53 protein-coding genes are annotated in these 56706 nt (G+C 62.7%); 29 read left to right on the top strand and 24 right to left on the bottom strand.

Annotated elements, in window-relative coordinates:
- Positions 1-21: 21 nt before the first annotated feature.
- Together RSB01_RS02935 and RSB01_RS02930 are read right to left on the bottom strand one after the other, a co-directional pair.
- Positions 22-810 (bottom strand): tetratricopeptide repeat protein, encoded by a 789-nt coding sequence (locus RSB01_RS02935; RefSeq protein ID WP_332619316.1) that lies wholly within the window; start codon positions 808-810, stop codon positions 22-24.
- Between the two features lie 58 nt (positions 811-868).
- Positions 869-1378 (bottom strand): N-acetyltransferase, encoded by a 510-nt coding sequence (locus RSB01_RS02930; protein WP_332590969.1) that lies wholly within the window; start codon positions 1376-1378, stop codon positions 869-871.
- 105 nt (positions 1379-1483) lie between these two features.
- On the opposite strand from RSB01_RS02930, the gene RSB01_RS02925 reads away from it, so the two are divergent.
- From RSB01_RS02925 to RSB01_RS02915, 3 genes are all read left to right on the top strand, one after another.
- Positions 1484-1885 (top strand): host attachment protein, encoded by a 402-nt coding sequence (locus RSB01_RS02925; RefSeq protein ID WP_332590968.1) that lies wholly within the window; start codon positions 1484-1486, stop codon positions 1883-1885.
- Positions 1886-1998: 113 nt separating this feature from the next.
- Complete coding sequence (locus RSB01_RS02920; protein ID WP_332590967.1) at positions 1999-2271, top strand: hypothetical protein; 273 nt, start codon at positions 1999-2001, stop codon at positions 2269-2271.
- 89 nt (positions 2272-2360) lie between these two features.
- Positions 2361-2708 carry a DUF3060 domain-containing protein gene (locus tag RSB01_RS02915; RefSeq protein ID WP_332590966.1) on the top strand — a complete coding sequence of 116 codons (348 nt, stop codon included), beginning with the start codon at positions 2361-2363 and terminating at the stop codon, positions 2706-2708.
- Between the two features lie 165 nt (positions 2709-2873).
- Here RSB01_RS02915 and ilvA read toward each other — a convergent pair whose 3' ends face one another.
- Positions 2874-4385, bottom strand: a complete 1512-nt coding sequence (gene ilvA, locus RSB01_RS02910) for a threonine ammonia-lyase, biosynthetic (RefSeq protein ID WP_332590977.1) — start codon at positions 4383-4385, stop codon at positions 2874-2876.
- Positions 4386-4549: 164 nt separating this feature from the next.
- On the opposite strand from ilvA, the gene RSB01_RS02905 reads away from it, so the two are divergent.
- The 7 genes from RSB01_RS02905 to nadC all read left to right on the top strand — a co-directional run bounded on the left by RSB01_RS02905 (position 4550) and on the right by nadC (position 10480).
- Positions 4550-5242 (top strand): hypothetical protein, encoded by a 693-nt coding sequence (locus tag RSB01_RS02905; protein WP_332590965.1) that lies wholly within the window; start codon positions 4550-4552, stop codon positions 5240-5242.
- Positions 5235-5867, top strand: coding sequence for a hypothetical protein (locus RSB01_RS02900; protein WP_332590964.1), 633 nt, complete (start codon positions 5235-5237; stop codon positions 5865-5867). The genes RSB01_RS02905 and RSB01_RS02900 overlap by 8 nt, the downstream gene beginning before the upstream one ends.
- Positions 5860-6069 carry a helix-turn-helix transcriptional regulator gene (locus RSB01_RS02895; RefSeq protein ID WP_332590963.1) on the top strand — a complete coding sequence of 70 codons (210 nt, stop codon included), beginning with the start codon at positions 5860-5862 and terminating at the stop codon, positions 6067-6069. The genes RSB01_RS02900 and RSB01_RS02895 overlap by 8 nt, the downstream gene beginning before the upstream one ends.
- An 80-nt stretch (positions 6070-6149) precedes the next feature.
- Complete coding sequence (nadA, locus tag RSB01_RS02890; RefSeq protein ID WP_332619317.1) at positions 6150-7232, top strand: quinolinate synthase NadA; 1083 nt, start codon at positions 6150-6152, stop codon at positions 7230-7232.
- A gap of 70 nt (positions 7233-7302) precedes the next feature.
- The gene (locus RSB01_RS02885) at positions 7303-8088 is read left to right on the top strand and encodes a site-2 protease family protein (protein ID WP_332625055.1); all 786 of its coding nucleotides are present in this window, start codon (positions 7303-7305) and stop codon (positions 8086-8088) included.
- A complete protein-coding gene (locus tag RSB01_RS02880; RefSeq protein WP_332591548.1) occupies positions 8088-9611 on the top strand; it encodes an L-aspartate oxidase in 1524 nt (507 codons plus the stop codon). Before RSB01_RS02885 ends, RSB01_RS02880 begins: the two co-directional genes overlap by 1 nt.
- 14 nt (positions 9612-9625) lie before the next feature.
- Positions 9626-10480: a carboxylating nicotinate-nucleotide diphosphorylase gene (gene nadC, locus RSB01_RS02875; RefSeq protein WP_332591547.1), complete on the top strand. Its 855-nt coding sequence runs from the start codon at positions 9626-9628 to the stop codon at positions 10478-10480.
- A gap of 86 nt (positions 10481-10566) precedes the next feature.
- Here the strand turns inward: nadC and RSB01_RS02870 are convergent, their stop codons facing one another.
- Positions 10567-11577, bottom strand: a complete 1011-nt coding sequence (locus tag RSB01_RS02870; RefSeq protein WP_332591546.1) for a cell wall hydrolase — start codon at positions 11575-11577, stop codon at positions 10567-10569.
- 427 nt (positions 11578-12004) lie between these two features.
- Here RSB01_RS02870 and RSB01_RS02865 point away from each other — a divergent pair, with 427 nt between their 5' ends.
- Complete coding sequence (locus RSB01_RS02865; protein ID WP_332591545.1) at positions 12005-12217, top strand: hypothetical protein; 213 nt, start codon at positions 12005-12007, stop codon at positions 12215-12217.
- A 79-nt stretch (positions 12218-12296) separates the two neighbouring features.
- Here RSB01_RS02865 and RSB01_RS02860 read toward each other — a convergent pair whose 3' ends face one another.
- The gene (locus tag RSB01_RS02860; RefSeq protein ID WP_332619318.1) at positions 12297-14831 is read right to left on the bottom strand and encodes a PAS domain S-box protein; all 2535 of its coding nucleotides are present in this window, start codon (positions 14829-14831) and stop codon (positions 12297-12299) included.
- Between the two features lie 236 nt (positions 14832-15067).
- Between RSB01_RS02860 and RSB01_RS02855 the strand changes: the two genes are divergently transcribed.
- Entirely contained in the window at positions 15068-15547 is a 480-nt protein-coding gene (locus RSB01_RS02855) for a Dps family protein (protein ID WP_332590905.1), read from the top strand.
- Between the two features lie 137 nt (positions 15548-15684).
- The gene (locus RSB01_RS02850) at positions 15685-16890 is read left to right on the top strand and encodes a cell wall hydrolase (RefSeq protein ID WP_332625053.1); all 1206 of its coding nucleotides are present in this window, start codon (positions 15685-15687) and stop codon (positions 16888-16890) included.
- 351 nt (positions 16891-17241) lie between these two features.
- Here the strand turns inward: RSB01_RS02850 and trxB are convergent, their stop codons facing one another.
- Together trxB and RSB01_RS02840 are read right to left on the bottom strand one after the other, a co-directional pair.
- On the bottom strand, positions 17242-18213 hold the full coding sequence (trxB, locus tag RSB01_RS02845) for a thioredoxin-disulfide reductase (RefSeq protein WP_332590907.1): 972 nt from the start codon (positions 18211-18213) through the stop codon (positions 17242-17244).
- A 41-nt stretch (positions 18214-18254) separates the two neighbouring features.
- Positions 18255-19142, bottom strand: coding sequence for a LysR substrate-binding domain-containing protein (locus tag RSB01_RS02840; protein ID WP_332590908.1), 888 nt, complete (start codon positions 19140-19142; stop codon positions 18255-18257).
- Between the two features lie 124 nt (positions 19143-19266).
- On the opposite strand from RSB01_RS02840, the gene RSB01_RS02835 reads away from it, so the two are divergent.
- Both RSB01_RS02835 and ycaC read left to right on the top strand, forming a co-directional pair.
- Positions 19267-20127 carry a pirin family protein gene (locus RSB01_RS02835; RefSeq protein WP_332590909.1) on the top strand — a complete coding sequence of 287 codons (861 nt, stop codon included), beginning with the start codon at positions 19267-19269 and terminating at the stop codon, positions 20125-20127.
- Between the two features lie 52 nt (positions 20128-20179).
- Positions 20180-20806, top strand: a complete 627-nt coding sequence (ycaC, locus tag RSB01_RS02830; RefSeq protein WP_332590910.1) for an isochorismate family cysteine hydrolase YcaC — start codon at positions 20180-20182, stop codon at positions 20804-20806.
- A 153-nt stretch (positions 20807-20959) separates the two neighbouring features.
- On the opposite strand, the gene RSB01_RS02825 is transcribed toward ycaC, so the two are convergent.
- The 8 genes from RSB01_RS02825 to RSB01_RS02790 form a co-directional block, all read right to left on the bottom strand.
- Positions 20960-22480, bottom strand: coding sequence for a DUF389 domain-containing protein (locus tag RSB01_RS02825; RefSeq protein WP_332590911.1), 1521 nt, complete (start codon positions 22478-22480; stop codon positions 20960-20962).
- 70 nt (positions 22481-22550) lie between these two features.
- The gene (locus tag RSB01_RS02820) at positions 22551-23522 is read right to left on the bottom strand and encodes a mitochondrial fission ELM1 family protein (protein WP_332590912.1); all 972 of its coding nucleotides are present in this window, start codon (positions 23520-23522) and stop codon (positions 22551-22553) included.
- Positions 23523-23563: 41 nt separating this feature from the next.
- Positions 23564-24037, bottom strand: coding sequence for a transcription elongation factor GreA (greA, locus tag RSB01_RS02815; protein ID WP_332590913.1), 474 nt, complete (start codon positions 24035-24037; stop codon positions 23564-23566).
- Between the two features lie 151 nt (positions 24038-24188).
- Complete coding sequence (locus RSB01_RS02810; protein WP_332591509.1) at positions 24189-24494, bottom strand: hypothetical protein; 306 nt, start codon at positions 24492-24494, stop codon at positions 24189-24191.
- Positions 24495-24624: 130 nt separating this feature from the next.
- On the bottom strand, positions 24625-25299 hold the full coding sequence (locus tag RSB01_RS02805; protein WP_332591510.1) for a glutathione S-transferase: 675 nt from the start codon (positions 25297-25299) through the stop codon (positions 24625-24627).
- Positions 25300-25317: 18 nt separating this feature from the next.
- Positions 25318-25530, bottom strand: a complete 213-nt coding sequence (locus tag RSB01_RS02800; protein WP_332591511.1) for a cysteine protease — start codon at positions 25528-25530, stop codon at positions 25318-25320.
- Between the two features lie 93 nt (positions 25531-25623).
- Positions 25624-26976: an amidohydrolase gene (locus tag RSB01_RS02795; RefSeq protein ID WP_332591512.1), complete on the bottom strand. Its 1353-nt coding sequence runs from the start codon at positions 26974-26976 to the stop codon at positions 25624-25626.
- A gap of 64 nt (positions 26977-27040) precedes the next feature.
- Positions 27041-27313, bottom strand: coding sequence for a DUF1294 domain-containing protein (locus RSB01_RS02790; protein ID WP_332625051.1), 273 nt, complete (start codon positions 27311-27313; stop codon positions 27041-27043).
- 47 nt (positions 27314-27360) lie between these two features.
- Here RSB01_RS02790 and RSB01_RS02785 point away from each other — a divergent pair, with 47 nt between their 5' ends.
- Positions 27361-27786, top strand: coding sequence for a hypothetical protein (locus RSB01_RS02785; RefSeq protein WP_332591515.1), 426 nt, complete (start codon positions 27361-27363; stop codon positions 27784-27786).
- Between the two features lie 224 nt (positions 27787-28010).
- Here RSB01_RS02785 and carB read toward each other — a convergent pair whose 3' ends face one another.
- From carB to RSB01_RS02765, 4 genes are all read right to left on the bottom strand, one after another.
- Positions 28011-31310, bottom strand: a complete 3300-nt coding sequence (gene carB / locus RSB01_RS02780) for a carbamoyl-phosphate synthase large subunit (protein WP_332625050.1) — start codon at positions 31308-31310, stop codon at positions 28011-28013.
- A 10-nt stretch (positions 31311-31320) separates the two neighbouring features.
- Positions 31321-31647: a hypothetical protein gene (locus RSB01_RS02775; RefSeq protein ID WP_332591365.1), complete on the bottom strand. Its 327-nt coding sequence runs from the start codon at positions 31645-31647 to the stop codon at positions 31321-31323.
- 264 nt (positions 31648-31911) lie between these two features.
- A complete protein-coding gene (locus RSB01_RS02770) occupies positions 31912-35208 on the bottom strand; it encodes a TonB-dependent receptor (protein ID WP_332625048.1) in 3297 nt (1098 codons plus the stop codon).
- A 314-nt stretch (positions 35209-35522) separates the two neighbouring features.
- Positions 35523-36221: an HAD family hydrolase gene (locus RSB01_RS02765; protein WP_332591363.1), complete on the bottom strand. Its 699-nt coding sequence runs from the start codon at positions 36219-36221 to the stop codon at positions 35523-35525.
- Positions 36222-36342: 121 nt separating this feature from the next.
- Between RSB01_RS02765 and RSB01_RS02760 the strand changes: the two genes are divergently transcribed.
- The 6 genes from RSB01_RS02760 (at position 36343) to RSB01_RS02735 (ending at position 41521) form a co-directional block, all read left to right on the top strand.
- The gene (locus RSB01_RS02760) at positions 36343-36873 is read left to right on the top strand and encodes an amino acid permease (protein WP_332591362.1); all 531 of its coding nucleotides are present in this window, start codon (positions 36343-36345) and stop codon (positions 36871-36873) included.
- Positions 36755-37648, top strand: a complete 894-nt coding sequence (locus tag RSB01_RS02755) for an amino acid permease (protein WP_332591361.1) — start codon at positions 36755-36757, stop codon at positions 37646-37648. The genes RSB01_RS02760 and RSB01_RS02755 overlap by 119 nt, the downstream gene beginning before the upstream one ends.
- A gap of 97 nt (positions 37649-37745) precedes the next feature.
- A complete protein-coding gene (carA, locus tag RSB01_RS02750) occupies positions 37746-38906 on the top strand; it encodes a glutamine-hydrolyzing carbamoyl-phosphate synthase small subunit (protein ID WP_332625047.1) in 1161 nt (386 codons plus the stop codon).
- Positions 38907-39884 carry a hypothetical protein gene (locus tag RSB01_RS02745; RefSeq protein ID WP_332590163.1) on the top strand — a complete coding sequence of 326 codons (978 nt, stop codon included), beginning with the start codon at positions 38907-38909 and terminating at the stop codon, positions 39882-39884.
- A 115-nt stretch (positions 39885-39999) separates the two neighbouring features.
- Entirely contained in the window at positions 40000-40794 is a 795-nt protein-coding gene (locus RSB01_RS02740) for an enoyl-CoA hydratase-related protein (protein ID WP_332590164.1), read from the top strand.
- Positions 40795-40798: 4 nt separating this feature from the next.
- Positions 40799-41521: an SDR family oxidoreductase gene (locus RSB01_RS02735; protein ID WP_332590165.1), complete on the top strand. Its 723-nt coding sequence runs from the start codon at positions 40799-40801 to the stop codon at positions 41519-41521.
- A 6-nt stretch (positions 41522-41527) separates the two neighbouring features.
- Here RSB01_RS02735 and RSB01_RS02730 read toward each other — a convergent pair whose 3' ends face one another.
- Positions 41528-42571, bottom strand: coding sequence for a CaiB/BaiF CoA-transferase family protein (locus RSB01_RS02730; RefSeq protein WP_332590166.1), 1044 nt, complete (start codon positions 42569-42571; stop codon positions 41528-41530).
- 208 nt (positions 42572-42779) lie between these two features.
- On the opposite strand from RSB01_RS02730, the gene RSB01_RS02725 reads away from it, so the two are divergent.
- The 4 genes from RSB01_RS02725 to RSB01_RS02710 all read left to right on the top strand — a co-directional run bounded on the left by RSB01_RS02725 (position 42780) and on the right by RSB01_RS02710 (position 48265).
- Positions 42780-43952: an acetyl-CoA C-acetyltransferase gene (locus tag RSB01_RS02725; protein ID WP_332590167.1), complete on the top strand. Its 1173-nt coding sequence runs from the start codon at positions 42780-42782 to the stop codon at positions 43950-43952.
- A gap of 28 nt (positions 43953-43980) precedes the next feature.
- The gene (locus RSB01_RS02720) at positions 43981-44760 is read left to right on the top strand and encodes an SDR family NAD(P)-dependent oxidoreductase (protein ID WP_332590168.1); all 780 of its coding nucleotides are present in this window, start codon (positions 43981-43983) and stop codon (positions 44758-44760) included.
- Positions 44761-44935: 175 nt separating this feature from the next.
- Positions 44936-46987: a 3-hydroxyacyl-CoA dehydrogenase NAD-binding domain-containing protein gene (locus RSB01_RS02715; RefSeq protein WP_332590169.1), complete on the top strand. Its 2052-nt coding sequence runs from the start codon at positions 44936-44938 to the stop codon at positions 46985-46987.
- 27 nt (positions 46988-47014) lie between these two features.
- A complete protein-coding gene (locus RSB01_RS02710) occupies positions 47015-48265 on the top strand; it encodes an acetyl-CoA C-acetyltransferase (protein ID WP_332590170.1) in 1251 nt (416 codons plus the stop codon).
- A 257-nt stretch (positions 48266-48522) separates the two neighbouring features.
- Here RSB01_RS02710 and RSB01_RS02705 read toward each other — a convergent pair whose 3' ends face one another.
- A complete protein-coding gene (locus RSB01_RS02705) occupies positions 48523-49707 on the bottom strand; it encodes an acyl-CoA dehydrogenase (RefSeq protein ID WP_332590171.1) in 1185 nt (394 codons plus the stop codon).
- Positions 49704-50777 carry a phosphotransferase gene (locus RSB01_RS02700; RefSeq protein WP_332590172.1) on the bottom strand — a complete coding sequence of 358 codons (1074 nt, stop codon included), beginning with the start codon at positions 50775-50777 and terminating at the stop codon, positions 49704-49706. The genes RSB01_RS02705 and RSB01_RS02700 overlap by 4 nt, the downstream gene beginning before the upstream one ends.
- A 223-nt stretch (positions 50778-51000) precedes the next feature.
- Between RSB01_RS02700 and RSB01_RS02695 the strand changes: the two genes are divergently transcribed.
- Entirely contained in the window at positions 51001-52608 is a 1608-nt protein-coding gene (locus RSB01_RS02695; RefSeq protein WP_332590173.1) for a fatty acid--CoA ligase, read from the top strand.
- A gap of 296 nt (positions 52609-52904) precedes the next feature.
- Here RSB01_RS02695 and RSB01_RS02690 read toward each other — a convergent pair whose 3' ends face one another.
- Both RSB01_RS02690 and RSB01_RS02685 read right to left on the bottom strand, forming a co-directional pair.
- Positions 52905-53540 (bottom strand): hypothetical protein, encoded by a 636-nt coding sequence (locus RSB01_RS02690; RefSeq protein ID WP_332590174.1) that lies wholly within the window; start codon positions 53538-53540, stop codon positions 52905-52907.
- Positions 53541-53669: 129 nt separating this feature from the next.
- On the bottom strand, positions 53670-53930 hold the full coding sequence (locus RSB01_RS02685) for a hypothetical protein (protein WP_332590175.1): 261 nt from the start codon (positions 53928-53930) through the stop codon (positions 53670-53672).
- A 206-nt stretch (positions 53931-54136) separates the two neighbouring features.
- Here RSB01_RS02685 and dnaG point away from each other — a divergent pair, with 206 nt between their 5' ends.
- Both dnaG and RSB01_RS02675 read left to right on the top strand, forming a co-directional pair.
- The gene (gene dnaG / locus RSB01_RS02680; RefSeq protein WP_332590176.1) at positions 54137-56020 is read left to right on the top strand and encodes a DNA primase; all 1884 of its coding nucleotides are present in this window, start codon (positions 54137-54139) and stop codon (positions 56018-56020) included.
- A gap of 75 nt (positions 56021-56095) precedes the next feature.
- A partial coding sequence (locus RSB01_RS02675; RefSeq protein WP_332625045.1) for an RNA polymerase sigma factor region1.1 domain-containing protein occupies positions 56096-56706 on the top strand: 611 nt, incomplete at its 3' end.

Genomic DNA, 56706 nt, shown 5'->3' with positions numbered 1-56706 from the left:
CTTGTGGCGCATGAAGGCGATCTACCGGCTGCGGGTCTGCTGGGCGATATAGGTGAGCTGGTTGTGTGAAAGCTGGTCGTCGGGGTTGAGTTCGAGGGCGGCTTGGTAGCTGGCCTTGGCGTCGTCAAAACGGCCCAGTTCGATCTGGCAGTAGCCCTGACGGCGCAAGAACAGGTCGCGGTTTATGGCGAGGACGAGGTCTTCGCTGGCAAGGGCCTCGCCCGCCAGTTTCAGGCCGGTTTCGCATTGGCCCATCTTGGCATAGGCGACAATTCTTTCGGCCTGAACCTGGGGGTGGTTGGGCTGGATGGCCAGCAGGCGGTCGGCATAGGCGATGGCGGTAGGGTAGTCCTGACGCTCGACCGCTTCGAAGGCCAGTATCTGGGCGATCATGCCATAGGTGTTTTCGATGGCGTGGATGCCCGAGGCCTTGCGACCCTCGTCTGTGGCGAGCAGGGACAATTGCAGGGGCAGGAAGACCTTCATATCGGCGCTGCGGACGACGATGGCGTCCCCGATATTGGCGACGATCGTATAGTCGGCGGGCATGCGATCAAGGGCCGCCTGAAGTGCGGGAACATGTCGGCGCAGCGCCGAGGGGCCAGAGCGCTGCATATCCTGCATGACCCGTTCGAGCAGTTTCTTCTCTTCGAGTTCCTGCGGGGATTGCAGCACCGGCATAGCGGTTTGCGCGGAATCGCGGGTGGTGGCCGAGGCGAGTGGAAGTGGCGCGCCCGACTGGGCGGCGACTGTGGCCGGTAGTGCAAGCAAAGCCAGCAGTAAGGCTAGGGCAAGGGGGCGAACGGACATGGGCGTCTCCGGAAGATTCGGAAGAACGCTGTCATGCGGTTACAAGCGGCGCAATGGCTTAGCTGGCAGCGAAGGCCGGATGATAGGTGACGGTACCGGACAGCGCCGGGCCGTTGAGGGGCAGGGACTGGAAATATTCGGCCGGAACGCCCGGATAGACGAGGGCGGGACCTTCTGCGGGGGCTGCGCGGAAGCCGAAGCGGGCATAATAGGCGGGTTCGCCCAGCAGGACGCAGCCATTCGTGCCCATGGCGGTGATCTGGTCGAGGGCGGTGCGGATCAGTTTGCTGCCGATGCCGTGGGCCTGATGGTCGGGATGAACGCTGACGGGGCCGAGGCCGAGCCAGTTGTGGTCCTGGTCGTCGATCAGCACGGGCGAGAAGGCGACATGGCCGATGATCTGGCCGTCCTGTTCGGCCACCAGCGACAAGGTCAGGGCATCAGCGGCGCGCAGGGCGTCGATAATGGCGGCCTCGGTTTGCTGGCTGTGGGGCATGTTTTCGAAAGCCGCCAGAGTGACTTTGCGGATAGCGGCGTGGTCGGCGGGGGTTTCAGGACGGATTTGCATGACCTCACTGTCACCTGTGCGGGGCGATATGACAAGATGGGGGCAACGGAACGGGGGCTGGATCGTTGGTTTGGGTGTGGGGGCGTTTGATCCGAGGAGAAGCTGATGAACCTGCCGAGCAACAGTCTGGTCTGCGTCGTGGATGGCGAGGTGCTGCGCCTTTACCGCAATACCGGGACGGCGATCGAGGTGGCGTTGAGCGCGGTGCCAGCCCCGCCGCTGGAGGAACGCGTTGTGGGGTCTGCGGGACGGATTTCGACCGAGGCCAATCCCGATAATGACACCCAGGCCGAGGATGGCCATGCCATGAGTGTGGCGCTGGCGCTCAATGACTGGGCGTTGAAGGACAAGTTTGAAAAACTGGTGGTGATTGCCGCGCCCAAGACCATGGGCGAGTTGCGCAAGCATTGGCACAAGGCGGTTCAGGAGCGGCTGCTGGGCGAGATCACCAAGACCCTGACGGGGGCCTCGACCGAGGAGATCATCAGGGTGATCGACGCGGCCTAAGGGTACACATTTATGCATGAACACGGTCCGGTGGCGGGTGTCATCGGACCGTTTTGCTTTTCGGCGCGGTTATGCGAGGTTTTTTAGAAGATCCATGAGGGTGGAGGGCGCAGATGTCGCATGAAAAGAAGATCGCAACGCCTGACAATGACGGGCGGCGGGTGCTGCTTTATTTGTCGCTGGCGGGCGTCGTGGGGCTGGTGCTGTGGACGGTGGTGAAGACCGAGTTGCGGGTGCGCGAACTGGTGGCGCAGGGCTTTACCGATGTGGCGATCGATAGTGCGCGCAACCATGCCTATTTCCCGCTTTTCGGCAGTTTGCTTGGGGCGGCGGTCATGATTGGCGTCGTGGTGACAGTGAAGCGGTTCTTGCGCGCCAAGGGCTAGGACGGGCATTTTAGACGACTGTCACAGGATCGAAAAAGGCTTTGCCTACGTTATGGGGGAGGTCAATCCGGACCCTGTATGGAGGCGTGATGTCCCCTCTTTCGTTTGTATTGCTTGCTATGGCTGTGTCGGGTCAGGCGGGTTCAGTTGATTTCTCCTCGGACCTGATTGAAGTCGTGGGTGATGGTCATCATCGGACCATTCCGTGCGAGGGACGTGCGGTCGAGGTGGCCGGTGTGAACCATGTGCTGACCTTTACCGGAGAGTGCGCCAGCCTCGAGGTTGTCGGCAGTCATAATCAGGTGACGGTGCAACTGGCACCGGGGGCACCGCTGTCGGTGGCGGGGACCAATCACACCGTGCGTTGGCGCTCGAGCGGGCAGCCGCGTCAGAGCATCGAGGGCGTGAACAATCGGGTCGAGCGTCTGCGCGATTAAGCGGCGCGCGATCGTGCGACCCGCAGGGCGGCATAGCTGACACAAGCCCTCTGGCGACTGTTGTGCCAAACGTGTGGGGCATGAGATCACCTTCGGTGCCGCTGGGTCCCCCGATCTACGCCGCGATGCGGCTTGTCGGAGGATGACGGCGGGGCTGGAGGTAGGCTAGGCCAAGAACAGCCGCGCGGCGGGGTTCATGGTTTCTTCTTCATAGGGGTAGCCGAGGGTTTCCAGTGCGGTGGTGACGGCGGCGTATTGGTCTTCGGGGGCGTGGATGCCGGCGAGGACGCGGCCGACGTCGTCGCCGTGGTTGCGGTAGTGGAACAGGGTCAGGTTCCATGCTGGTTGCATGGCGTTCATGAATTTGAGGAAGGCCCCCGGGCGCTCGGGGAATTCGAAGCGGAACAGGCGCTCGCCCGAGAGCGAGGCGGCGCGACCGCCGACCATGTAACGGACGTGCAGCTTGGCGATTTCGTTGTCGCTCATGTCTTCGACGCCGTATCCGGCCTCGCGCAAGGTGGCGCACAGGGCGTGACGTTCGTTTTTGTCGCCGGACAGGGCGATGCCGACGAAGATTTGCGCCGTGCCGTTGCCGCTGTAGCGATAGTTGAACTCGGTGATCGAGCGGCCTTGCAGGGTGTTGAGGAAGCGGTGATAGGCGGCGCGGTCATCGGGCATGGAGACGGCCAGCAGGGCCTCGGTGCCGAGCCCGATCTGGGCGCGTTCGGCGACATGGCGCAGGCGGTCGAAATTGACGTTTGCGCCGGAGTTGATGGCGGCCAATGCGCCTGTGCCCGCATTGCGGCTGGCCCAGACTTTTAGACCGGCCAGAGCGACGGCGCCGGACGGTTCGGCTACGGCGCGGACATCGTCGAAAATGTCTTTGACGGCGGCGCAGATGGCGTCGGTATCGACCAGCACAATATCATCCAGCAGGTCGCGGCACAGGCGGAAGGTCTCGTCGCCCACGCGGCGCACGGCCACGCCGTCGGCGAACAGGCCGACCTGATCCAGCGTATAGACCTCGCCCGCCGCGATGGCGGCCTTCATGGAGCAGGCCTCGACCGGCTCGACGCCGATGATTTTGGTTTCGGGGCGCAGGAAACGGATGATGGCGGCGACCCCCGCCGCCAGACCGCCACCGCCGATGGGGATGAAGACGGCGTCCAGCGGGTCGGGGTGCTGGCGCAGGATTTCCAAGCCCACCGTGCCTTGGCCCGCGATGACATAGGGATCGTCGAACGGGTGAACGAAGGTGGCGCCGGTTTGGGCTTCTAACTTGCGGGCATGGGCATTGGCGTCGTCGAAGCTTTCGCCGTGCAGGACGACGGTGCCGCCCAGCGCCTTGACCGCCGCGACCTTGATGTCGGGGGTGGTGGTGGGCATGACGATGGTGGACTTGGCCCCGCGCTTGGAGGCGGACAGGGCGACGCCTTGGGCATGGTTGCCCGCCGAGGCGCAGATGACGCCCTTGGCCAGTTCGGCATCTGTCAGGTGGGCGATACGGTTATAGGCACCGCGCACCTTGAACGAGAAGACCGGTTGCAGGTCCTCGCGCTTCAGCAGGACAGGGCGGGCAAGACGGGCCGACAGGCGCGGCATGGCATCGAGCGGGGTTTCTACGGCCACGTCATAGACGCGGGCGGTGAGGATGCGGCGGACGGTTTCTTGCACGATTTGTTCGCTGATCTGGTCGTTCGGGAGGGAGGTTTGTTGTCTAGGGGGTAGGTGAGGGTGTGGCGAGAGTAAAGCGTGCAAAAAAGAGCGGCGTTATTTTGGGCTTGTTTTTGTAACCTATAGGTATCAATGTCATCTGTGGGTTACACACACGGGAGGGTGTGATGGCAGGGCAGGATCCGGCGGGCCAAGATAGGGCTGAACGCTTGCAGGCAGAGGCGGCCGAGAGGCAGCGCCAATGGGGGCTGTTGGCGGTGGGGTTGCTGGGGGCTGCGGGTGTCGCGGTTGTTTTGCTGGCCCTGTTCGTACCGGACAGATTTACCGCCATCCTTATCGGGTTTGCAGGTTTGGCCGTGGTGGTGCTGGCCTTTGCGCGGGCGGGCCGTTTTATGCGCGATGGCAATACGGATATCGTCGAGCGCAAGATGGGCGGGCGTCGGGATGTGGCGCAGGGCAAGTGGGCCTATGCCGTCGGGATTGTGCCGATCACCAGCTTGCCGGTGTGCATGATGTCCAGCGAGGCGCTGTGGCAGATGGCCAACGGGGCAGGCGATGTGATGCTGAGCAAGGCACTGCTGGGACCGCTGCTGGCGGCGTGCTGGTTTGTCTATCTGATGTTCGGGCATCGGGGGCGGCAGGAACGGCGCTGGCTGCATGATGAACTGATGGTGGCCTATCACGGCAGTGCCGTGACGTGGGGGTTTGCGGCAGCGTTTGCGGGGCTGGGCGTGCTGTTTGGTCTGATGGTGTGGAAGCTGCCGGTGGCGATGGCGGCCATGCCCTATGTGATGCTGGCCGTGGTGTGGGTGGCGGGCTTGCGGCTGTGGTGGCAGGTGCGGAGGGCTGAAGGTGGTTGAGCGCGCGCGATATGATGCCGGTTACTGGATCGGCGTGGGCTGTGCGGTGCTGGGGGCCTTCGTCGTGTTGGGGGTCATCGTGCTGGCCAAGGGGGATGCGGCGCGCGCTGTGTCTGTGCCTGTTGTGGTGGCCGGATTGGCGATCATGTTTGCGGGTATTCAGGTGGGCCTGCGGTTCAAAGACCTGCGTGTGCCGCCGCATTTACAGGCGTCTGTGCGCGAGGTGCGGCAGGGGCAGTGGGTGGTCAATCTGGTACTGGTGACGGGTGCGGCTGTGGCGGTGTCTGTATTTGCGGCACCGCAGATGTGGAATGCGGTCAGTGGCGGCGCGGCTGTGCAATGGCCGGTCTTGCTGGTGGCGTTCGTGTTTATGCTGATGGGTCTGGGCGAGCTGACGCTTTATCGCTGGCGGCCCTTGTTGGACGAGGAGATCACGCGCCGCTTTGCCGGCGAGGCCAAGGCATGGGGTTTTGTGGCAGCAATGGCGGGTATGGCCGTGGTTACGGGACTGATGCTGGTGGATTTGCGCTGGGGTGTCATGGCTTTGTGGCCGGTGATGGCGGTCGCGCTTTGGGTTGCGGGTCTGAGGCTGTGGTGGCTGATGCGGGGGGGCGGACGTGGTTGAGGCGCGGCTGGTGGTGGACCTGAAGGCGGTGCGGTTGGTGGCTGGCTTGACCCAAGGCGAGTTGGCCGAGCGGGCGGGGGTGTCGCGCAAGACGGTGAATACGATCGAGAACGGGGTGTTCACGCCGTCGGTGACGGTGGCGCTGTTATTGGCGCAGGCGCTGGATGTGCCGCTGGACGATCTGTTTCGATTGGTGCGCTGATGGTTTGATCTTGCGTCGGACGATGGAAGGCCTATTGTATGTCGACCTTATGCTAAAAGTGAGCATAAGGGTGTAGGGAGATGGTCATGGGCGCTGCATTCGGCCTGACGAAGGAATTGGCGGAAGAGACCGCTGCGGTTTGGGAGAAGGTCAAGGACCACACCACGCCGATGGAATGGCCCGTTCAGGCGGCGCTGATCAGCGAGATCAATGCGCTGAAGAAGGCGCGCAATGCGGTCATTCTGGCGCACAACTATATGACGCCGGACATCTTCCATGGCGTTGGCGATTTTGTGGGCGACAGTCTGGCGCTGGCGAAAGAAGCGGCCAATTGCGAAGCCGATGTGATCGTGCAGGCGGGCGTTCACTTCATGGCCGAGACGTCCAAGATTCTCAGCCCCGACAAGACGGTCCTGATCCCTGATTTGCGGGCGGGCTGTTCGCTGGCCTCGTCGATTACGGGGGCCGATGTGCGCCTGATTAAAGAGCGCCATCCGGGGCTGCCGGTCATCACCTATGTGAACACGACCGCCGATGTGAAGGCCGAAACCGACATCTGCTGCACCAGCGCCAATGCGGTGCAGGTGGTAGAGTGGGCGGCCAAGGAATGGGGCGTGGACAAAGTTATCCTGATCCCCGACGAGTATCTGGCGCGCAATGTGGCGGCCCAGACCAGTGTCGGCATTATTGCGTGGGCGGGGCATTGCGAGGTGCACAAGCGGTTCACCACGCAGGACATTGCCGATATGCGCGCGGCATGGCCGGGTGCGGAAGTGCTGGCCCACCCCGAATGTCCTGAAGAGATTTTGCAGGCGGCCGACTTTGCCGGATCGACGGCGGCGATGATTTCCTATGTCGAGAAGAACCGCCCGTCCAAGGTGGTGCTGATCACCGAGTGTTCGATGGCGTCGAACATCAAGGGCGATGTACCGGAGGTCGATTTTGTCGGGCCGTGCAATATGTGCCCGCACATGAAGCGCATCACGCTGGAAAATATTCGCGACTGTCTGTTGCACATGCAGTTCGAGGTCACGGTCGAGCCGGAAATGCAGGAAAAGGCGCGGGCCGCTGTGCAGCGCATGATCGATCTGCCGCCGCCGTCCAAGCCTGCGCGTTATGATCTGGTGCGGGCCAAGCACTCGGTTCAGGTGGAGTTGATCTGAGGTGAGCCAGGAGACCAGAGACCGCAGCAAGGATATCGGGCCGTGGGGCCGCAGGCCCGGCACGGAGATTTTGCCACCGGCCGTATCGATCCACGAATTGCGGGCCCGCGAAGGGCGTGCCAAGCGCGGCTGGATCGGTCTGGTGCTTTCGACCCTGCTGATGGTGGGGTTCCTGTGGTTCCTGACCCAGAGCTGGGTCATTGCCGTTTCGCTGATGTTTGCGCTTCTGGTGCATGAATACGGGCATGTGCTGGCCATGAACCGTCTGGGGATGGGACCGGCGCGGATTTATGTCATTCCGTTCCTTGGCGGACTGGCCAAGGCGACGCACGAGCCGAAAAACGAGTGGATCGGGGTGCTGGTCTCGCTGGCCGGTCCGGCCTTCGGTTTGCTGGCCATGGTGCCGCTGGTGGCGATCGGGCTGGCGACGGGCGATGGCCAGTGGATGGCGGCGGCGTTTTTCGTGGCCATGCTGAACCTGATCAATCTGGTACCGGCACCGCCTCTGGATGGCTCCAAGGCGCTGGGACCGGTGCTGGCGCGGGTGCATCCGCAGCTTGAGAAACTGGTGCTGCTGGTGATCGGGGTGGCGGTCGTTGTGTGGGGCATTACGACGGGGCGCTATATTCTGGCGGTGTTTCTGGGTCTGGCTATCTGGGGCCATCTGAGCAAGGGCGGCCTGCGGAGCGTGACGGGGCCGTTGAGCTGGAAACAGGCCGGGCTGTCGCTGGGTCTGTTTGTGCTGACGGCGGTGGCGTGCGGCGGGGCGGCGGTGGCGTCGCTCTTGGCGCTGAATGGCGGCAGCGGTCAGGCCAGTGTGGACATGATCGCCCGCTATCTGGGCATTGCCCTGTAATGGAGACGCGGGTCCATAAGGGACCGCTGGTGATCGGGGGCGGGCTGGCGGGCCTGTCGGCGGCGCTGGAGGCTGTGCCGGTAAGCGGGGTGAGCGAGGGCGTGCTGGTGGTGACGCCTGCGCCCTTGCTGGATGCCTGTTCGTCGGCATGGGCGCAGGGCGGCATGGCGGCGGCCCTGACGGCCAAGGACAGCCCGCAACTGCATGCCCGCGACACCGAGGCGGCAGGTGCGGGTCTGGTCGAGAGCGCGGCGGTGCGCGAACTGACGGGGCGCGGGCGCGAGACGGTGGAATGGCTGGCCGGTATGGGCGCGCCGTTTGATCGTGCGGAAGATGGCGGTTTTGCCGTGTCGCTGGAGGCGGCCCATTCCACAGCGCGGGTGGCGCGGGTGGGCGGCGATGGCGCAGGGCGGGCGATCTTGTCGGCAGTGGTCAAGGCGGCGCGGGCGGCCGACCATATCGAAATCTGGGAAGACGGGCGTCTGAGGGCGCTGGTCAGCGACGAGGCGGGCCGTGTGCGCGGTGCGGTGATCGAGCGGACAGGCGGGCAGAAGGTTCGCGTTCTGGCGCAGGCGGTGGTGCTGGCGACGGGCGGGATCGGTGGTCTGTTCGAGGTGACGACCAATCCGTCGGCCCTGAAGGGCGAGGGGATGGCGCTGGCCTATCTGGCGGGGGCGGAGATCCTTGATCCGGAGTTTGTGCAGTTTCATCCGACGGCGATTGATGCGGGGCTGGACCCTGCGCCGCTGGCGACCGAGGCACTGCGCGGCGAGGGCGCGAGGCTGATTGACGGTGAAGGCCGGTTCTTGATCGGGATGGCGGCGGATGCAGACTTGGCGGCGCGCGATATTGTGGCGCGGGCGGTGCATCAGGCGCGGGTGTCGGGGCGCGGGGCGTTTCTGGATGCCACCAAGGCGGTGGGCGCGGCCTTTGACCACGAGTTTCCGGCGGTGTTTGCGGCCTGTATGGCGGTCGGGATCGACCCGAGGGTGCAGCCTATTCCGGTGGCGGCGGCGGTGCATTACCACATGGGCGGGATTGCCGCCGATGATGCGGGGCGCACCAGTCTTAAGGGGCTTTATGCCATTGGCGAGTGCGCGGCGACGGGCGTGCACGGGGCCAATCGTCTGGCCTCAAACAGTCTTCTGGAAGCGGCAGCCTTTGGCCGAATGGCCGGGCGGGCGGCGGCGCAGGATGCCGGTGGGGACATGGGGGCCGATGCGATCGCGCTGCGGCCTGTGATCGTGGGAGGCGACCTGCCCGACGAAGCCATGCAGGCCTTGCGGGCGGCCATGACGCAGTATTGCGGGGTGGTGCGCGATGCCAAGGGTCTGGAGGCGCTGATCGCTGTGCTGGACGATATGGCGGGGCTGTATCCCTATGTGGCGGCTGTGACGGCGGCCAAACTGGTGGCGCAGGGCGCGCTGGGGCGGCGCGAGAGCCGTGGCGGACATTTCAGGGCGGACTATCCGCAGGCCAATAACAGGGCGCAGCACACGCGTGTGCGCCGTATTTTAGAGTAACGGGGAAGCGGACGATGACACGAACCTTGCCGGATCTGGTAATCGAACCTGTCGTGCGTCTGGCGCTGGCGGAAGATCTGGGGCGCTGTGGCGATGTGACGGCGCAGGCCTGTATCCCCGAGGATGCCCGCATGAAGGCGCAGTTTTGCGCCCGTCAGGACGGCGTGATGGCCGGTGGCGCGGCGGTGCGGATTGCCTGTCTGATGATGGACCCTCAGGCGCGTGTGGATGTGCGCGTCCATGATGGCAGCTTCATCAAAAAGGGTGATGTGCTGGTCGAGGTCGAGGGGCTGGCGCGCGGGCTGTTGGCGGCAGAGCGGACGGCGCTGAATATTCTGGGCCGGATGTGCGGCATTGCTACCCAGACGCAGGCCTATGTGCGTGCTGTGGCGGGTACCCATGCGAGGATTGCCGATACCCGCAAGACGACGCCGGGGTTGCGGGCGCTGGAGAAGCACGCTGTGGTGTGCGGTGGCGGGATCAATCACCGCTTCGGGCTGGATGACGCCATCCTGATCAAGGACAACCATGTCGCCGTCTGTGGCGGGGTGGGTAAGGCTGTACGCGCCGCCAAGGCCTTTGCGCCGCACCTGATGAAGGTGGAGGTCGAGGTGGATGGTCTGGATCAGCTGGACGAGGCGATTATCGAGCAGCCGGACGTCATCATGCTGGATAATTTCAACCTGACGGACATGGGCGAGGCGGTCGCCCGTGTGAAGGCCAGCGGTGTGAAGCTGGTGCTGGAAGCGTCGGGGGGCGTGAACCTCGATACCGTGGCGGGCATTGCGGCCACCGGCGTGGATGTGATCTCGGTGGGGGCGCTGACCCACTCGGTCATCCAGTTGGATATCGGGTTGGATGCCGTTTAAAAACGGCGTTTTCTTTTAGGATTCAAGGAACAAGAAATCGGCACGCGGGTTAATTATCCGCGTGCCGATGATCTGTTTTCCTGTTTTCAGGTCGTTGCCGCGAGCGGGGCGGTCTGGACAGAGGCCGCACCCGCAGCGGTTGCTGCTACGGGCGTAGCAACCGTCACAAGCGGCGCTGCTTTTTCGGCAGGCTTGGCATCGGCCACATAGGGGCGCGGGCCAGCCGGTTCGCTGGTCAGCGAGGCCTGCATCACGCGCGGCACAGCGGCAGAGGCTTGAACCTCGTTGGCGAGGGCCGACGAAGAGCCGTTGCGACCGCCGAAGCGGTAGAAGACGTGGCTGCCAACCTGATTGACCTGCACCAGACGGTGACGCCACGACGGCGAGACAGCGGTGGTGTGGAAGTGGGTGGCGGTACCGACAGCATTATAGGTTTCACCCGACAGGGCCGCCGAGGCGACGTCGCGGGCACGGTTCCATGCTGCGCGGTTAACCGGCGCACGCATGGCACCATTGCAGGTGAAGGAGAACTGGCAGCCGGTCGAGCGGTTGGAGCCCTGGAAGACGACGCTGCAGACCGTTTTGGGGAAGGCGGGGTGGCGGGCGCGGTTCAGGACCACCTGAGCCACAGCCTTCATGCCGTTGCTGCCTTCGCCGCGGGCTTCGTAATAGACAGCCTGGGTCAGGCATTCGAGGTCACGCGACTGGTCGCGGGCACCGGTGATGCGGAACGGGCTGGCCGGATCGGATGTTTTTGCAGACTGTAGGCGGGCTGTCAGAACTTCTGACTGGCGGTCACGCAGGGCCGCGCCGTCTACAGCATAGGGATCATGACGTTGTGCAATCGCCAGAGCACTGGCGTCCAGACCGCCGGCGGCGAGCGCCATGGCTTCCTGGCTGTACCCTTCCATACCGGCAGTCGAAATGCGCTCGGCTTGGGTACGTGTGGTCGAGGCCTGGGCAGATACGCCGCCCATATAGGCTCCTCCGACCGCGAGTGTAACAAGACCACCAAAGGCAGCGGTTGCCGCGACGGGGCGCGGGTCGAGCTTGCTTAAGGCGTGCTTGATGTCACGCAGGGGCGAAGAAAGAAACAAAAGACAAATCCTGTTTGGCAGGGCGAGGAACGCCGCCCCTTATTTCCGGTACTCACTGTCGGACCACGTCCGTACGCAAACACCAGAACCGCGTTCACCAGACAGGGTGTGCCGCGGAAGTTGGGTCTTAAGCCATCCACTTATGGCAGAAATGTGATCGATTCGGCTGTTCTTGTGAAGATGTGGATAAAAGTCGTAAGGCTTTGAGACGGCCTCGAGAGGCTTCAGAGGCTTTGTGTGTCGAATTCTTAGTTGATCTTGCGAATACTGTATTTTTAAGTTCAGCATACATCTGTCGCGAGTGCTGCGAAGTGGCGAAAACGGTTTTCGGCGGTGTATGAATACTTGCGAAGATGGTTGGTGTGATGCGAGGAACCTTGCGGCGAATTGCGAGTTTAATTTCAGATGATTCAAGGAGTTCGATGCAATGACGGATTCACGTTCTAAATTTCACGCGCGTATGCTGCCGGTTGTGGCGGTGACGATGGTGTCGGGGCTGCTTTTGGCGGCCTGTGGACACACGATCGAGCAGAAGGCGGCCACAGGCGCAGTGGCAGGCGCTGTGGTGGGCGGTCCGGTCGGGGCCGCTGTGGGTGGTGCCGCCGGTGCCGCCGTGGGCCATGCGCAAAAGCCGAAATAGACTCGACTGAAGGTTTGCCCCAAGGGGCGCGCAGGCTTCTTTCGCCATTGGCGAAGAAGACGGCAACTGGCCAGATCCCTTAGGGGGTCTGGTCTTTTTTGTGCGCGAGCAGGGCGCGCAACTGGCCCGGTGTGTAGGGCTTGGGCAGGAAGGCCCACGGGGTCTGGCGCAGGGCCTCGACCTCGCCGGGGAAGCCGGACGACAGGATAATGTGCACGTCCGGGCATTCGACGGCGACGCGGCGGGCCAGTTCGATGCCGCTGATCCCGCCCGGCATCAGGATGTCGCTGAGCAGGACATCATAGCTATGGGTCTGAAGACAGGTCAGGGCCTCGGTGGCATTGCGGGCCAGATCGACGGCAAAGCCTTCGGTGCGCAGGAAGGTGGCAGTGACCTCGGCGACGCCCGGATCGTCTTCGACCATTAACAGGCGGATCGGGGCGGCATCGGCGTCAGGTTCGCCGGAGGCGTCGGGGGCGGGCTGTGTGTCGCGGGGTTCGGCATCGGGCGCGGCCTCGGCGGGAGGGGGGCTGAGGGTGTGCCACGGCAGGAACAGGTTGATGCGCGTGCCCTTGTCGGGGGTGGACTGGATGGAGATGGAGCCGCCGCTCTGGCGGGTAAAGCCATAGACCTGTGACAGACCCAGCCCTGTGCCGTGGCCGACCCCCTTGGTGGTGAAGAACGGCTCGAACACCCGTTTGAGCACATCGTCTGTCATGCCTGCGCCGTTATCGGCCACAGTGACGCGGATATAGCGGCCCGGTTGCAGGTCCGAGGGGTGGACGGTGCCGGTATGGGCCGGTTCGCTCGCAGGCAGGTTGAGCGCCAGCATCGGGGCGGCAGGTGGGATGACCATATAGTCTGCCGTCTCGACACAGATACGCGCATCGGATGGCGAGGCATCGCGGGCATTGACCAGCAGGTTGATGAGGGCGGCTTCAAACTTGGCCGCATCGACGAGGGTGGGGGCCAGACCGCGTTTCAGCTTGAACTGGAGGGTCATGCCGTCGCCCACGGCCTTGTGCAGCAGCGGCTCGCCCTCGCGGATCAGGGCGTTCAGGTCGATCGAGGCGGGGCGCAGGTTCTGGCGACGTGAAAAGGCCAGTAACTGTCCGGTCAGGCGCTCGCCGCGACGGGCTGCTGCCAGCGCGGCCTCGGCCATTTTCTGGCGACGGGCGGGGTCGTCGGTTTTACGGATGATTTCGAGGCCGCCCATGATGACGGTCAGCAGATTGTTGAAGTCGTGGGCGACGCCGCCGGTCAGGCGACCGACCGCTTCGAGGCGGTGGGCGCGGACCAGTTCGGCCTCGGCGGCATCTTTCTCGGCAAGGGCGGCATTGACCCGTTCTTCGAGCCGTTCGTTGCTGCGTTTCAGCTCGCGCTCGGCGCGCTGGCTTTCGGTGACGTCCAGACTGACGCCGGTATAGCCGGTCAGCTGGTCTTGCAGGTCATAGCGGGGGGCCGCCTCGGTATGCAGCCAGCGGGTGCCATAGGCCGGATGGTAGATCGGGCCCAGATAGGAGAAGCGGCGCTTGGCGCGCATGGCGTCCTGAATGGTCTTGTCGAAGGCGGGCAGGTCTTCGGGCGCGGTCATGTCGCGCATGGCGTTGATGAGATGGCGCGGGGGCTTGCCGTTGAAGATCGAGCGGAAGCGGCGATTGCCGAACTGGGTATGGCCGTCGGCATCCACCATCCAGATGATGGCGGGGGCACTGTCGGCAATGGTGCGAAAGCGCGCTTCGGATTCCTGGATGCGGGCGGCGGCTTCCTCGGCCTCGGTGACGTCGAAGGCGGTGCCGGTAATGCCCTGATGGGCGCCTGCGCGATCATAGCGGGGCTGGAGGATCGAGCGCACCCAGCGATACTGGCCGTCATGGCGGCGGTATCGGGCCTGTAGCTGGAAGGGCTGGTGGCTGAGGATACCGCGTTTGAACTGGTCGAGGGTGGTGGCGTAGTCGTCCGGATGCAGCAGGCCTTTCCACTCGCCGCCGGTCATCTGTTCGGCGGTTTTACCGGCAAAGTCGAAATAGGCGCGATTGACGAAACGGGTCCGGTTATCGGTATCGGACAGCCACAGCATGACAGGTACAGTATCGGCGACGCTGTAGAAGTCCTGACGGGTTTGCGACAGGGCGTCTTCGGTCTGGCGGGTCGAGGCGTTGAGCTGTTCGCGGATGGCCGCCTGAAGACGGTTGCGGGCCTTATAGAGTTTGCCAATCGCGTGGCGTAGCGCCGCGCCGATGATGCCGCAGAGCGAGCCGCCAAGCACAAAGCCTGTGATTGCCGCTGGGGCGGGGACGGGCACAGGCAGACCGGCAAGCGGCAAGGCCCACAGGCTGACCAGACAAAAGAGCAGGGTCGCAAAGGCTGTGAGGAAACCGCCGCCCAGTCCGGCCAACAGAATGGCGGGGACTAATATGGCCAGATCGGTTCGGGCGGGCATGATGGCGGACAGAGCCACATGCAGGGCCACAAACAACAATGCCAGCACCACAGCAAGCAGGATGCAGACCGGCCATGCAGGCATAGGGCGTGCGGCCAGCTTTTCTAGAAAAAGGTCGGTTGTTGTTGCGCCCTGGGGCGCAGCAGGCTGGGACATACGGGGTGCAAACATGTCGGCACCCGCACGAGAAGGGAGCCGAATTAAAGGTAGAGTTTGTGCAACGCTGCGCGCTCGGGGACGTTCCATGGCGGCGCTATGCCGTGCGGTCGTGCCAGTATGGAAGGCCGGAGCAGGCAGGGGTTTTGCGCGAAATCAATTCCCCGCAACCGGCGGCTTTCGGGCTTTAAAATCCGGCCTTTGTGCCTACATTCTATTTATCAAACACCAAGCGTATGCAGGGAAAGATTATGAGCGATATGATCGATACCGGTTTCAACGATGCCCAGCGCGAGACGGTTGCGCGCGAATTGTCGAAGGTGCTGGCCGACAGCTATGCGATCTATCTGAAAACGCATGGATATCACTGGAATGTGCGCGGGCCGGAATTCTTCAGCCTGCATGGTCTGTTCCAGCAGCAATATACGGAAATCTGGACGGCTCTGGACGAGATTGCCGAGCGTATCCGTGCGCTGGGTGAACTGGCCCCGCAGTCGGGCTCGGCCTTTGGCAATCTAACCTCGATTTCGGACGGTAATCCGGACAAGAGCGCCAGCGAGATGATGTCCGAACTGATCCGTGACCACGGTGTTGTCATCAAGACCGCGCGTGCGGCTCTGGAAGCGGCGGATGAAGCCGGTGACGAGGCCACGGTGGACCTGATGACGCAGCGTCTGGCCGCGCACGAAAAGGCGGCATGGATGCTGCGTTCGAGCCTCGGTAATCGCTAAGGATCCGGCGATTTGCTGCGATTTCGGAGCAAGTCTCAATAAACCTTAATCTCGACGTCCGAAAACTGCCGGAAAAGCTCTGTTATAAGGACAGGGTGTCCGGCAGGGTTCGGACGTTTTGCATTTTACGAGGATAGATGGCCCCATCGAACGCCCGTGCGAAGTCAGGATCGTCACCGCGACGTCACGCGGTGGTGCCTGTTGCGCTGGCTGGCGGGGCGGCTCTGGTGGCGGCTCTGGCTACGGGCATGTCGGCACGGTCCGAAAGTGCGCTGGATATTGCCCGCACGGCGGAGGCGGTGGCCGAGGCATCGGGTGGTGACTATGGCACGCGCGGTCTGGCAGGCGTGATGTCGCGGCTGGACGGGGCGCAGTTGTCGCTTGCCTTGCGGCATGATCCGGCCATGGGCATGGCGGGGGTGCCGGGACTGACGCCGGGGTGGGAAAGTTTGCGCCTTGGCGGCAAGCCTGATCCGTTTGCGACGGTCAACGGGCTGGAGGCCTTGCGTCTGAATGCAGCAATGGCGGGCGACGCGGTGGTGAATGCCGCGCCGCCTTTTGCCTTTAGGCCGAGCAGTGCCGAGGATCGCAGACGGGCCATGCGATGCCTGACGCAGGCGGTCTATTACGAGGCGGCGCTGGAAGCCGATGAAGGTCAGGCGGGCGTGGCGCAGGTGGTGCTGAACCGCGTGCGCGATCCCAACTATCCCAACAGTATTTGCGGTGTGGTCTATCAGGGGGCCGAGCGTAATACCGGCTGCCAGTTTACCTTTACCTGTGACGGTTCGCTGTCGCGGGCGCCGGTGGCGTGGGCATGGACCCGCGCGCAGAAGGTGGCCGAAAAGGCTCTGGCCGGTGGTGTGGCCGACAAGGTTGGCTCGGCGACCCATTACCATGCCGACTATGTGCGCCCGTGGTGGGCTCCCAGCCTGACCAAGGTGTCGCAGTCGGGGGCGCATATCTTTTATCGTTGGAAGGGGGCGGCCGGAATGGTGGCCTCGCTGACGCAGGGCTATGGCGGGCGCGAGCCGGTGATCGACGAGGTGCGGTTTGCGCGCCCCCGTGACCTGATGGCGCTGGTCGAAGACACGGCGCTGGCCGACAATAGTGCTGAACTGGCCCGCCAGTTGCTGGGCACCGGCAATCGCGAGGTCGAATTCGAGGGCACGACGCGGATTGTGGGCGCGCCTAGTCTGGGTGGGCGACGCCAGCCGACGGCCAAGGAAATCTCGGACATCAATGACCGGCTGAAGGCGTTTGAAGAGGGGCGGGCTGTGGTGGCCCCTGCCATGACGCATACCTCTGCGTCTGGGGCGATACCGGAGGCTAAGCGCCAAGACTGAGCGCATAGCCGTTCCATGCTTGCTGGAAGGCGTGCAGGTTGTGGGCAGGGCCTTAGACTGTGGACGATCAGGAATGATTTCGGGCGGCTAAGAGTGCCCCCTCCGTCACGGCTGCGCCGTGCCACCTCCCCCGCTGAAGCAGGGGAGGAGAAGGGGCGGGCTGTCGCGCGGCGCTGGGCCTCCCCGATCAAGTCGGGGGATGACGAAGAGGTGTGGTGGGTAAACCTGCCCTCAAGCAGCGAGCCACCGCGTGGCGAGCGGTAGGGTAAAAACCTGCCCTCAAGCAGCGAGCCACCGCGTGGCGAGCGGTAGGGCAAAAAAAGACCGCCCAGAGGGCGGTCTTTTTTCTTATCAAACCAAAGTTTTCTTGTGGTCTTCTTCCGCAAGAAAACGCCCCGCGTCGAGGGCGGCCATGCAGCCCATGCCGGCGGCGGTGACGGCTTGGCGGTAGATGTCGTCGGTGACGTCGCCGGCGGCATAGACACCTTCGATGGCGGTCTTGGGGGTGCCGGGCTGGACGACCAGATAGCCGCCTTCCTTGGTTTCCAGTTGGCCTGCGAACAGTTCGGACGACGGGGCGTGGCCGATGGCGATGAAGACGCCGTCGGCGTCGATCTGAGAGGTTTCGCCGGTGACGGTGTCTTTGAGGCGCACGCCGGTGACGTTCTTGGCCATGCCGTCAACGACGCCGACGATTTCCTCGACGGCGCTGTTCCAGATGACCTTGACCTTGGGGTGGGCGAACAGGCGGTCTTGCAGGATTTTTTCCGAGCGCAGGGTGTCGCGGCGGTGAACCAGCGTGACGGTCTCGGCGAAATTGGTGAGGAAGAGGGCTTCTTCGACAGCGGTATTGCCGCCGCCGACGACCACGACCTGTTTGCCGCGATAGAAGAAGCCGTCGCAGGTGGCGCAGGCCGAGACGCCAAAGCCCTGATAGGCCATCTCCGATTCAAGGCCGAGCCACTTGGCTTGAGCGCCCGTCGAGATGATGACGGTTTCGGCCAGCATTTCGGTGCCGCTGTCGAGGGTCAGGCGGAACGGGCGCTGTGACAGGTCGGCCTTGGTGACGATGTCGTGGATGACCTCGGTGCCGACGTGTTCGGCCTGTTCCTGCATCTGTTGCATCAGCCACGGACCCTGAATGGTCTCGGCAAAGCCCGGATAGTTTTCCACGTCCGTGGTGATGGTCAGTTGGCCACCCGGTTGCAGGCCTGCGATCACAACAGGATTCAGCGAGGCGCGGGCGGCATAGATGGCGGCGGTCCAGCCAGCGGGACCGGAACCGATGATGGCGACGCGGACAGTGCGGAGTGCTTGGGTCATGGCGGGTATTTAGAGGGTGATTCTGCGATCCGCTATGGCTTTTAGGAGAAACGGGTGTCGCAGAAGTCGAGGAAGGCGCGCACGGCGGGCAACATGCCGCGACGGGTCGGGAAAACGGCGTGGATCATGCCCGAGAGCGGGCGCCATCCGGGCAGGACCTCGACCAGTTCGGCAGTCTTGAGACGGGGGCGGGCCACGACGCCGGGCAGTTGCACCACGCCGATACCGGCCACAGCCGCATCGAGCAGGGCGGACATGTCCTGTGTCAGAAGGCGTGGCGTATGATGGACGCGGTGGGTCGGGCCGTCGGGGCTGACCAGATCCCAGAAGTGGCTGGTCTGGTCGGGGTTCCATGACAGGCTGGGTAGGGCGGCCAGCTCTTCGAGATTGCGGGCAGGACCCTGTTCCAGACAGGAGGGGGCGCAGACCAGATGCTGGTCGTCATTGGCAAAGCGGCGCACGATCAGGTCGCTGTCCTCCAGCGGGGGGAAGCGCACGCGGATCGCCAGATCAAAGCCTTCGCGCAGCACATCGACGCGGCGATTGGTGCTTTCCAGAATGATCGTGACCTTGGGGTACAGGCGCATGAAGTCGCTGACGATGCGGGCGGCCTGATACTGGATCAAGGAAGACGGGCAGGCGATGCGGATGACGCCCTGCGGTTCGGACTTCTGGCGCGAGATGACATCGGCGGCGGCCTCGGCCTCCGACAGCATGGCGCGGCAGTGCAGGTAGAATTCCTGACCGATGTCGGTGACGCTGAAGCTGCGGGTCGAGCGGTGGATCAGGCGCACGCCAAGATCGGCTTCCAGTTCGGCCAGACGGCGGCTGATGTGAGAGCGAGGCAGGCCCAGCTTGCGCCCCGCAGCCGACAGGCCCTGTTCCTCGACGATATAGGCGAATAGCCGGAAATCGTTCAGGTCGTGCATGGGTATTGTCCTGAAAATGGGACACTGCGTTGTAAAAAGACCATCTACAGGGATTTTTGTCGCTGTTCTATCTCTTTCCTCAACAAGGGCAGGCCCGCGTGGCCTGCACAGAAGGAGAAGCGATATGCGTCAGATCACCGGAGTTTTCAGTGAAAAGCGCCAGCACTGGGTTGGCGACGGTTTCCCCGTCCGCAGCCTGCTGTCGCACCAGATGGCCGGTCCTGCGGCCAGCCCGTTCCTGTTGCTGGACCATGCCGGTCCGTACCAGTTCACGCCGAAACTGGGTCAGCCGCGCGGCGTAGGGGCCCACCCGCACAAGGGCTTCGAGACGGTCACCATCGTCTATGAGGGCGAGGTGGAACACCGCGACTCGACCGGTGCCGGTGGTGTGATCGGTCGCGGGGATGTGCAGTGGATGACGGCCGGTGACGGTATTATTCACGAGGAGTTCCACTCGCAAAACTATACCCGCACCGGCGGGGCGTTCGAGATGGTGCAACTGTGGGTCAACCTGCCGGCTGCCGACAAGTCGACGCCGGCCCGCTATCAGAACCTGACCTCGGACATGATCCCTGTGGTCGAGCGCGAAGGTATGACGACCCGCGTGATCGCCGGTGAGTTCGACGGCCATTATGGACCGGCCCAGACCTTTACCCCCGTCAATGTGTGGGATGTGAAGGCCAAGGCAGGCCAGACGATCCGTCTGCCGGTTCCGGCCAGCCACAACACCTCGCTGGTGGTGCTGCATGGCACCGTGGCGATGGGCGGTACCGAATATACCGATGGCAGCACGATCATGCTGGCACCCGGTGCGGACGATATCGTTGTGGATGTGCGTGCGGATGCAGTTCTGGTGGTGCTGAGCGGCGAGCCGATCAACGAGCCGGTCGTGGCCTATGGCCCGTTCGTGATGAACACCGAAGACGAAATCCGTCAGGCCATCACCGACTTCAATGCTGGTCGTTTCGGCAAGATTTCGGCCTGATAGCCGTCCCTTTTTCTTATTCCTCAAGACCGTCTCGAAAGGACATTGTCACATGACCAAGCCCTATGTTCGCCTGAATAAAGACGATGCTGCTGTTCTTCTGGTGGATCACCAGACGGGTCTTTTGTCGCTGGTGCGCGACATTGATCCTGACAAGTTCAAGAACAATGTGCTGGCACTGGCGGACCTCGCCAAATATTTTGAACTGCCGACCATTCTGACCACCAGTTTTGAAGACGGTCCGAACGGACCTCTGGTGCCGGAACTGAGGGAAATCTTCCCGGACGCGCCGTATATTGCCCGCCCCGGCCAGATCAATGCCTGGGACAACGAGGAGTTTCTGGCGGCCGTGAAGGCCACCGGCAAGAAGCAGCTGATCGTGGCCGGTGTGGTGACGGAGGTCTGCGTGGCCTTCCCTGTGCTGTCGGCACTGGAAGAGGGTTACGAGGTTTTCGTTATCGGGGATGCGTCGGGCACGTTTAACCCGATCACCCGCGATGCGGCGTGGGATCGCATGTCGCAAGCCGGTGCCCAGTTGATGACCTGGTTCGGTGCGGCCTGTGAACTGCACCGTGACTGGCGCAACGATGTCGATGGATTGGGCGCGCTGTTTGCCAACCACATCCCCGACTATCGCAACCTCATCAACTCGTATGTGAAACAGACCCAGAAGTCATAAGTCTCACGGCTTGTGATCCGATATTAGGTCTGAGGGGCGTCCGGTTTCGACCGGACGCCTCTTTTTGTTGTTCAGTCTCGCGTGCTCGAAGCCGTCATCCTTCGGCAAGGCGCTGGGTCCTCCGGTCAAGCCGGAGGATGACGAAGGCAAATGTTACGGGGTCAGGGCGATGCGGGCGGTGTCTGTTTCGCCGCGCGCGCAGGTGTCGGTGGGGGCAAGGACGGGGGTAATGCCCGCTGCGGCCAGTTCGGCGACAAAGCGGTCGCCGGTGGTTTGGGGCGGGGTGTTGCTGTCCGGTGCGGGCAGGGCTTGCGGGCGGCACAGGGTGACAGAGGGGCTGGCGTGCCAGCGGGCCAGCGCCCAGACGGTGCGTTGACGCGCGGCGGTGTCGGTCAGATCGACAGGGGCGAGATTGGAGACGGGCGGGATGACGCGCACATCCACGCCCTCGAAACGCTGGCGCAGGGCCTGTTCCAGTGTGAAGGCGGCCGCCAGATCAAGGCCGGTGGCGGCGGTCAGGGGAATGACGGCGCGGTTGCCCTCGCTATCCATCAGCACGCCTTCGGTCTGGAACGGCACAGCATCGGCAAGGCGGCGGGCTAGAGCCTGTTTGGGGTCAGGCGTGGCCGGTGTGGGCAGGTTCAGGCTGGCGGAAGGGTCGGCGACGACGATCTGGTCCAGCTTGGCCGTGACGGGCACATGCAGGGCGGCGGTCAGGCGGTCTTGCAGGCGGGATTGGGCATCGGCCACGAGGCGACGGGTGGAGACAAGCGCCGAGACATTGACCTGTCCGTCATCGGCGCGGGCTTCCAGCAGGGTGATGCGGGAATCGGCATCGGCAAAAATCTGTCCGACGGCGAGGCGGGTCTCGGCTGTGGCGCGGCTTTCGAGGGCGATGGCGCGCAAAGAGAGGACCAGAGGCGCTGACAGGACCAGAAACACCACCAGAACCGCAATGCCGCGCCACGGACGCGGGCGCTCCAGCAGGCGCGGGCGAAAGCCGTAAAAGCCTGCGGTCAGGGTGGCTGACAGGGCAATGGCCACAAGGTTGGTCATAAACAGGAAGAAGGCACCGCCGGCTATGCCCGGATTGCCGGTGCCCAGACCAAAGCCGACCGTGGCAATCGGCGGCATCAGGGCGGTGGCGATGGCGACGCCGATAATGGTGTCGCCGCGCTGGCGGATCACGGCATAAGCCCCTGCGACACCCGAAAATACGGCAATCAGCAGATCGAAGAAGTTGGGGCGGGTGCGGGCCAGAATCTCGGAGGTGGGTTCTTTCAGCGGCGACAAAAGCACCAGCAGGATGGCCACGCTAAGGGCGACCAGAACGCCGATGACGATGGAGGCCAGAGATTTTTTAAGCTGGGTAAAGTCCAGCAGGGCCAGCGAGAAGCCGAGAGCCACAATCGGTCCCATCATCGGCGAGACCAGCATGGCCCCGATGACGACGGCGGGCGAGTTCAGCATCAGACCAAGGGCCGCAATCGAGGCCGAGATGACCGTCATCATCAGATAGCGGCCATCGGTGCCGCCATTGGCATAGACGGCCTGTGCGGTGTCGTCGTGGTCGATGTCGCGGCGCGCGCGGGCCAGGGCGCGGAGCAGGAAGTGGCGTGCCTCGCGCACGGCACTGGCTTCGGGTTTGCTGTGAGCCGGTGAAGATTGGGTCATGCCCGAGCGCCTTATGAACGTCCCTAACAGCACAACAGTCGGCCAGCTTTGCGGTTCCCGCAACCGGCGTTTAGCGCGAAGGCGAAGCGTGCTGTGGCAGGGCGTCCAGAATGGCGCGGGCAGCGCGGGCGGTTTCGCGCAAGGGGACGTAGGTCCAACTGTCCAGCGTGCCGTCGAACGGGCGGGCGGCGCCGTGGTCCTGCAGGGATTTATGCAGGTGTTTGAACTTGGCCTGCGGTTTCAGCGGCACCATGGGCAGGACATGGACGGGTTTGCCGGTCGAGGCGGCCTCGGTGACCATGTTGGCGCTGTCCTCGGTGACGAGGATGTGGTCGGCAGCGTCGAGGAAGGCAAACAGCGGGTTCTCGCCTGCGCCATCCCAGATGATGCCCGGCAGGGGAGAAAGGCGCTGGGTCATCACGGTCTGTGGCAATAAAGGCGTGCGGCGCGAGAAGGTGACCAGCAGCGAGCCGCCTTGTTCTTCGACCGTCTCGGCGATCAGGTCGGCCAGCGTGGCGGCGTGCTCAAGGGTCAGGTCGAAGGCCTTGGAGGTGCCGCCGATCATCACCGCCACACGCGGATGGGGCAGGTCCGCGATCTTGTAGGCAAAGGCGGGGGCGGCGGTGCGCAACCGTTCGGGCGTGATGCGGTGGGGGCTGCCGGTAATCGACAGCACATTGGGACCGCTCAGGCCGTCATGCTCGGGGGCGATAATCAGGTCATAGGCGCTGTGTTTCCAGCGCGGATCCTGTGTCTGGACGACAAAGGTCTTGGTCTTCATGCGCACCGACAGGGGCAGGGTGGCGCGGCCCGAGGCGATCCAGATATCGGGGGGCGGGGCGTGCAGCAGGTGCTGGCCCTGTTGCAGCATCCACGGCTGTTTGAGGGCCGAGGGCAGGCGGTCAAAGGCCGGTTTCCAGCGCACCACATGGCGGGTGATGGTGGCAGGGGTCAGGTCTGCGATGGCTTCGGCCAGACCGAGGGACTGGTTTTCGATGCCGGTGCGGCCATCGGAAACGACCCAGATAGAAAGGGGGCGCACGGTTGAACCGTGCGCCCCGATTTCGGTAGCGATGGAAGGGGTTACTTCCACTCGACCTTGAGGATTTCGTAGGCCTTCACACCGCCGGGGGTGTTGACCTCGACCACATCGCCGACCTCTTTGGAGATCAGGGCGCGGGCGATCGGGGAGGCGATCGAAATCTTGCGGGCCTTCACGTCGGCTTCGTCTTCGCCAACGATCTTGTAGAAGGACTCCTCTTCGGTGTCCTCGTCGACCAGATGGACGGTGGCACCAAATTTGACGCTGGTACCCGACAGTTTGGAGACGTCGATCACCTGCGAGCGGGACAGCTTGTCCTCGATCTCGGCGATGGAACCTTCGATCCAGCCCTGACGTTCCTTGGCGGCGTGGTATTCGGCATTTTCAGACAGGTCACCGTGCTCGCGCGCCTCGGAAATGGCGGCGATAACAGCGGGTCTTTCGACCGACTTCAGATGCTTCAGTTGATCGTCGAGAGCGCGATAGCCCTCGTCCGTCATCGGCACTTTTTCCATTGTGTCGTGAATTTCTTGCTACGCCCGAAGACAGGTGGAAGTTAATTACCAGTACTCGCGGCCACTGGGCGGTGCGTGACCGGGGGCTAAGAAGCTAGGCGAAAGCATCGCAAAGTCAAGATGGCGGTTGTTTTGCCTCTTGTGCGCGGCCCTAAATACCCGGCTGGTTCCGGGACTTCACACGATTTCCGGGCTTTTGTGAAGCCCCTGTCGAGGCGGGACCCGAGGACGGAACAGGTGGGAAGGGTGTGTTCGCAGGACCGGCAGGTGAATGTCTGTGCATACGGGCCAGACGGTACAGGGCCTGTAGCGCGATCAAGACCACCCATGCCAGCACAGCCAGTCCTGCCAGATTGAACAGGGCAGGCACAAAGCCCATGCCCTCGGTCATATAGGCGAACAGGAAGGACAGGGCAGAAGCCAGCAGGGCAATGAACGGGGTCAGAGACAAGCGCATCAAAGATTAACGGATATAAATCCGTTTTGTTTCAATGCGCTGGATGTAGGCGGAAGGGTGTCGACCTGATGGCAACAGGGCGCCAGCTTGACAGTGGGCGCACGGGAATCGGGACGAAATTGAGCCTGTTCTAGGCGGGGCTATAGGCGTAGGTACCGCCGCGTTCGAGGGCGCGGCGATAGGTGGGGCGGGCATGGATGGCCGACAGATAGTGGCGGGTCGCCGGATAGAGGCTCGCATTATGGCCACGGCTGGCGGCGGCTTCGAGGGGGAAGCTCATCATGATGTCGGCGGCGGAAAAGCCGGAGCCGAGGAACCAGCCGCCCTTGGTCAGGCTGGCTTCGATAAAGTCGAAATGGGTTTTCAGTTGCGGGTCGATGAAGCTGGATTGGGCCTTGGCGGCGATGGACCTGACCAGAGGGCGCACCAGAGCGGGGGCGCGTCTGGGCAGCATAGAGAAGACCAGCTTGAGCAGCAGCGGCGGCATGGCTGAGCCTTCGGCATAGTGCAGCCAGTAGGTGAAGTCGCGGCGTTCGGCGCTGCCTGCGGGAGGGCGCAGACGGTGGCCGGTGTCATAGGTGTCGAGCAGGTATTCGAAAATAGCCCCTGTCTCGGCCAGAACCAGATCGCCGTCCTGAAGCAGGGGGGCCTTGCCCAGAGGGTGAAGCTGTTTCAGCGCAGACGGAGCCAGCATGGTGGCCGGATCGCGCTCGTAGCGTTTGATCGTGTAGTCCAGCCCCAGTTCCTCGAGGAGCCACAACAGGCGCTGGGAGCGGGAATCGGCGAGGTGGTGGACAAGGATCATCGGGACCTGTGGTGGTGGCTAAAGAGGATGTCTGCGGCGGCGGTTGTGGCGGACGGGGCCGGTACCGGCCTTGGTGGCGACAGGCGCGCCTGTGGGGGTGCGGTTGCGCTGATAGGTGCGCCACAGTTCCCATGCGCCGAGGGCCAGAGCCAGCTTTCCAGCATTCCTGCCCGCAACACGGCGACCGCCGCGCGACAGGAGAAGGCCGCCAACCAGAGGTAGGATACGCATCAGCATCGGTATGTCCTTTCAGATGGATACAGGTGCTGAAGGGTAACGAAGCGGCAAACGGGTTGGTTCATTTGCCGCTTCGTCGCAGGCGGCTTAGTGGCCGGAGGAGAACAGGTCCTCGGCGGCGGCCACGGTGGCCTCTACGCCCGCAATGATCGACGATTCAGGATCAATGCGGAACAGCGGCGAGTGGTGTGGCGGCGGGGTGTCCTTGAGGTCTTCGGGCAGGCCGCCGACGGCAAAGATCACCGCCTTGATGCCGTGTTCGGGGGCGGCATAGAAGGCAAAGTCCTCGGCGCCCATGCCCTGACGGGTGATGTCGAGCACGCGCTCGTCGCCCAGTTGTCCGGCAATGGCGGAGCGCATGCGAAGAGCGGTTTCGGAGTGGTTGACCGCGGGCGGTGTCGATTCTGTCGGCGAGCGCACCACAACCGGCAGCTTGTCCTCGGGGACATTGAGGGCCAGCGCGGTGTTGCGGGCAATGCGGTCGATCCCGTCCAGCAGGATGTCGCGCACCTCGTAGCTGTCCGAACGGACGGTCAGTTGCAGGTTCACTTCCTCGGGGATGATGTTGTGCTTGGTGCCGCCATGGATGGAGCCGACGGTGACAACCGCGCCCTGAAGGGGATCAACCTCGCGGCTGCGCAGGGTCTGCAGGTTGGTGACGATGTAGGAGGCGACGGTGACCGGATCGACGGTGGACTGCGGGCTGGCCCCGTGGCCGCCAATGCCGCGCACCTTGATGTCAACGCTGTCGGCACTGGAATAGGCAACCGAGGGGGGAACCCAGACGGTACCGGCGGGGAGGCCCGACGCGACGTGGAAGCCGATGGCGTATTCAGGCTTGGGGAAGCGGGTGAACAGGCCGTCGGCGATCATGGCGCGTGCGCCTTCGACGCGCTCTTCGGCAGGCTGGGCGATCAGGACGAGGGTGCCGGACCAATTGGCCTTGCGGGCGGCCATCTGGCGGGCCGTGCCGATCAGGGCGGTGATGTGGGTGTCGTGGCCGCAGGCGTGCATGACATATTGCTCGACGCCGTCGCGATCGACCTGTTTGTAGGTCGAGGGATTGGACGCGCCCGAGCGTTCCTGAATGGGCAGGCCGTCCATGTCGGCGCGGATCATGACGGTGGTACCGGGGCCGTTTTCCAGCACGGCGACGACGCCGGTGCCGCCCACGCCCTCGGTGACCTTATAGCCGAGCGCTTTGAGTTCGGCGGCCATGCGGGCGGCGGTGCGGGTTTCCTGACCCGACAGTTCGGGGTGGCGATGGAAATCGTCGAACAGGGCCGACAGATTGGCCTGATAGTCGGCGCGAACCGCCTGGGACAGGGCCTGATCGGCGGCTGTGGCGGCCGTGGCGGGCAGGGTGGCGACGGCAGCAAGGCCGAGCATGGCGCAACCCGCCAGGAGCTGCTGGGTGAAACGACGCTGTTGGTGACGCATAAAATCCCCTCCCGTGAGACAAGTCGGGAGCGAGACTACAGCGGCAACGCTGTTCGGCAAGCGATTAGAGCAGCAGTGTCAGGGTAAAGGCGACCACAATGACGTGCAGGCCGGTCAGCAGTTCGGCATAGCGGCGAAAAGGCTGTTTGCGGGTTTTGTGACGGAACAGGGAAGACGCGCCCATGGCACCGACACCGCCCAGCAGGGTCAGGCCCAGAAGATTGGCCTCGCTGATACGGCGGTTGCCGCGCACGGCGGCGACCTTGTCAAAACCGAAGGCCATGAAGGCCCACGCATTCGTGGCGAGACATATCAGGAGAAAGACAGATAGTGTCATAGGTGCGAGGGTGTGACGAACTGTGACGCTAGGCAAGGAGGATTTGCATGGTGAAGATTGGAGGCGGCACTGTTTTAGCCGCTGCGGCTGTGATGGTGCTGGCGGGCTGTGCGCGGGTGGAGAGCAAGGTACACGAGCGCGTGGCATCGCCTGATGGCAGCAAGGAAGCGGTGGTGATGACGTGTCCGCAGGCTTCCGATCCGGCTGTGCCGGTTCTGGTCGGTGCGATCTTCGACACGAAGGGGCAGGGCTGTAAGGACGCGACGGTGGACGGCCTCAGCTATTTCATCGCCACCATGGCCCCCGACGGGGATGGAGCGGGCACCAAGGTGGTGTGGGACGGCAGCAAGGCGATCTTTGATATCGAAGGCGAACGCTATGTCATTTCGCGCGGGGCCAAATCTAATGTGGCGCTGGATATGATCCAGTTGAAAGGCAGCTTCGACGGCGCGGATATTGTGGACGAGGACTAGAACCCTCGGGTTTTTTAGCGGGCCGCGGTCGTCGGCCCTGCGGGACCTCCCGACCCGACACGGCCTAAACCCGCCTTAGGCGGGTGTCCTCAAGCAGTGAGCGCCCGCGGCGCGAACGCTAGGGCATTAAGAAAAGCTCTTCCCCTCAAGTAGCGAGCCTCCGCGAGGCGAGCGATAGGGGTCTTAAAAAAGCCCCCGAGGATTTCCTCGGGGGCTTTTTTTTCTTAGTTATAAGACTGGATGGGTCGGACATCCATTTCGCCGTTGCGGATGGCCTTGATGGCCTTGGCGGCGGCGATGGCTCCGTAGGCCGTCGTGTAATAGGGCAGTTTCATCATCAGCGCGGTGCGGCGGATGGCGAAGCTGTCGGCCAGAGCCTGCTTGCCTTCGGTGGTGTTGAAGACCAGCTGGATCTCGCCATTCTTCATGGCGTCGACGATGTTCGGGCGGCCTTCCAGAACCTTTTTGACCAGACCGATTTCGAGGCCTTGCTGGGTCAGATAGGCGTGGGTGCCCGAGGTCGAGACGACCTTGAAGCCTTGCTCCAGAAGCGTTTTGACGGCCTCTACGATGAAGGGCTTGTCGGCATCCTTGACGGAGACGAAGGCGGTGCCTTCGGTCGGCAGGATGGTGCCGCCGCCGGTCTGGGCCTTGGCAAAGGCGCGGCCGAAGGCTGCGGTCAGGTCGGCTTCGTCGTCACGCTTCCAGTCCAGACCCATGACTTCGCCGGTCGAGCGCATTTCTGGGCCGAGGATGGTGTCGACGCCAGCAAAGCGGGCGAACGGGAAGACCGCTTCCTTGACCGCGATGTGGTTCAGTTCCTTGTCGACCAGACCGAAGGAGGCAAGCTTTTCGCCCGCCATGACCTTTGCGGCGATGGCGGCAATCGGCTGGCCGATGGTCTTGGCCACGAACGGGGCGGTACGCGAAGCGCGCGGGTTCACTTCCAGCACGAAGATGCGCGGGTTGTCGCCGTGCGGCTCTTCGATGGCGAACTGCACGTTCATCAGGCCGCGCACCTTGAGGGCCTTGGCCATCTCGGTGGTCTGGCGTTTCAGCTCGGCAATGATGGCCGGTGACAGCGAGTGCGGCGGCATCGAGCAGGCACTGTCGCCCGAGTGGACGCCCGCTTCTTCGATGTGTTCCAGAACACCGGCCACGAAGACGGTTTCGTCGTCGCACAGGGCGTCAACGTCCACTTCGGTGGCGCGGTTCAGATAGTGGTCGATCAGGACCGGATCATTGCCCGAGACGCGCATGGCTTCGCCGACATAGCGGTCGAGGCCCTCGCGGTCGTGGACGATCATCATGCCACGGCCACCCAGAACATAGGAGGGGCGCAGAACGATCGGGTAGCCGACTTCCTCGGCCTTGATCGCCGCTTCTTCAGCCGAGCGGGCCAGAGCGTTGGGCGGTTGTTGCAGGCCGATGGCTTGCAGCATCTGCTGGAAGCGCTCGCGGTCTTCGGCAAGGTCGATGCTGTCGACCGAGGTGCCCAGAACCGGAATATTGTCTTCTTGCAGGGCGTGGGCCAGCTTGAGCGGGGTCTGGCCGCCGAACTGGACGACGACGCCGATCAGGTCACCCTTGGCGCGTTCGACCTCGATCAGTTCCAGAACGTCTTCTTCGGTCAGCGGCTCGAAATAGAGGCGGTCCGAGGTGTCATAGTCGGTCGACACGGTCTCGGGGTTGCAGTTGACCATGATGCTTTCGACGCCGATGTCCGCAAACGCAAAGGCGGCGTGCACGCAGCAATAGTCGAACTCGATGCCCTGACCGATACGGTTCGGGCCACCGCCGAGGATGATCGCCTTCTTGCGGTCCGACACGTCGGCTTCGCAATGCGGGACCTGACCCAGAATGCCGGTCTCGTAGGTCGAGTACATATAGGCCGTGGCCGAGGCGAACTCGGCGGCGCAGGTGTCGATGCGCTTGAACACCGGACGCACTTCGAGGGCGCGACGGGCGAGACGGACAGCCTTTTCGGTCGAGCCGGTCAGTTGGGCAAGGCGCGCATCGGCAAAGCCCTTGGCCTTCAGGCGGCGGAACTCGTTGGCGTCGGTCGGCAGGCCCTGAACGCGGACATGGCCTTCGGTGCGCACGATGTCGGCGATCTGGCGCAGGAACCACGGCTCGTAGAAGCAGGCCGCATTGACTTCTTCCACGGTCAGGCCGTGGCGGAAGGCCTGGGCGATGACGCGGATACGGTCCGGCGTCGGCTTGCCCAGAGCGCGGATGACAGCTGCCTTGATCGAGGCATCGTCCTCGGTATTGGCAGTGCCTTCGATTTCGATTTCGTCAAAGCCGTTGAGGCCGGTTTCCAGACCGCGCAGAGCTTTCTGCATCGACTCCTGGAAGGTACGGCCGATGGCCATGACTTCACCGACCGACTTCATGGCGGTGGTCAGGTGCGGTTCCGAACCCGGATATTTTTCGAAGGCGAAACGCGGGATCTTGGTGACGACATAGTCGATGCTCGGCTCGAACGAGGCGGGCGTGACCTTGGTGATGTCGTTGGTCAGTTCGTCCAGCGTGTAGCCGACGGCCAGCTTGGCGGCGATCTTGGCGATCGGGAAGCCGGTGGCCTTGGAGGCCAGAGCCGAGGAGCGCGACACGCGCGGGTTCATCTCGATGACGACCATGCGGCCATCGGCAGGGTTGATCGCCCACTGGACGTTCGAGCCGCCGGTCTCGACGCCGATCTCGCGCAGCACGTTGATCGAGCCGGTGCGCATCAGCTGGTATTCTTTGTCGGTCAGCGTCAGGGCCGGAGCGACAGTGATGCTATCGCCCGTGTGGACGCCCATCGGGTCGATGTTTTCGATCGAGCAGATGATGATGCAGTTGTCCGCCTTGTCGCGGACGACTTCCATCTCATACTCTTTCCAGCCCAGTACCGACTCTTCGACCAGAACCTCGGTGGTCGGCGACAGGTCCAGACCGCGCTCCACGATCTCGTGGAACTCCTCGACATTATAGGCAATGCCGCCGCCGGTACCGGCGAGGGTGAAGGACGGGCGGATGATGGCAGGCAGGCCGACAAAGGCCAGCGCATCATCGGCTTCGTCAATGTGGTGGATGGCGCGCGAACGCGGGCTCTCGAGGCCCAGCTTGTCCATGGCGTCACGGAATTTCTGGCGGTCTTCGGCCTTGTCGATGACATCGGCCTTGGCACCGATCATCTCGACGCCGTACTTGGCCAGTGCGCCCGAGCTTTCCAGAGCCAGCGCCGTGTTCAGAGCGGTCTGGCCACCCATGGTCGGCAGCAGGGCGTCAGGACGCTCCTTGGCGATGATCTTCTCGACCATTTCCGGCGTGATCGGCTCGATATAGGTGGCGTCGGCCACCTCCGGGTCGGTCATGATGGTGGCCGGGTTCGAGTTCACCAGTACGACGCGATAGCCTTCGGCCTTCAGCGCCTTACAGGCTTGCACGCCCGAATAGTCGAACTCGCAGGCCTGACCGATAACGATCGGGCCAGCGCCGATGATGAGGATGGACTTAATGTCTGTACGCTTGGGCATCGGCGTCTACTCAGCTAGCGACCACGCACTCCCAGCCCTCGTAATCGAGCTGGAAGGCCGCGGCCCACGATTGCATCATGGCCGACACAGGCGCAAACGACGCCTCGTCGACCGGCATGGTTGTTTCCAGGACGGTCATGTCGCCCTGGCCCCGCGTCAGAAACCCTGCACGGCGCGCGACCTCGCAGAGATCACCGTGCATATCCTCATCGCCATAGAAATAGAACAGCGTATGGCGTGGCGTAATCCCGCTATCGCCCTTTTCGGCGAGTGCGGCGCGCACCATGGCGTCCTTTTCATCGTGGCTCTGGTCGAAATGCAGCGGCTTGGTCTCCACGCGCGCGAAAAAACGGACACGAGTGTTGGCTCGCGGCCGATCCGGATTTGGTTGTCGGTTAAGCGGCCCGTTTAGAGAGGCATGTCCCCCTCGGCAAGAGCCTATGTGAGACTAACAGAGGAAAAGACGACCAATGTCCCCTGCGTGGCCGCCGACACACAGAAACTGTGGCGGCTTGGTGGCGTAAAGTCAGTGACCAGACAGAAAAAAAGGCGGCCCCCCGAAGGGAGCCGCCCGGTAGTCTTTGAACTGTTGTGCGTTCGATTAGAACGGACGGTAGTTCACACCTACGAAGAAGCGACGGCCGTAAGGGTCGAAGTTCGAGTAGATGGTGGTGCCCAGGATGTCGCGTTGTTCGGCATCGAAGATGTTCACAACACCGGCACGCAGGGTCACGTCTTCACGCACGTTGTAACGCACGGTCAGGTCGTGGCGGACGAAGTTGCCGGTATCCAGCTGGTCGCCCAGGCGGCTGTCGGCATTGCTTACGAAATCGCGCTTGCGAACGATGTTCTGGCTGGTCTGCCAGTCAGCGGTCCAGTTGATGTTCCACGTGTCATTCGGGCGCCATGCGACCGACGAGGACATGCGAACGCGCGGGTATTGCAGGCCTGCAGCCAGTTCCGTGTAGTCGGTCGGATCAGCCGAGTTCAGGTACTGCTTCTGCTCGATCAGCCACGAACCGTTCAGGCGGAAGTCGAACGCACCCCAGTTCTTGCCGAAGTCGTCGCTGTGCAGGGTGTAGTTACCACCGAAGTCCAGACCACGGGTTTCCAGAGCGGCGTAGTTGAACGAACGCTGGATGAAGCCACCGATCGGATCGTTCGCAGGAGCACCAACGCCGAAGGCGATGCTGGTGTTGTTGCGGAAGATCGAGTTGCAGGCTTCGGTGTTCAGTTCAGCACCGCTGACGCAGTTGTTGGCAATGCCTTGAGCCGTAACAGCGGCAATGACCTTGTCGATGCGGATGTCATAGTAATCCAGCGAGACGGTCAGGCCCGGTACGAAGCGCGGCTGCAGAACGGTCGAGAAGGTGAAGGATTCCGACTCTTCCGGCGTCAGGTTCGGGTTACCGCCGAACACGCCCGGGATACCCGAGGTGTAGCGCGGAGCGAAGTCGTCGGTGTTTTCAGCAGTTGCACCGGCGAAGTCGAAGGTCAGGCCCTGTTGGGCAGCCAGTGCCGTACAGTTCTTGATGCGGTTGGCCTTGGTTTCCTGATCGGCAACATCGGCGATGTTGGCGGTGGCGCAAGGGTCAACGAAGTTGTTGGCGAAGGTGCCGCCGAACGGCGAGAAGTTTTCGCCCAGATCCGGCACGCGTACCGACGAGTTGAACGAGGTCTTGAAGGTGATGTCCCGGATAGGACGGTAGACCAGGTTCACACCATAGACGTCGACATTGCCAACGGTGCTGTAGTCGGCCCAGCGGTACGAACCGCTCAGCTCGGCATATTCGCCCAGCTTGCTGTCGCGGAACAGCGGGATGGAGACTTCACCGAACAGTTCCTTGGACTCGTAGCTGACTTCCGGGAAGTCTGCGCCGCTGTTGAGGAACAGCAGACGGTCGCCAGCAGTGTTGCTGCGGCCGATAGCCGAGGTGGTTTCCTTGCGCCATTCGCCGCCGAAGGCGACGCCGAGGTTACCAGCACCCCAGAAGTCCCACAGTTCGGTCGACATCGAGGCGATCGCCTGATGCTGGATGTTTTCTTCCTGAACGCGGACGAAGGCGTCTACGTACTGGAGCGCTTCGGCCGACTGGTTACCAGCACCAAAGACGTTCAGCGGGGTGCACTCGGACAGAGCCTTGCGACCGTATTCGGTGTCGTTCAGATCACCGCCACGCACTTGGTCAGCAACCGGCAGACCTTGAGCGTTGAGCAGGGAAGCGCGGCAGACGATAGCGCCAGCCTTGCCCATGACACCCAGGTTGTCGACGACAGCGTCGGAAGCCAGCGCCATGCGCTGTACGTCTACGCCGCGCTCGATGTTTTCGATCTCGACCTTGCCATAGGTGTAGCCGACATCCCACGACCAGGACTTCATGAAGCCCAGTTGACCGTGGTTACCGTTGAAGCCGGCGACATAGCGTTGCAGGTCGCGGGTGTTGGCTTGCGAGCGTTCCGGACCGAACATCGAGTGACGGGCGATCGGCAGAGCTTCGGAGCGCAGCAGTGCGCCCGGTGCGCCAGCGGTCGGCGGCGCATAGATGTCGATGCGGTTGTTCGCGATCGCAGTCTTGATGTTTTGCGGCAGGTAGGCGTTGTCATCCCAGCGCAGATCGAAGGCCGAGGTGCCCCAGATCGAGTTGGTCGCGTCCTTCGCATACGATCCGTTGTCCAGATCGATGTCGAAGAAGGTCGGCTGACCGCGCATGAAGGTTTCCTCGGTGATGTACTTGGCCGAGGCGTTGAAATTGATTTCTTCCGTGATGCGGAAGTTGGTGCCGACTTGGTAGCGCTGCGATTCCGAAGCCGGAATACGGCTGTAACCGGCGACTTCGCCAAGCGGCATGCCGTCGCCACCGATGTTGTAAGGGCGGTTGATGCCGGTATTGCCGATGCGATCACCGAAATTGGCGTCGCGGCCGACATTGCCGTCATAAACAAAGGTCTTGCCCGGGGTCACGCCGTAGCAGTTGGCCGAATAGGAGAAGCTGCCGTCCGGCATGCAGTCCCAGTAGGCAACGTTCGGGTTGGTCAGGTCGCTCGGGCGCTGGGTGTTGGCCAGAGTGGTTTGGCCCCACGGCATGATGTCCAGACGGTTTGCACCGAAGAACAGGTCTGCGTCCAGAATGCCGTCATAGGGACGGTTGGTCGGGTCGGCATCGACGCCCAGACGGATCGGAGCACGACGGATCCAGTCGATGTCCAGCGAGTCGACATTGTCGATCTTTTCGTATTCGGCGTGAGCGTAAACGTTCAGGCGGCCGTCGAGGAAGTTCTTGCCGATCAGGCCCGAGACGCGACGGGTGGCTTCGCCATTGTCGTTGATCTGGCCGTAGTTGGCGTCGATTTCCAGACCTTCAAAATCCTTTTTCAGGATGAAGTTCAGCACGCCCGATACGGCGTCGGCACCATAAACCGACGAAGCGCCGCCGGTGATGATTTCGACGTTCTGGATCAGCAGGCGCGGGATGGCGTCGACGTCAACCGACAGTTCGCCACCGACCGAACCCACGTGACGGCGGCCGTCTACGAGGGTCAGGGTGCGGTTGGCACCCAGCGAGCGCAGGTTGGCCAGCGACAGGCCGCCGGTGTTCAGCGACGAACCCGTGGTGTCCGACGGAACGGTCGAGTTCGACAGGGCCGGGATGGTTGCCAGATAGTCGATCAGGCTGGTTTGGCCCGTCGACAGGATTTCTTCTTGCGAAACCTGGATGATCGGGGTCGGGGCGTTAGCGGCGCTGCGGCGGATGCGCGAACCGGTAACGACGATCTCGCCGAGGTTCGAAGCTTCGTCCTGAACAGCGATGGTCTGGACTTCCTGCGCGGCTACGCTGGTAGCGGCAAGAGCACCGACCAGGAAGGACGAGGCCAGAAGATGGGAGCGAGTTAAACGCATTAGGCGTACCTACAAATAACAACACAAGTCGAACTTAAGTTTGTCATAGTCTTGAGGGAGCCGTGGTTGGTCAAGCTAAACCGTTGCTAAAGATGTCCACAATTGGACCTCTGCCTCGATATTGTTGCTATCTTGTAACATAATTGGGTGCTGTATTATTGATCTTTGTTCAGCTAGTATTGTTATGTGGTATTCTGTGTATCGCCGTTATCAGTTATCGAGTTACTGATAACGGCGATATTTACTATTATTCGGTTCCGGCTTTTGCGTCCGCAGTCAGGCCGGAAATTCAGGCTGCACCGGTATTTGCGCGATCAGGTGTCGATGTGGCGTAGCCAGTCGTCCAACTCGTCGATGCGGGCGAGGCTGATATAGCGGGGGTGGCATTCGGGGGCGTCGGCGAGTTCGTGGGCCCAGGTGATGTGGTAGGGGATGTGGACACCCCATGCGCCAGCTTCGATGGCGGGCAGGACATCGGACTTCATGGAGTTGCCGACCATAACGGCTTCAGAGGGGCCGGTGCCGTGGCGGGTAAAGACCCGCTCATAGGTGGAACGGTCCTTTTCGGACACAATCTCGACACCCGAAAAGTGTTCGCCCAGACCCGAGGCGGCCAGCTTGCGTTCCTGATCCAGCAGGTCGCCCTTGGTGACGAGGATCAGGCGATAGTCATTGGCCAGGCGGGCGACGGTTTCCTCGACGCCGGGCAGGGGCTCGACCGGATGGTTGAGCATTTCGCGTCCTGCGGCCAGAATCTCGCGGATGATATGGGGCGGGGCGGCACCGTCGCACAGCTCCATCGCCGTCTCGATCATCGACAGGGTAAAGCCCTTCACGCCATAGCCGTACAGGCGCAGGTTGCGGCGCTCGATAATGGCAAGGCGATCCATCAGGACCGGTTCTTCGGCATGGTCGGACAGAAGGTCGGCAAAGCGCTTCTGATTGAGGCGGAAGATGGTTTCGTTGTGCCAAAGGGTGTCGTCGGCATCGAGCCCGATAGTGGTGATAGGCATGACTTTGGCTTTCACTGAGATTGCAGGGTGTGGGCTTATACATGGCGGGCCGTGTCGACAATTGGTCGATGTGCGCGAGCAGATAGCGACGAGGGCGTAATTTATCGCTATGGCGATTTGCATGAGCCAGATCGACATCATTTCTACAGACAATCGCCGCCTTGGATGGGGCGTGGCCGCACTGGTTGTGGCGGGCAATATGATCGGGTCGGGGGTATATCTCCTGCCGGTGACATTGGCCCCGACGGGCAGTTCCAGCCTGATCGGCTGGATTGTCTGTGGCATTGGCGCGATAACGCTGGCGCTGGTGTTTGGCGGTCTGGGCCGTCTGATGCCGACGGCGGACGGGCTGTCTGATTTTGCCGCGCAGGGGCTTGGGCGGTTCCTTGGCTATCAGGCGGGCCTTTTCTACTGGGGCGCGTGTCTGGTGGGCAATGTGGCCGTGGCCGTGGCGGCGATCGGTTATCTGGCCTTCTTCATTCCGGTCCTGAAGGAGCCTCTGTGGGGAGCCTTGGCCAATCTGGCTGTTGTGGATGACGACAGGCGTCTATGCGCTGGGCACACGCTCGGCGGCGCGGTTCGGGGCGATCAGTCTGGTGGTGGGTCTGGTGCCCATTATTCTGGCGATTGTGGCTGGCGTCATCGCGTTTGACGGCGCGGTCTTTGTGGAAAGCTGGAGCCCGCAGAACCTGCCGCTGTGGCAGTCGGTGCCGGCGTCGCTGGCGATTATTTTCTGGGCGTTTCTGGGTGTCGAAAGCGCGGCCGTGCTGTCGTCGCGGGTCAAGGACCCTGCGCGCGATGTCGGGCGCGCCTCGGTGGCGGGCGTGCTGCTGGCCTTTGTCGTCTATGTGGCGGCTTGCGTGGCGGTGTTCGGGGTTATTCCGGCCGGTGTTCTGGCGCAGTCGACCAGTCCGTTTGCCGATCTGGTGGCGCGTGTGATGGGCGCTTCGGTGGCCGGTCTTGTGGCAGCCTGTGCCGTGGTCAAGACGACGGGCACGATTGTCGGCTGGACCATGACCGGCGGCGAGACGGCGCGGGCCGCAGCCGAGCAGGGCTGGTTGCCGCGTGTATTTGGCGGCAAGGAAATCGGACGCACCCCGTTGAGCAATCCGCTGATGATGGGCGCAATAATGAGTGCGCTGTTGTTGGTCAGTGTTCAGCCCAGTCTGGGCAAACAGTTCGAAATGCTGATCGGGGTTACGTCTGTACTGACCTTGTGTCTGTATGCCGTGTGTTCGTTGTCGCTGCTGCGTCGTGCCAAAAGCACCGGACACAAGGTTCTGGGCGTGTGTGGACTGGTGTTTTCGGCCTTTGCCGTGGTGGCGGCAGCAGGGGGTTATATTGTGCCCAGCGTGCTGTTCTTTGCCATAACGACGCTCGCCTGGTTCTGGGTGCGCCATCGTAAGGCCGCATCTATCCCGCACTAATATGGCCTTAAGACATAAGGCGGGTTGACCGGACCCGCCGGACTACTTAGTGACGCCGCCGTTTACCTGCTGTTTTCCCCGCTTAGGAGCCTGTGCCATGACGTCCAAGATTTTGTCCGGTGCCACGGGTGTTTTGGTCCTTGCGGACGGCACGGTCCTGTCGGGACTGGGGGCCGGTGCGACGGGCTCGGCACTGGGCGAGGTGGTCTTTAACACCGCTATGACCGGCTATCAGGAAATCCTGACCGATCCTTCGTATATGAGCCAGATCCTGGCCTTCACCTTCCCGCATGTCGGCAATGTCGGCGTGAACAACGAAGATGTGGAGCAGGTCGCCGATGTGGCGGGCAAGGCGGCTGTGGGCGCGGTGTTCCGCGACCTGCCGACCGATCCGGCCAACTGGCGCTCGGGCGGTGATTTCGATGCGTGGCTGAATTCGCGCAACACCGTGGCGCTGGCCGGTGTGGATACCCGCGCCCTGACGCAACTGATCCGTGACAAGGGCGCGCCGCATGCGGTCATCGCCCATGATCCGGACGGCAACTTCGATCTGGAGGCTCTGGTGGCCAAGGCCAAGGCCTGGACCGGTCTGGTCGGTCTGGACCTCGCCAAGGAAGCCACCACCCTGCAAGCCTTTGAATGGAACGAGGGTGTGTGGGAATGGCCGGCCGGCTATCCCAAGGTGGATGCCGCCGACAAGCATGTCGTGGTCATCGACTATGGCGTGAAGCGTAACATCCTGCGCGCTCTGGCCTCGACCGGCTGCAAGATCACGGTGGTTCCGGCCGATACGAAGGCCGAGGACGTGCTGGCCCGCAATCCGGACGGTATCGTACTGTCGAACGGTCCGGGCGATCCGGCCGCGACCGGCATCTATGCTGTGCCCGAAATTCAAAAACTGGTCGCCAGCGGCAAGCCGATCATGGGCATTTGCCTGGGTCACCAGATGCTGGCCATCGCCGTCGGTGCCAAGACCATCAAGATGGTTCAAGGCCACCATGGTGCAAACCATCCGGTCAAGGACCTGACGACCGGCAAGGTCGAGATCGTTTCGATGAACCACGGCTTTGCGGTGGATCAGGCCAGCCTGCCGGACGGCGTTGTCGAAACCCATATCAGCCTGTTTGACGGTACCAACTGCGGTATTGCGCTGACGGGCAAGCCGGTGTTCTCTGTCCAGCACCACCCGGAAGCATCGCCGGGACCGACGGATAGCCTTTATCTGTTCAACCGTTTTGCGGATTCAATGCGAGGCTAAATGGCGACTTCAGCGGTTAGGTCGGTCTATCTGGATTGGCTATCCGCTGCGCTGGCGAAGGTGAGGGGGGCATCCTCGACTATCGCAGCGGGCCATCAGGACTTGGTTCTGGGCTATGCGACCGGCTATGACGCCGCCGACATCGCCATTTTTGTCCGGTCTTTACGCGCCTATTACAGCGGACCTGTAGCCCTTGTGGTGGACAGGTCTGCGGACGTGCGAGCGTTTCTGGCCGAGTATGGTGTCGAGGCGCTGGATGCACCCTGCACGCATGATGTGGCCTCGGGCAAGTCCTGGGCCCCGCATCCGGTTGTCTCGCGTTTTGCGGGCTTTGACCTGCTGTTGAGCGAGCGTCCGTGGGTGCGTCATGTGCTGCTGACGGATGTGCGCGATGTGGTGTTTCAGGGCGATCCGTTCGCGTCTGCGCCGACGACGCTCGAATTCTTTGCCGAGTGCGATGCGCCGCTGAAAACCCACGACTTCAATATGAAGTATTTGCGGGCTGTGGCCGGTGGCAGTTTTGCCGATTCCGTGGCGGAGCAGCCCTGTATCTGTGTCGGGACTGTTCTGGGGCCGCGCGAGGCCTTGTCGCGCTTTTGTCGCCTGATCCTGATGCTGGGCGCTATTCCGCGCTCGGAGATCGGCGGGGCCTTCGGGACCGATCAGGCCTCATGCAATCTGGCGGTGCATCTGGGTCTGATCGATGGGCAGGTCTTTGCCAATCACAGCCGCGTGGCGACACTGGGCATGGTGGCCGGTGGCGCGATGTCGCTGGCGGACGGACTGATCTGCAATCCTGACGGTTCGGCCAGCCCGATCGTGCACCAGTATGATCGCCATCCCGAACTGATGGCGGCCATGTGGCAGCGTTGGGCCGGTGATATGGAGCGGCGTGAACGCTGTCGCCCCCGCACGCTGGGTGACCGTTTTGATCGTGTGCGCCAGTCGGTGCGGCGCCGAACGGTTGAACTGCGCTGAGCCTGGCGACAGTTATTTAATCAACTGAACAATTATATTGACGGTGCGGGTCTGCCTGTGCGGCAATGGCGTCAGAAATGACGGCGTGATTTGCCGTGCGTACGGAGGGTAGCCCGTGGCTTTGAATGATCCGGCTTTGATCGAACTGGAATGGCGCGGCGATGTCGCCATTGTGAGGTTGAATGATCCGCAGACGCTGAATGCGGTATCCATTGCCATGATGGAAGAACTGGGCGCGGTTCTGGATCAGGTCGAGGACAAGGCGCGGGCCATGATCCTGACCGGCGCGGGCAAGGGGTTTTGCTCGGGGGCCAATCTGGCCAGCGGCGGTCTGGAAGGCATTGGCACCGAGGCCTATGACGCCGGCTCGGGGCTGGAAAATCCGATCAATCCGCTGATCCAGCGGCTGATCCATCTGTCGGTGCCGTGGATTTCGGCGGTGAACGGGGCAGCCGCCGGTATCGGGGCCAGTTTTGCCCTGATGGCCGACATGGTTGTGGCGTCGGAGAAAGCCTATTTCATGCAGGCCTTTGCCAAGGTGGGTCTGGTGCCCGATGGCGGCTCGACGCATTTGCTGGTGCGCACGATTGGCCGTGTGCGGGCGATGGAAATGATGCTGCTGGCAGGCAGGCTTCCGGCGGCCAAGGCGCTGGAATGGGGGCTGGTCAACCGCGTTGTGGCCGAGGATGTCCTGATGGACGAGGCGGTCGAACTGGCCAGCCAACTGAGCATCGGCGCGGCCAGCCTTGGCGAAATCCGCAAACTGGCCTGGGCGGCGGTGAACGGTACGTTTGAGAACAGCCTTCAGGCCGAGCGCGAGGCCCAGTATCGCGTCGGCCAGACCAAGGACCATGTCGAAGGCGTGATGGCCTTCCTCGAAAAGCGTCCGGCCAGCTTTAGGGGAGCCTAAGCCCATGAGCGTCAGCTTTGACTATACGGGCAAGGTGGTACTGGTCACCGGCGGCACGCAAGGGATCGGTCTGGGTGTGGCCGAGGGCTTTGCCCGCGCAGGGGCCACAGTCCACATTACCGGCACGCGGGCGGCAGCGGCGGATTATGAGGGCGACCTGTCCGGCTTTGTTTATCACCGCGTGCGGATGGATGACGAGGCCGAGCGGGCGGCGCTGGTGGCGGCTGTGGGGGCGCTGGATGTTCTGGTCAATAATGCCGGTGGCATGCGCGAGGACGAATATACGATCGAGGGGTTCCGCGCCCTGATCGATCTGAACCTGAACGCCGTGGCGGACCTGTGCTTCCGCTTTCATGACGCGCTGGCGGCCTCAAAAGGGGCGATCGTCAACATGGCCTCGGTCAGTGCGTTGGTGACGCTGAAGGATACACCGGCCTATACGGCGTCCAAGTCGGGCCTGATGGGGCTGACGCGGGCCTTGGCGGACCAGTGGGCGAGGGACGGTATTCGCGTCAATGCGGTGTCGCCCGGCTTTATTGCCACCCAGTTGATTGCCGGTGTGGCGCAGGACGAGGAGCGCCGCAAGAAGACCGAGCGGGCCATTCCGGCGCGCCGTCTTGGCACGCCCGAAGACGTGGCGCAGGTGGCGATGTTCCTCGCGGCGCCCGAGGCCAGCTATATTGTCGGGCAAGGGATTGTGACCGATGGAGGGCTGACCCTGCGCTAGGCGTTGTCAGGTTTTGGGCGGGACCGGTGTGGCGCACGGTGTGGCCGAATAGCGCGGGGCGGGGGCCGGTTGGTCCACGCCATCTATGGTGATGAAGGTGTTGCGGTCGCGGTTATGGGGCGCGGCCAAGGCCTCGGTCATGTTCAGGACCGGTGTGACGCAGGCATCGAGACCATCGAAGATGGCGGCCCATTCGTCGCGGGTCTTGGTGCGGATGCGGGCGGCCAGCGCGGCCTTTTGAGCGGGCCAGTTGGCGATGTCCATCTGGATGGCAAACAGCGGGTCGTCCGACAGGCCTGTACCGTGCAGCATCAGGGCATAAAACTGCGGCTCGATGGCTCCGATGGCGATGTGCTTGCCGTCGGCTGTCTCATAGACATCATAGAAGGCCGCGGCGGTGTCGAGAATGTTGCTGCCGCGTTCGTCCTGCCAGAAGCCGCTGGCGCGAAAGCCCCACATCATGGCGGTCAGCAGGGCCGAGCCGTCGGTCATGGCGCAGTCGATGACCTGACCGGACGCGCCGTTTTTAACGGCCAGAAGGGCGCTGACCATGCCAAAGGCCAGCATCATGCCGCCGCCGCCAAAATCGCCGACCAGATTGAGCGGCGGGACGGGCGCCTCGCCCTTGCGGCCGATCATGTGCAGGGCCCCAGAGGCGGCGATATAGTTGATGTCGTGTCCGGCGCGGGCGGCATAGAAGCCGCTCTGGCCCCAGCCGGTCATGCGCCCGTAAACAAGGGCCGGATTGTCGGTCAGCAGCACGTCGGGCCCGAGGCCGAGACGCTCCATCACACCCGGGCGAAAGCCCTCGATCAGGCCGTCTGCGGTTTTGACGAGTTCGCGCAGGGCGGCTTGGCCATCGGGTGATTTCAGATCAAGGAAGCGGATGGTGCGCGAGCGCATCAGCGGATCGCGGCTTTCGATATGGGCCCCCGGACGGTCGATGCGGATCACCTCTGCGCCATGGTCGGCCAGCATCATGGCGGCGAACGGGGCGGGGCCGAGGCCTGCAATCTCGATGATGCGGATACCGGACAGGGGACCGTTCATAAGATGCTCCGTGCAGACTAAGGGGCCCGCAATGGGGCGTGCCGGAACAGGGATAGCAGCGTGATCCGTGGCTGGCGAGGTGTGGCTGTAAGGTAAAAATCAATTGGTCAATTAAATTGAGCTTGCCTTCGTTGTCGTGCAGACCTTAGAAACTCACTAAGCAATTAGTTACTTGTGCCCGCAGGGGCGCGATGCGGGGAGCAGGATGATGGGCGAGGCCTATATCGTATCGGCAGTACGGACGGCGGGCGGTCGTAAGGGCGGGCGTCTGCGCGACTGGCATCCGGCGGATCTGGCAGCATCGGTTCTGGATGAGCTGGTGGTGCGCTCCGGCATTGATCCGGTGCTGATCGAAGACGTCATCATGGGCTGTGTCAGTCAGGGCGGCGAGCAGTCCAACTCGGTCGGTCGCAATGCGGTGCTGGCCTCGAAACTGCCCGAGAGCGTTCCGGCGGTGACTATCGACCGCCAGTGCGGCTCGTCGCAACAGGCGCTGCATTTTGCGGCTCAGGCTGTGATGGCAGGCACTATGGATGTGGTGATGGCCGCAGGCGTCGAGAGCATGACGCGCGTGCCGATGGGATCGCCGACGGTGCTGTCGCTGAAGGCGGGTCTTGGCGGCTCGACCTCGCCAGGGATGGAAGCGCGCTATCCGGGCGTGGTGTGGAGCCAGTTCAATGCCGCGCAGGCCATTGCCGACAAGCATGGCTTTACGCGCGAAGACATGGACCGCTTTGCGCTGGACAGCCATCAGAAGGCAGCCCGCGCCATCGAGGCGGGTGTGTTCAAGCCCGAGATTTTGGCCCTGAACGGCGTGGACAAGGAGGGCAATCCCGTCATCCACGACACCGACGAGGGCGTGCGCGCCACCGCCACCTATGAAGGCATTGCAGGCCTGCAAGCCTTGGTGGAAGGCGGGGCGATCACGGCGGGTAATGCCAGCCAGATGTGCGATGGCGCGGCCGGTCTTTTGGTCGTCAACGAGCGCGGTTTGAAGCAACTGGGCGTGCAGCCGCTGGCGCGTGTGCACCAGATGACGGTTTACGGCGAAGACCCTGTCATCATGCTGGAAGCGCCGCTGAACGCCACCAAGCTGGCGTTGAAGCGGGCGGGCCTGAGCATCAACGACATCGACCTTTACGAGGTCAACGAGGCCTTTGCTTCGATCCCGATGGCGTGGCTGAAGGCGTTGGATGCGGACCCTGCCAAGCTGAATATCCACGGCGGGGCGATTGCGCTGGGCCACCCGCTGGGCGGCACGGGGGCCAAGCTGATGACCACCCTGATCCATGCCCTGCGTTCGCAAGGCAAGAAATACGGGCTGCAGACCATGTGCGAAGGCGGCGGTCTGGCCAATGTCACCATCATCGAGGCGCTGTAAGGCGCACGACTAGAAGCGAGGAAATACTATGAAGTTTCAAGGACAAGCTGCGATCGTCACCGGCGCTGCCAGTGGTCTGGGTGCCGCAACCGCCCGTGCGCTGGCCGCACAGGGTGTGAAGGTCGCCATCTTCGATCTGAACGAAGAGGCCGGTGAGGCGATGGCGGCGGAAATCGGCGGCATTTACTGCAAGGTCAACGTCACCGACGATGCCTCCGTCGAGGCCGGTTTTGAAAAGGCGCGCGGTGCCCACGGCCAAGAGCGCATCTTCATCAACTGCGCCGGTATCGGCAATGCCTTCAAGACGGCATGGCGCGACCGCGAGACGGGCGAGCACAAGCATTTCCCGCTCGACGATTTTAACCGCATCATCCAGGTCAATCTGGTCGGCACCTATCGCTGCGTGGCCAAGGCCGCCCAAGGCATGCTGTCGCTGGACGTGATGGAAGACGGCGAGCGCGGCGTGATCATCAACACCGCATCGGTCGCCGCCGAAGACGGCCAGATGGGCCAAGCCGCCTATACGGCGTCGAAGGCTGCGATTGTGGGTCTGACCCTGCCGATCGCGCGTGACCTGATGAGCGAGGCCATCCGCGTCAACACCATCCTGCCGGGCATCTTCAGCACCCCGCTGATGAATGCGGCACCCGAGCATGTGAAGGCCGCACTGGCTGCCAGCGTTCCGCATCCGAAGCGTCTGGGTAATCCGGAAGAATATGCTTCGCTGGCGCTGGAAATGGTGCGCAACCCGTACTTCAACGGCGAAGATGTCCGCATTGACGGCGGCATCCGTATGGCCCCGCGCTAAGCGCTGTACGACAGGGATGGAGGGGCGCGGCTAGGCTGCCTCTCCATCTCTCTTCTACGGCTTCTGTTTCTTGAGCGCGCCGGACTGGCGCAGCGTCGAAACAGGCAGTAAGTATTGTTATGAAAGTGACCTATGGGGTCACATCCGCCAAGATAATCGAGAAGAGTGAGGGGCCATGAGCGCAATCGGTTCAACCGAAGTCATCGGGCAGGTCGGGATTCTGACCATCGACAGCCCGCCGGTAAATGCACTGGGTCATGCCGTGCGTGTGGCCCTGCACGAAGGTCTGGCAGTCTTGCTGGCCGATGAGCGGGTAAAGGGGATTGTGCTGACCTGTGCCGGTCGCACCTTCTTTGCCGGTGCCGACATCACCGAACTGGGCCAGCCGTTCAAAGAGCCGAACCTCGATGTGGTGTTCGAGCAGTTGGAGAACCGCGAAAAGCCGGTGGTGGCGGCGATCTTTGGCACCGCTCTGGGGGGCGGTTTCGAGGTGGCGCTGGCCTGTCATCGCCGCATCGCTGTGCCGTCGGCCAAGGTGGGTCTGCCGGAAGTTCTGCTGGGTGTGTTGCCGGGGGCCGGTGGCACCCAGCGTCTGCCGCGTCTGGTGGGCGTAGAGGCGGCGCTGGACATCATCACCACGGGCAAACCGGTGGGCGCGAAAAAGGCGCATGCTCTGGGTCTGGTCGACAAGCTGGCCGAGGAAGGCCGTTTGCGCGAAGACGCGATTGCCTATTGTGAAGAACTGATTGCCGAAAACGCCGTCGCCCCGCTGTGGCGTGTTCGCGACCTGCAGGACAAGGTCGAGCCGTCGCGCGGCAAGCCGGAAATCTATGCGGACTTCCTCAAGAAGAATGCGCGTGCCTTCCGTGGTTTCAAGGCCCCGTTCAATATCGTCAAAACCATCGAAGCGGCGGCTGAACTGCCGTTTGAAGAGGGTATGAAGCGCGAGTGGGCGCTGTTTGAAGAGCTGGTGTCTTCGACCGAGAGCGCGGCCCAGCGTTACTTCTTCTTTGCCGAGCGTTCGACGGCCAAGGTGCCGGGCATTGGCAAGGATGTGGCTACCCTGCCGATCAAGTCGGTGGGGGTTCTGGGGGCGGGCACCATGGGTGGCGGCATCACCATGAACTTCCTCAATGCCGGTATTCCGGTGACGCTGGTGGAAACCAATCAGGCGGCTCTGGATCGCGGCATCGGTGTGATCCGCAAGAACTACGAGAACACTGCTGCCAAGGGCCGCATGACACCTGAGCAGGTCGAGCAGCGCATGGCGCTGATCACCCCGTCGCTGTCGAAGACCGACCTTGCGGATGCGGATCTGATTATCGAGGCTGTGTTCGAGGAACTGGGCCTGAAGAAGGAAATCTTTGGCGAACTGGACAAGATCGCCAAGAAGGGCGCGATCTTGGCGTCCAATACCAGCTTCCTTGATCTGGATGCGATTGCAGCAGCGACCTCGCGTCCCGAGGATGTAGTGGGTCTGCACTTCTTCTCGCCGGCCAATGTGATGCGCCTGCTGGAAGTGGTGCGCGGGGCCAAGACCCGCCCCGAGGTTGTGGCCACGGCCATGAACTTGGGCAAGATCATCGGCAAGGTGCCGGTGCTGTCGGGCGTGTGCGACGGCTTTATCGCCAACCGTGTGATGGCCCAGCGTGGCTTTGCCGCCGACCAACTGGTGCTGGAAGGCCCGACACCGGAACAGATCGACAAGGCCATTTATGACTATGGTTTTGCGATGGGCCCGTTTGCCATGATCGATCTGGTCGGTCTGGATGTGATCGGTCGCGGCTCGAACGAGCGCACCCTGTATGGCGATCTGGTGGCGCTGGACCGTCTGGGCCAGAAAAAGAATGGCGGCTTCTATGACTATGACGAGAAGCGAAAAGCGACGCCCAGCCCCGTAGCCGCCAAGGTCATTGCCGATCTGGCTGCGTTCAAAGGTGTGACCTTGAGCGGCGACAAGTCGGACGAGCAGATCGTAGCGGCGCTGCTTTATCCGGTGGTCAACGAGGCGGCCAAGGTGCTGGAAGAGGGCATTGCGCTTCGTGCCAGCGACATCGATGTGGCCTGTGTGCTGGGCTATAACTGGCCCGTTTACACCGGTGGCCCGATGTTCTGGGCCGACACGGTGGGCCTGTCCAAGATCGTCGACGGTCTGAAGGCCATGGGCATCGCGCCCGCCAAGCTTCTCCTTGAGAAGGCCGCCAGCGGCGCAAGCTTTACCCGATAAGTTTCAAAGATTTAAGGGAGTATCATCATGGGCGAGGCCCTTATCATTGACGCCGTTCGCACACCGCGCGGCGTAGGCAAGCCGGGCAAGGGCGCACTGTCGCACCTGCACCCGACCCACCTTGGCGCAACCGTGCTGAAGGCGATTGCCGAGCGCAACAAGCTGGACACCAAGACGGTGGATGATGTGATCATCTCGACCTCGGTCCAGCGCGGCAAGCAGGGCGGCGATCTGGGCCGTATGGCGGCGCTGTCGGCCGGTTTTGACATCACCACTTCGGGTGTGACGCTGGACCGTTTCTGCGGCGGTGGCATTACGGCGGTGACGCTGGCGACGGCGGCTGTGGCTTCGGGTCACGAGGATTGCGTGATCGCAGGCGGCGTCGAGATGATGTCGTACCATGCCCAACTGGCCGCAGAAGACGTTGCCAATGGCACGGCACCGGCCCTGATGGGCGCGGGCTATGAGGGTCTGGACCAACTGCACCCGCAATCGCACCAAGGTGTTTGCGGTGACGCGATCGCGGCCATCGAGGGCATTTCGCGTGAGGAGCTGGATGCTCTGGCTCTGGTCAGCCAGCAGCGTGCGGACCGCGCCATCAAGGAAGGCCGTTTCGACAAGTCGCTGGTGCCGGTTCTGAACCCTGACGGTTCAGTGGCGCTGGACCGCGAGGAGTTCCCGCGCCCGTCGACGACGGCTGAGGGTCTGGCGGCCCTGAAGGGCAGCTTTGCCGGTTTGGCCGAATGGGACCAAGGCAATGGCGTGACCTTTGCCAGCCAGATCAAGCGCCGCTATCCGGACGTGAAGATCGAGGCCGTTCACCATGCGGGTAACTCGTCGGGTGTGGTCGATGGTGCGGCTGCGGTGCTGATCGCTTCGCCGGAATATGCCGCCAAGCACGGCCTGAAGGCGCGTGGTCGCGTGGTCGCCTATGCCAATATCGGTGACGATCCCACCCTGATGCTGAATGCGCCGGTTCCGGCGGCCCACAAGGTACTGGCCAAGGCGGGTCTGACGGTGGCCGACATCGATGTGTGGGAAATCAACGAGGCCTTCTCGGTGGTGGCCGAGAAGTTCATCCGCGACCTCGGTCTGGACCGCGAAAAGGTCAATATCAACGGTGGCTCGATGGCTCTGGGCCATCCGATCGGTGCGACCGGTTCGATGCTGATCGGCACCGCTCTGGACGAACTGGAACGCTCCGGCGGTCGCTATGGCCTGATTACCATGTGCGCCGCTGGCGGCATGGCCCCTGCCATCATTATCGAGCGCGTCTGAGGGGTTAGACTGGCTCGATAATGAAAGGCCCGCTGCGAGAGATCGCAGCGGGCCTTTTTTAATGGCTGGGACTATAATCCGGCTTCGTCATCCTCGCCCTTGTGGCGAGGATCCAGACACGCTGCCGAAGTCGTTTTACGCGGATCCGTCTAATCAATCCCTGTCGAGCGTATGGATCCTCGCCACAAGGGCGAGGATGACGCGAAAATGGCCAATTTTGTTTGCCAACACTTAGCAAGGATGCAGCTTTTTCAATTCTAGGCGGGGTTCAGGACCTCGCGTTTGATCTTCTTGGCGAGGCTCCATTTGTGGACCTCAGTGGGGCCGTCATAGATGCGGAAGGCGCGCACTTCGCGGAAGATCTGTTCGACGGGGGTGTCGCCCGAGACGCCGGTGCCGCCCAAGACCTGAACGCAGCGGTCGGCGATGCGGAACAGGGCCTCTGATACGGCGACCTTGGCCATGGAGCTTTCGGTGGTGCCAAGCGCGCCGGTGTCGAGGATGCTGGCGCACCAGTCGATCATCAACTCGGCCTGTTTCAGCTCGATCAGGTTGTCTGCCAGCATGAAGCCGACACCTTCGTGGTCGATAAGGGGCTTGCCGAAGGCGTGGCGTTTGACGGCGTAGGCGCAGGCGATTTCGTGGGCGCGGCGACAGGCCCCCAGCCAGCGCATGCAGTGGGTCAGGCGGGCCGGTGACAGGCGCACCTGTGCGTATTTAAAGCCCTGATGCGGTTCGCCCAGAATGGCGTCGGCAGAGACGCGCAGATTGTCGATCTTGAGGATCGAATGGCCGCCCGGCATGGAGCTGTCGATCGTTTCCAAAACACGCTCGACCGTGATGGCGGGGTGGGGCAGGTCGATCAGGAACATGGTGGCGGCGACCTTGCCGTCTCCGGCATCGGTCTTGGCCATGATGATGCCGACCGAGGCGCCGACCGCGCCAGTGATGAAGGCTTTGCGGCCGTTGATGATCCAGTGGTTGCCGTCTTGGGTGGCGGTGGTCTGGATCATTGAGGGGTCAGCACCCGCGCCGCCGTCTTCGGCCGGTTCGGTCATGAAGAAGGCCGAGCGGGCGGTGCCGGCGATCATCGGCTTGAGGAAGTGCTCCTTCTGGGCGTCGTTGGCGACCTGACCCAGCATGTAGATATTGCCCTCGTCGGGGGCCATGACGTTGAGCGCCACCGGACCCAGCGGGGACAGGCCCGCGGCCTGAAGGATCAGCGAAGTCGCGCGATGCGAGACGTGTCCTGTGCCGCCCGGAATATGCGGGGTCAGCAGCCCTGCGGCACGGGCCTTGTTGCGCATTTCGGCGACCAGTTCATCGGTCGGGCCGTGGCTTTCGGCGCGCGGGTCTTTTTCATAGGGGATGACGGTTTCGCGCACGAAGGCTTCGACGCGGGCGGCGATGTCGCGGCCTTGTTCGAGGTCGTTGTTGCTCATGCTGCTACTCCAGTGTCTTGACCAGTTTGGGCCCACGCGAGGGCGGCGAGTTCGGGGAAGTTGTCGGCCATGGTCTTGGCATGTTCCGAGGCGGCGCTGCCCCGCAACAGGCGACCCTTGATGCCGTGGAAGATGGCGGCAAAGCGGAACATGTTGAAGGCGAAGTAGAAGCGCAGGTCTTCGTCCGATGGCACCGTGCGGCCCGTGCGCTGGCAATAGGCTTTGAGATAATCGGCCTCGGACGGGATGCCGAGTGCCGCAAGGTCTGCGCCGGCAAAGCCGCCGATCATGTGTGGTGGCAGGCGGTACATCATCATGTGATAGGTGAAATCGCCCATTGGGTGGCCCAGCGTGGATAGCTCCCAGTCCAGCACGGCGCGCACGGTGGGGCCGTCGGGGGCAAAGATCAGATTGTCGGCACGATAGTCGCCGTGGATGATCGAGGAGGAGCCGTCATCGGCGGGCATGTTCTGGGGCAGCCATGCGATCAGGCGGTCCATGTTCGGATCGCGCCCCGCCAGATCATCGGCCAGATATTGCTTGGACCAGCGCTCGATCTGGCGGGCGAAGAAATTGCCCGGACGGCCATAGTCTTCCAGCCTGATATCGGCGGGGTTGATGGCGTGCAGGGCGGCAATGGTGGCATTCAGCGCATCGAAATGAGCGGTGCGCTGATGCGGGGTCAGGTCCGGCAGGGTCGGGTTCCAGAAGATGCGGCCCTCGACCTGCTCCATCACATAAAAGGTTGAGCCGATCACCGTATCGTCCTCGCACAGGGCCACAGCGCCGGCGACGGGGAAGCCAGCCTTGGCCAGACCCGAGATGACGCGAAACTCGCGCTCGACGGCGTGGGCCCCTTTCACGATCGCGCCGGAGGGTTTGCGGCGCAGGACATAGGCCTTGTCACCGGCCTCGATACGGTAGGTCGGGTTGGACTGGCCGCCCTTGAACTGGGACAGGCGGATCGGGGTTTGCAGATCGGGCAGGTGGCCTTTGAGCCAGTCGGTCAGGCGATCAATGGGTAACTCGAAACCGGCGCGAACCTGGGTGGTGCCTTCGAACTGATCCACGCTCATCCTCTTTACTTTCATAACAAGACTTAGTTAGGTCGGTAAACGCTGCGCGCCTTTATGGCAATGGGCGAGCGGTGCCAACAGGTCGTGGCCAAGGCTGGGTCAGCAGAGCTTGGTCAGCAGGTGCCGATTTTGGGATAACATTATTAGTTATCCGATTACCTAAGGCTTGCTGACAGGTTTGCTGCCCGTAATGATGATGACAGATGGAGGGGAAATCATGGGTCAGTCACAAGCGAGAACCTATTTGTCCGGTGTCGATTACGACGCCATGCCGACGCTGGGGGATATTCCCCGCCACTATGCGCGGACGCGGCCTGACCAGATTGCCAGTGTCTATGAGGGGCGCGAGACGAACTGGGCGGAACTGGACAGGCGCTCCAACCGTGTGGCCAATGTCCTGCGCGCGGCAGGGGTCCAAAAGGGCGAGCGGGTGGCCTTTGCGGGCAAGGGCAGTGACGAGTTTTTCGAGCTGTATTTCGGGGTGGCCAAGATGGGCGCGGTCATAGTGCCGACGATCTGGCGACTGGCCCCGCCCGAGATTGCCCATATCGCGACGGACAGCGAGGTGAGGGTGCTGTTTGTCGCGCCGGACCAGTTCGAGCGGCTTGAGACGTACAAGGCGCTGCTGCCGCAGGTGCGGGTGGTGACGCTGGAAGACGGGGCGGCGGGTTATGAGCGGTTTGCAGACTGGCGTGACGGGGGCGACGATAGCGATCCTGCCGTAGAAATAGACCCGTCAGAAGTGTGCATACAGCTGTATACGTCGGGGACGACGGGCCTGCCCAAAGGTGTGATGCTGAGCCATTACAACGTCTTGGGCAGTCGCGAGATACCCGATGATGCGGATATGGACTGGGCGCGCTGGGAGGCGGACGACATCAATCTGGTGGCCATGCCGCTGGGCCATGTCGGCGGTGTCGGCGCGGCGACCATGGGCTATTTCAACGGCGTGCGGAATATCATCCAGCCGGAGTTTATACCCGACAAGGTTCTGGACGCGCTGGCGGCGGGCGTGAACCGTCTGTTCCTGGTGCCGACGGCGCTGCATATGCTGTTGCTGCAACCGCGTGTGCGCGAACTGGATTACAGCCGTCTGCGCTATATTCTGTACGGGGCCTCGCCGATTGCGCTGGAACTGCTGAAAGAGGCGACCGAGGTGTTTGGCTGCGGCTTCTGCCAGCAATACGGGGCCACCGAAACAACCGGCACCATCGCCTATCTGCCGCCGCAGGATCACGAACAACAGGGCAACCGGCGTATGCGCGGGGCGGGCAAGCCGATGGCCGGTGTGGAAATCCGCATCGTCGATGCTGCGCGCCATATCCTGCCCGCGGGCGAGGTGGGCGAGATACAGGTGCGCTCGGGCAGTATCATGGTCGGGTACTGGAAGCGCGAGGATGCGACAGGCGATGCGGTCAGCGCCGAGGGCTGGTTCTCGACCGGAGACGCCGGATATCTGGACGAGGACGGCTATCTGTATATCGCCGACCGCTTTACCGACATGATCTGTTCGGGGGCGGAAAACATCTATCCGAACGAGGTCGAGAACGCGATTTTCGGCCATCCGGCGGTGCTGGAGGTGGCGGTGATCGGTGTGCCGGATGAAAAATGGGGCGAGACGGTCAAGGCCGTTGTGGTGCTGAAAGCTGGTGCCGAGGCCAGCGAGGACGACATCATCGCCCATGCCCGCGAACGGATCGGCGGGTTCAAACTGCCCAAGTCGGTGGACTTCATTTCGGCCTTGCCAAGGAATGCCACCGGCAAGGTTCTGCGCCGCACCCTGCGCGAGCCGTATTGGGGCGGACGCGAGCGCAAGGTGAACTGAAGCCGGTCATGTCTGGCCAAAGAAAAAGCTGTATCGCCGTCATCCTCCGACAAGCCGCATAGCGGCGTAGATCGGGGGATCCAGCGGCACCGAAGAGGATCTCATAATCCAGACGCGTCGCGGTGGTTTCGCGCTATCGCGCGCCGCTGGGTCCCCCGGTCAAGCCGGGGGATGACGAAGTGGAATCTGCGCTATCACTGAGCCTGAATACAGCCAAAGAAAAACCGCTCTGTTTGTGACGGAGCGGTTTTTTATTGGCGTATCTTACAGATGAGCGGCCTGTAGCGGCGTGGTCATCATGCCGGAGCCAGACCCTTGGTCAGGGTTTGATAGATGTGGTCCACATAGCGGCGTTTGAGGTCCTGCGTGATTTCCTGAACGCCAAAGACGTGGTCGAGCGTGGCGCGGCCAAAGAACAGGTAGTCGCAGGCGCCGACCAGATGGAAATAGAACATCAGGGGATCGGTCTCGAGGAAGAGGCCCTGTGCCTGACCTTCCTTGAGGATGGCGCTCTGGGTATCGACCAGCGGGCGGGCGAATTCCTCGGCAATGATGCGACCATATTCCTGACCGGCCTCGGTCATCAGATAGTGCATCAGCCGGTTCACATACGGGTATTTGAAATAGGTGTTCACCACACCGTTGATGTGGATGCGCAGCTTTTCATTCGGCGTCATCGGAGCATCGACCAGCGGTGCCAGCTCGGCCATGCGCGGGCCAAGGACCTTGCGCAAAAGCTCGACCAGCAGGCCGTTCTTGGAGCCGAAATAGTATTTCACCAGTGCCGAGTTCAGGTTCGAACGCTCGGCAATCTCGGCCAGCGAGATGTCGATCGTGCGCTGCTCGGTCATCAGTATGCCGGTGGCGTCCAGAAGCTGGTCGCGCGCCGAGGGCGTGTCGGCGTCCATATTCTTGCGCGAGGGACGGGCCAAGCCTTGCTCCTGTTACCGCTTTACGGCGTCGGGTCCGAAGGGTTCGGTCCCGATACGGCGAATCGTAAAGCGGTATTTCTAACGCAAAAAAACGCCAGAAACTAATCGCGCGACTAAGAGTGTGCGCGCTTAGGGCAGGGGCAGGGCCTGCGGGCGCATCTGGTGGGCCTTGGAGACGGCGGCAAAGGCGGCACTGATCCAGTAGCTGGCATCATCCATCCGGTGCTCGTTCAGGCGCTGCTGGCCGCGTTGGCGACGCAGGGCGGCATTGGCGAGCAGGCGCGCATGCAGGGCGCGCGGGGTCGGATTGGCGATGGAGGGGGAACCGGGGACGGCAACGGCGTCGGGACCGACCGGAACCACCGCTTCGGGGGCGATGGTAAAAGGCATCAAATCACTCGCTTACATTCATCCACAAGGGTTGTGGATAAGTCTGTGTAAGGAGTAATCTCGTTCAGATTCAGGCATTTGCCATCGCAATCCCGCCGCAGAGCTTAATGAAAGCTTAACAGGATAGGTGCGGGCGTAAGGTGCAATTGAGGTCGCTAAATTGCGCAGGTTTGCTTAAGGTCGTGGACTGTTTCCAGAGGTAAAACGTGCGGTTTGACGAACGCTTCATTGAAGAGCTGAAAGCGAGGCTCCGCCCGTCCGATGTTATCGGGCGTTCGGTGAAGCTGAAACGTCAGGGGCGCGAGTTTGTGGGGCTTAGCCCGTTCGCCAAGGAAAAGTCGCCCAGCTTCTTCGTCAATGACGACAAGGGCTTCTTCCACGACTTCTCGTCCGGCAAGCATGGCGACATCATCAGCTTTTTGCAGGAGACAGAGCGTCTGAGCTTTGTCGAGGCGGTGTCGCGTCTGGCCGCAGAGGCCGGCATGCAGATGCCTGCCGAAGACCCGCAGGCGGCCGAGCGCGAACAAAGACGCGCGGGCCTGTCCGACTGGATGGATCTGGCGCAAAAATGGTTTGCCGCAAACCTGCGCCGCCAGACCGGCGGCGCGACCCGCGAATATCTGGAAAAGCGCGGTCTGCCCGAAGACCAGTGGGAGCGGTTTGGTCTGGGCTATGCACCCAATGACCGCGAGGGGCTTAAGAATGCGCTGATCCAGCGCGGGGCTAAGCCGGGTGAACTGGTGGAAGCCGGTCTGCTGATTTCGCCCGAGGGCGGTGGGCAGCCCTATGACCGTTTCCGTGATCGGCTGATGTTCCCCATCCACGATGCGCGCGGGCGGATCGTGTCGTTTGGTGGTCGGGCGATGAACCCCGATGACCGCGCCAAATATCTGAATGGTCCCGAAAGCCCACTGTTTCACAAGGGGGCCACGCTTTATGGCCTGCCCGAAGCACGGCGCATTCTGGGGGCCGAGAAGCGCGGCGAGCAGGGGATCATTGTCGTCGAGGGCTATATGGATGTGATCGCCTGTCATCGGGCGGGACTTCCGGCGGTGGCCCCGATGGGCACGGCTCTGACCGAAGAACAGATGGAGCGTCTGTGGCGGGTCTCGGCCGAGCCGGTACTGAGCTTTGATGGCGATGCGGCAGGCTTGCGGGCGGCGTATCGTGCCATCGAACGGGCCTTGCCCTTGCTGAAGCCGGGGCGTTCGTTCCGCTTTGCCCTGCTGGATGGCGGGCAGGACCCTGATGATATCTTGCGCGACAAGGGCGCGCCGGCCCTGCGTCAGGCCATGGTCCAGACGCGCACCTTCTCGGAAGTCTTGTTCCAGCGCGAGGTCGAGGCCGAGCCGCTGGATACGCCCGAGCGCAAGGCGGGCCTGAAGGGCCGGTTGCGGGCGGCGGCAGGGGCGGTTCAGGACCGCGATCTGGCCGAGCAATATCGTCGCGACCTGTTTGACCGTTTCGATGCCCTTTTCCCGCGACAGCAGAATGCACCGCAAGGCGCGGCGGGTGGCTATGGCGATCGTGCCGGTGGTCGCTGGAAGGGCAAGGCGGTCCTGCAAGGCCAGACCGCAGAGGGCCAGCGGGCCATGCATGCCCTGTCGCGCTCGATCGAGCCGGTGGCCGCGGCGCTGGTCCACGGGGTGATCGATGATCCCGAGCGGCTGGACGATCATATGGAGGCGATTGCCCGTTATGGTTTTGGCGATCCGGCCCTGTCAGATCTGGCCAAGACGCTTGTACGGCTACGTTTCTCGGGGCGCAGTCTTGACTCTGCGGCGCTGCGCCGCCATCTGGCAGGTTCGGGTTACGATGACTTGATGCATGAGGTCGAGAAGGCGGCGGCAAAGTCCGGCGCGCCATTCCTGGCTGCAGACAAGCCCCTCGGCGAGACACGTAACCTTTGGTCGCAGGCGTTTGATGTCCTGACCCGCGCAGCGGCGTTGGACGAAGCGTTAGCGTCAGCAAAGTCGGAGGCCCACAAAGCTTTCGATGCCTCGGCTTTCGCATTGGTGAAGGCCGAGCGCGATGCGCTGCGACGAGCCATTAAAACTGGAACGATTTGGAGCGATGACGCTTCTTCTTAACGAAGAAGTTTCAGCCGTTGTATTTTTACCGCAGGGGACTGATCACTCCCTGTCAGGTGCTGGAGAGAGACGTAAATGAGCGCGCAGACCGAGACGCAGGAAAACGAGGCCCAATCCGATGGCCCGCTGCTTGATCTGACCGATGCCGGTGTCAAGAAGTTCATCAAGCAGGCCAAGGCGCGTGGCTATGTCACGATGGAGGAACTGAACAAGGTTCTTCCCAGCGAGGAAGTCAGTGGCGACGCCATTGAAGACACTCTGGCCATGCTGTCCGAGATGGGCGTCAATGTCGTCGAGGCCGAAGAAGATGCGGCCGACGCACAGGGCACCGAAGTGGCCAATGCGGCCGAAACGGCTGTCGCCGAGGCTCCGGCCAAGTCGCAATATGACCGTACCGATGACCCGGTGCGTATGTATCTGCGCGAAATGGGTTCGGTCGAACTGCTGAGCCGAGAGGGCGAAATCGCCATCGCCAAGCGGATCGAAGCGGGCCGCGATGCCATGATCTCGGGTCTGTGCGAAAGCGCCCTGACCTTTGAAGCCATCATGGTGTGGCGCGAAGAATTGGCCAATAACCGCATCCTGCTGCGCGATGTGATCGATCTGGACGCCACCTATGGTGTGCTGAACCCGTCGTCGCTGCCGCACAACCAGCCGGACCCGTCCGAAGCGCCGGAAGAAAAGCC

This window comes from Brevundimonas sp. (genome assembly GCF_036659295.1).
In the GTDB taxonomy this organism is placed as follows: Bacteria; Pseudomonadota; Alphaproteobacteria; order Caulobacterales; family Caulobacteraceae; genus Brevundimonas.
Note: the sequence above shows the minus strand (reverse complement) of the source record. Positions and strands in the feature narration are given on the sequence as shown.

Bases quoted from the DNA above. Each gene is read 5' to 3' on its own strand.
- RSB01_RS02935 (WP_332619316.1), bottom strand. From the start codon at position 810: ATGTCCGTTCGCCCCCTTGCCCTAGCCTTACTGCTGGCTTTGCTTGCA.
- RSB01_RS02930 (WP_332590969.1), bottom strand. From the start codon at position 1,378: ATGCAAATCCGTCCTGAAACCCCCGCCGACCACGCCGCTATCCGCAAA.
- RSB01_RS02925 (WP_332590968.1), top strand. From the start codon at position 1,484: ATGAACCTGCCGAGCAACAGTCTGGTCTGCGTCGTGGATGGCGAGGTG.
- RSB01_RS02920 (WP_332590967.1), top strand. From the start codon at position 1,999: ATGTCGCATGAAAAGAAGATCGCAACGCCTGACAATGACGGGCGGCGG.
- RSB01_RS02915 (WP_332590966.1), top strand. From the start codon at position 2,361: ATGTCCCCTCTTTCGTTTGTATTGCTTGCTATGGCTGTGTCGGGTCAG.
- RSB01_RS02905 (WP_332590965.1), top strand. From the start codon at position 4,550: ATGGCAGGGCAGGATCCGGCGGGCCAAGATAGGGCTGAACGCTTGCAG.
- nadA (WP_332619317.1), top strand. From the start codon at position 6,150: ATGGTCATGGGCGCTGCATTCGGCCTGACGAAGGAATTGGCGGAAGAG.
- RSB01_RS02880 (WP_332591548.1), top strand. From the start codon at position 8,088: ATGGAGACGCGGGTCCATAAGGGACCGCTGGTGATCGGGGGCGGGCTG.
- nadC (WP_332591547.1), top strand. From the start codon at position 9,626: ATGACACGAACCTTGCCGGATCTGGTAATCGAACCTGTCGTGCGTCTG.
- RSB01_RS02865 (WP_332591545.1), top strand. From the start codon at position 12,005: ATGACGGATTCACGTTCTAAATTTCACGCGCGTATGCTGCCGGTTGTG.
- RSB01_RS02860 (WP_332619318.1), bottom strand. From the start codon at position 14,831: ATGTTTGCACCCCGTATGTCCCAGCCTGCTGCGCCCCAGGGCGCAACA.
- RSB01_RS02855 (WP_332590905.1), top strand. From the start codon at position 15,068: ATGAGCGATATGATCGATACCGGTTTCAACGATGCCCAGCGCGAGACG.
- RSB01_RS02850 (WP_332625053.1), top strand. From the start codon at position 15,685: ATGGCCCCATCGAACGCCCGTGCGAAGTCAGGATCGTCACCGCGACGT.
- trxB (WP_332590907.1), bottom strand. From the start codon at position 18,213: ATGACCCAAGCACTCCGCACTGTCCGCGTCGCCATCATCGGTTCCGGT.
- RSB01_RS02840 (WP_332590908.1), bottom strand. From the start codon at position 19,142: ATGCACGACCTGAACGATTTCCGGCTATTCGCCTATATCGTCGAGGAA.
- RSB01_RS02835 (WP_332590909.1), top strand. From the start codon at position 19,267: ATGCGTCAGATCACCGGAGTTTTCAGTGAAAAGCGCCAGCACTGGGTT.
- ycaC (WP_332590910.1), top strand. From the start codon at position 20,180: ATGACCAAGCCCTATGTTCGCCTGAATAAAGACGATGCTGCTGTTCTT.
- RSB01_RS02825 (WP_332590911.1), bottom strand. From the start codon at position 22,480: ATGACCCAATCTTCACCGGCTCACAGCAAACCCGAAGCCAGTGCCGTG.
- greA (WP_332590913.1), bottom strand. From the start codon at position 24,037: ATGGAAAAAGTGCCGATGACGGACGAGGGCTATCGCGCTCTCGACGAT.
- RSB01_RS02810 (WP_332591509.1), bottom strand. From the start codon at position 24,494: ATGCGCTTGTCTCTGACCCCGTTCATTGCCCTGCTGGCTTCTGCCCTG.
- RSB01_RS02805 (WP_332591510.1), bottom strand. From the start codon at position 25,299: ATGATCCTTGTCCACCACCTCGCCGATTCCCGCTCCCAGCGCCTGTTG.
- RSB01_RS02800 (WP_332591511.1), bottom strand. From the start codon at position 25,530: ATGCGTATCCTACCTCTGGTTGGCGGCCTTCTCCTGTCGCGCGGCGGT.
- RSB01_RS02795 (WP_332591512.1), bottom strand. From the start codon at position 26,976: ATGCGTCACCAACAGCGTCGTTTCACCCAGCAGCTCCTGGCGGGTTGC.
- RSB01_RS02790 (WP_332625051.1), bottom strand. From the start codon at position 27,313: ATGACACTATCTGTCTTTCTCCTGATATGTCTCGCCACGAATGCGTGG.
- RSB01_RS02785 (WP_332591515.1), top strand. From the start codon at position 27,361: ATGGTGAAGATTGGAGGCGGCACTGTTTTAGCCGCTGCGGCTGTGATG.
- carB (WP_332625050.1), bottom strand. From the start codon at position 31,310: ATGCCCAAGCGTACAGACATTAAGTCCATCCTCATCATCGGCGCTGGC.
- RSB01_RS02770 (WP_332625048.1), bottom strand. From the start codon at position 35,208: ATGCGTTTAACTCGCTCCCATCTTCTGGCCTCGTCCTTCCTGGTCGGT.
- RSB01_RS02765 (WP_332591363.1), bottom strand. From the start codon at position 36,221: ATGCCTATCACCACTATCGGGCTCGATGCCGACGACACCCTTTGGCAC.
- RSB01_RS02760 (WP_332591362.1), top strand. From the start codon at position 36,343: ATGAGCCAGATCGACATCATTTCTACAGACAATCGCCGCCTTGGATGG.
- RSB01_RS02755 (WP_332591361.1), top strand. From the start codon at position 36,755: ATGACGACAGGCGTCTATGCGCTGGGCACACGCTCGGCGGCGCGGTTC.
- carA (WP_332625047.1), top strand. From the start codon at position 37,746: ATGACGTCCAAGATTTTGTCCGGTGCCACGGGTGTTTTGGTCCTTGCG.
- RSB01_RS02745 (WP_332590163.1), top strand. From the start codon at position 38,907: ATGGCGACTTCAGCGGTTAGGTCGGTCTATCTGGATTGGCTATCCGCT.
- RSB01_RS02735 (WP_332590165.1), top strand. From the start codon at position 40,799: ATGAGCGTCAGCTTTGACTATACGGGCAAGGTGGTACTGGTCACCGGC.
- RSB01_RS02730 (WP_332590166.1), bottom strand. From the start codon at position 42,571: ATGAACGGTCCCCTGTCCGGTATCCGCATCATCGAGATTGCAGGCCTC.
- RSB01_RS02725 (WP_332590167.1), top strand. From the start codon at position 42,780: ATGGGCGAGGCCTATATCGTATCGGCAGTACGGACGGCGGGCGGTCGT.
- RSB01_RS02720 (WP_332590168.1), top strand. From the start codon at position 43,981: ATGAAGTTTCAAGGACAAGCTGCGATCGTCACCGGCGCTGCCAGTGGT.
- RSB01_RS02715 (WP_332590169.1), top strand. From the start codon at position 44,936: ATGAGCGCAATCGGTTCAACCGAAGTCATCGGGCAGGTCGGGATTCTG.
- RSB01_RS02710 (WP_332590170.1), top strand. From the start codon at position 47,015: ATGGGCGAGGCCCTTATCATTGACGCCGTTCGCACACCGCGCGGCGTA.
- RSB01_RS02705 (WP_332590171.1), bottom strand. From the start codon at position 49,707: ATGAGCAACAACGACCTCGAACAAGGCCGCGACATCGCCGCCCGCGTC.
- RSB01_RS02695 (WP_332590173.1), top strand. From the start codon at position 51,001: ATGGGTCAGTCACAAGCGAGAACCTATTTGTCCGGTGTCGATTACGAC.
- RSB01_RS02685 (WP_332590175.1), bottom strand. From the start codon at position 53,930: ATGCCTTTTACCATCGCCCCCGAAGCGGTGGTTCCGGTCGGTCCCGAC.